47 protein-coding genes (1 of these 47 only partly in view) are annotated in these 57,671 nt (G+C 42.4%); 30 read left to right on the top strand and 17 right to left on the bottom strand.

What is annotated here, in order from left to right:
- The first annotated feature begins 56 nt into the window (after positions 1-56).
- The 7 genes from gshA (at position 57) to JMX75_RS01060 (ending at position 7,623) form a co-directional block, all read left to right on the top strand.
- Positions 57-1,640 carry a glutamate--cysteine ligase gene (gene gshA, locus JMX75_RS01030; RefSeq protein ID WP_413786610.1) on the top strand — a complete coding sequence of 528 codons (1,584 nt, stop codon included), beginning with the start codon at positions 57-59 and terminating at the stop codon, positions 1,638-1,640.
- Between the two features lie 55 nt (positions 1,641-1,695).
- Positions 1,696-2,226 (top strand): disulfide bond formation protein B, encoded by a 531-nt coding sequence (locus JMX75_RS01035; RefSeq protein WP_020442440.1) that lies wholly within the window; start codon positions 1,696-1,698, stop codon positions 2,224-2,226.
- Positions 2,227-2,419: 193 nt separating this feature from the next.
- Complete coding sequence (locus JMX75_RS01040) at positions 2,420-3,043, top strand: copper resistance protein NlpE N-terminal domain-containing protein (protein ID WP_201530603.1); 624 nt, start codon at positions 2,420-2,422, stop codon at positions 3,041-3,043.
- A gap of 284 nt (positions 3,044-3,327) precedes the next feature.
- The gene (gene mpl, locus JMX75_RS01045) at positions 3,328-4,845 is read left to right on the top strand and encodes a UDP-N-acetylmuramate:L-alanyl-gamma-D-glutamyl-meso-diaminopimelate ligase (protein ID WP_133103995.1); all 1,518 of its coding nucleotides are present in this window, start codon (positions 3,328-3,330) and stop codon (positions 4,843-4,845) included.
- A gap of 313 nt (positions 4,846-5,158) precedes the next feature.
- Positions 5,159-5,413, top strand: coding sequence for a GlsB/YeaQ/YmgE family stress response membrane protein (locus JMX75_RS01050; protein WP_011512415.1), 255 nt, complete (start codon positions 5,159-5,161; stop codon positions 5,411-5,413).
- 235 nt (positions 5,414-5,648) lie between these two features.
- On the top strand, positions 5,649-6,203 hold the full coding sequence (gene def / locus JMX75_RS01055) for a peptide deformylase (RefSeq protein ID WP_133103996.1): 555 nt from the start codon (positions 5,649-5,651) through the stop codon (positions 6,201-6,203).
- 244 nt (positions 6,204-6,447) lie between these two features.
- Positions 6,448-7,623, top strand: coding sequence for a type III PLP-dependent enzyme (locus tag JMX75_RS01060; RefSeq protein WP_201530604.1), 1,176 nt, complete (start codon positions 6,448-6,450; stop codon positions 7,621-7,623).
- A 94-nt stretch (positions 7,624-7,717) separates the two neighbouring features.
- On the opposite strand, the gene JMX75_RS01065 is transcribed toward JMX75_RS01060, so the two are convergent.
- The 3 genes from JMX75_RS01065 to dnaJ all read right to left on the bottom strand — a co-directional run bounded on the left by JMX75_RS01065 (position 7,718) and on the right by dnaJ (position 10,878).
- Positions 7,718-8,638, bottom strand: a complete 921-nt coding sequence (locus tag JMX75_RS01065; protein WP_133103997.1) for a hypothetical protein — start codon at positions 8,636-8,638, stop codon at positions 7,718-7,720.
- Positions 8,639-8,740: 102 nt separating this feature from the next.
- Entirely contained in the window at positions 8,741-9,571 is an 831-nt protein-coding gene (gene dapB / locus JMX75_RS01070; protein ID WP_201530605.1) for a 4-hydroxy-tetrahydrodipicolinate reductase, read from the bottom strand.
- Between the two features lie 170 nt (positions 9,572-9,741).
- The gene (gene dnaJ / locus JMX75_RS01075; protein WP_011512410.1) at positions 9,742-10,878 is read right to left on the bottom strand and encodes a molecular chaperone DnaJ; all 1,137 of its coding nucleotides are present in this window, start codon (positions 10,876-10,878) and stop codon (positions 9,742-9,744) included.
- A 484-nt stretch (positions 10,879-11,362) separates the two neighbouring features.
- Here dnaJ and JMX75_RS01080 point away from each other — a divergent pair, with 484 nt between their 5' ends.
- Positions 11,363-12,016 (top strand): DUF2939 domain-containing protein, encoded by a 654-nt coding sequence (locus JMX75_RS01080; RefSeq protein WP_227672968.1) that lies wholly within the window; start codon positions 11,363-11,365, stop codon positions 12,014-12,016.
- Positions 12,017-12,137: 121 nt separating this feature from the next.
- On the opposite strand, the gene JMX75_RS01085 is transcribed toward JMX75_RS01080, so the two are convergent.
- Together JMX75_RS01085 and JMX75_RS01090 are read right to left on the bottom strand one after the other, a co-directional pair.
- Positions 12,138-13,223 (bottom strand): disulfide isomerase DsbC N-terminal domain-containing protein, encoded by a 1,086-nt coding sequence (locus JMX75_RS01085; protein WP_201530607.1) that lies wholly within the window; start codon positions 13,221-13,223, stop codon positions 12,138-12,140.
- Between the two features lie 325 nt (positions 13,224-13,548).
- Entirely contained in the window at positions 13,549-14,253 is a 705-nt protein-coding gene (locus JMX75_RS01090; protein ID WP_201530608.1) for a pseudouridine synthase, read from the bottom strand.
- A 198-nt stretch (positions 14,254-14,451) separates the two neighbouring features.
- Between JMX75_RS01090 and JMX75_RS01095 the strand changes: the two genes are divergently transcribed.
- From JMX75_RS01095 to JMX75_RS01115, 5 genes are all read left to right on the top strand, one after another.
- Positions 14,452-15,048 carry a YigZ family protein gene (locus JMX75_RS01095; protein WP_201530609.1) on the top strand — a complete coding sequence of 199 codons (597 nt, stop codon included), beginning with the start codon at positions 14,452-14,454 and terminating at the stop codon, positions 15,046-15,048.
- 119 nt (positions 15,049-15,167) lie between these two features.
- On the top strand, positions 15,168-16,220 hold the full coding sequence (locus JMX75_RS01100; protein ID WP_133104001.1) for a YheT family hydrolase: 1,053 nt from the start codon (positions 15,168-15,170) through the stop codon (positions 16,218-16,220).
- A gap of 52 nt (positions 16,221-16,272) precedes the next feature.
- On the top strand, positions 16,273-16,815 hold the full coding sequence (locus JMX75_RS01105; protein ID WP_020442427.1) for an acyl-CoA thioesterase: 543 nt from the start codon (positions 16,273-16,275) through the stop codon (positions 16,813-16,815).
- A 246-nt stretch (positions 16,816-17,061) separates the two neighbouring features.
- The gene (locus JMX75_RS01110; RefSeq protein ID WP_011512403.1) at positions 17,062-17,439 is read left to right on the top strand and encodes a DsrE family protein; all 378 of its coding nucleotides are present in this window, start codon (positions 17,062-17,064) and stop codon (positions 17,437-17,439) included.
- A 269-nt stretch (positions 17,440-17,708) separates the two neighbouring features.
- Complete coding sequence (locus JMX75_RS01115; RefSeq protein WP_201530610.1) at positions 17,709-18,752, top strand: NAD(P)H-dependent flavin oxidoreductase; 1,044 nt, start codon at positions 17,709-17,711, stop codon at positions 18,750-18,752.
- Between the two features lie 240 nt (positions 18,753-18,992).
- Here JMX75_RS01115 and JMX75_RS01120 read toward each other — a convergent pair whose 3' ends face one another.
- Entirely contained in the window at positions 18,993-19,940 is a 948-nt protein-coding gene (locus tag JMX75_RS01120) for an alpha/beta fold hydrolase (protein ID WP_201530611.1), read from the bottom strand.
- Between the two features lie 259 nt (positions 19,941-20,199).
- Here JMX75_RS01120 and JMX75_RS01125 point away from each other — a divergent pair, with 259 nt between their 5' ends.
- Positions 20,200-21,771 (top strand): MATE family efflux transporter, encoded by a 1,572-nt coding sequence (locus JMX75_RS01125; protein WP_201530612.1) that lies wholly within the window; start codon positions 20,200-20,202, stop codon positions 21,769-21,771.
- A gap of 119 nt (positions 21,772-21,890) precedes the next feature.
- Here JMX75_RS01125 and JMX75_RS01130 read toward each other — a convergent pair whose 3' ends face one another.
- Positions 21,891-22,610 (bottom strand): aspartate/glutamate racemase family protein, encoded by a 720-nt coding sequence (locus JMX75_RS01130; protein WP_201530613.1) that lies wholly within the window; start codon positions 22,608-22,610, stop codon positions 21,891-21,893.
- Positions 22,611-22,862: 252 nt separating this feature from the next.
- Between JMX75_RS01130 and JMX75_RS01135 the strand changes: the two genes are divergently transcribed.
- From JMX75_RS01135 to JMX75_RS01145, 3 genes are all read left to right on the top strand, one after another.
- Positions 22,863-23,117 carry a DUF2798 domain-containing protein gene (locus JMX75_RS01135; RefSeq protein ID WP_011512396.1) on the top strand — a complete coding sequence of 85 codons (255 nt, stop codon included), beginning with the start codon at positions 22,863-22,865 and terminating at the stop codon, positions 23,115-23,117.
- 144 nt (positions 23,118-23,261) lie between these two features.
- Positions 23,262-24,239 carry a zinc-binding dehydrogenase gene (locus JMX75_RS01140; protein WP_201530614.1) on the top strand — a complete coding sequence of 326 codons (978 nt, stop codon included), beginning with the start codon at positions 23,262-23,264 and terminating at the stop codon, positions 24,237-24,239.
- A gap of 86 nt (positions 24,240-24,325) precedes the next feature.
- On the top strand, positions 24,326-25,330 hold the full coding sequence (locus JMX75_RS01145) for a YhdH/YhfP family quinone oxidoreductase (RefSeq protein ID WP_201530615.1): 1,005 nt from the start codon (positions 24,326-24,328) through the stop codon (positions 25,328-25,330).
- Between the two features lie 196 nt (positions 25,331-25,526).
- Here the strand turns inward: JMX75_RS01145 and JMX75_RS01150 are convergent, their stop codons facing one another.
- Both JMX75_RS01150 and guaA read right to left on the bottom strand, forming a co-directional pair.
- Entirely contained in the window at positions 25,527-29,342 is a 3,816-nt protein-coding gene (locus JMX75_RS01150) for a hypothetical protein (RefSeq protein ID WP_201530616.1), read from the bottom strand.
- 149 nt (positions 29,343-29,491) lie between these two features.
- Entirely contained in the window at positions 29,492-31,087 is a 1,596-nt protein-coding gene (gene guaA / locus JMX75_RS01155) for a glutamine-hydrolyzing GMP synthase (protein WP_201530617.1), read from the bottom strand.
- 255 nt (positions 31,088-31,342) lie between these two features.
- On the opposite strand from guaA, the gene JMX75_RS01160 reads away from it, so the two are divergent.
- The 3 genes from JMX75_RS01160 to JMX75_RS01170 all read left to right on the top strand — a co-directional run bounded on the left by JMX75_RS01160 (position 31,343) and on the right by JMX75_RS01170 (position 36,872).
- Positions 31,343-33,094, top strand: coding sequence for an FAD-binding oxidoreductase (locus JMX75_RS01160; protein WP_201530618.1), 1,752 nt, complete (start codon positions 31,343-31,345; stop codon positions 33,092-33,094).
- A 374-nt stretch (positions 33,095-33,468) separates the two neighbouring features.
- Positions 33,469-35,124, top strand: a complete 1,656-nt coding sequence (locus JMX75_RS01165) for a glycerol-3-phosphate dehydrogenase/oxidase (RefSeq protein WP_201530619.1) — start codon at positions 33,469-33,471, stop codon at positions 35,122-35,124.
- Positions 35,125-35,303: 179 nt separating this feature from the next.
- Positions 35,304-36,872: an FGGY-family carbohydrate kinase gene (locus JMX75_RS01170; protein WP_201530620.1), complete on the top strand. Its 1,569-nt coding sequence runs from the start codon at positions 35,304-35,306 to the stop codon at positions 36,870-36,872.
- Between the two features lie 128 nt (positions 36,873-37,000).
- Here JMX75_RS01170 and JMX75_RS01175 read toward each other — a convergent pair whose 3' ends face one another.
- Positions 37,001-38,185, bottom strand: a complete 1,185-nt coding sequence (locus JMX75_RS01175) for a MalY/PatB family protein (protein ID WP_201530621.1) — start codon at positions 38,183-38,185, stop codon at positions 37,001-37,003.
- A gap of 239 nt (positions 38,186-38,424) precedes the next feature.
- Between JMX75_RS01175 and JMX75_RS01180 the strand changes: the two genes are divergently transcribed.
- Positions 38,425-39,255 (top strand): hypothetical protein, encoded by an 831-nt coding sequence (locus tag JMX75_RS01180; protein WP_201530622.1) that lies wholly within the window; start codon positions 38,425-38,427, stop codon positions 39,253-39,255.
- 250 nt (positions 39,256-39,505) lie between these two features.
- Here JMX75_RS01180 and JMX75_RS01185 read toward each other — a convergent pair whose 3' ends face one another.
- Positions 39,506-40,483, bottom strand: a complete 978-nt coding sequence (locus tag JMX75_RS01185; protein ID WP_201530623.1) for a hypothetical protein — start codon at positions 40,481-40,483, stop codon at positions 39,506-39,508.
- 17 nt (positions 40,484-40,500) lie between these two features.
- The gene (locus tag JMX75_RS01190; protein WP_201530624.1) at positions 40,501-41,316 is read right to left on the bottom strand and encodes a crotonase/enoyl-CoA hydratase family protein; all 816 of its coding nucleotides are present in this window, start codon (positions 41,314-41,316) and stop codon (positions 40,501-40,503) included.
- Between the two features lie 216 nt (positions 41,317-41,532).
- Here JMX75_RS01190 and JMX75_RS01195 point away from each other — a divergent pair, with 216 nt between their 5' ends.
- Together JMX75_RS01195 and rlmF are read left to right on the top strand one after the other, a co-directional pair.
- A complete protein-coding gene (locus tag JMX75_RS01195) occupies positions 41,533-42,270 on the top strand; it encodes a LysE family translocator (RefSeq protein WP_201530625.1) in 738 nt (245 codons plus the stop codon).
- Positions 42,271-42,335: 65 nt separating this feature from the next.
- Positions 42,336-43,373 carry a 23S rRNA (adenine(1618)-N(6))-methyltransferase RlmF gene (gene rlmF / locus JMX75_RS01200; protein WP_201530626.1) on the top strand — a complete coding sequence of 346 codons (1,038 nt, stop codon included), beginning with the start codon at positions 42,336-42,338 and terminating at the stop codon, positions 43,371-43,373.
- A 113-nt stretch (positions 43,374-43,486) separates the two neighbouring features.
- Here the strand turns inward: rlmF and JMX75_RS01205 are convergent, their stop codons facing one another.
- The 5 genes from JMX75_RS01205 to dnaA all read right to left on the bottom strand — a co-directional run bounded on the left by JMX75_RS01205 (position 43,487) and on the right by dnaA (position 51,464).
- A complete protein-coding gene (locus JMX75_RS01205) occupies positions 43,487-44,068 on the bottom strand; it encodes a manganese efflux pump MntP family protein (RefSeq protein WP_201530627.1) in 582 nt (193 codons plus the stop codon).
- Between the two features lie 124 nt (positions 44,069-44,192).
- Positions 44,193-46,808, bottom strand: coding sequence for a DNA topoisomerase (ATP-hydrolyzing) subunit B (gyrB, locus tag JMX75_RS01210; RefSeq protein WP_201530628.1), 2,616 nt, complete (start codon positions 46,806-46,808; stop codon positions 44,193-44,195).
- A gap of 499 nt (positions 46,809-47,307) precedes the next feature.
- Positions 47,308-48,516, bottom strand: coding sequence for a DNA replication/repair protein RecF (recF, locus tag JMX75_RS01215; RefSeq protein WP_201530629.1), 1,209 nt, complete (start codon positions 48,514-48,516; stop codon positions 47,308-47,310).
- 166 nt (positions 48,517-48,682) lie between these two features.
- A complete protein-coding gene (dnaN, locus tag JMX75_RS01220; protein ID WP_011512380.1) occupies positions 48,683-49,858 on the bottom strand; it encodes a DNA polymerase III subunit beta in 1,176 nt (391 codons plus the stop codon).
- 160 nt (positions 49,859-50,018) lie between these two features.
- Positions 50,019-51,464 (bottom strand): chromosomal replication initiator protein DnaA, encoded by a 1,446-nt coding sequence (dnaA, locus tag JMX75_RS01225; RefSeq protein ID WP_201530630.1) that lies wholly within the window; start codon positions 51,462-51,464, stop codon positions 50,019-50,021.
- A 656-nt stretch (positions 51,465-52,120) separates the two neighbouring features.
- Between dnaA and rpmH the strand changes: the two genes are divergently transcribed.
- The 7 genes from rpmH to ribD all read left to right on the top strand — a co-directional run.
- Positions 52,121-52,255: a 50S ribosomal protein L34 gene (gene rpmH, locus JMX75_RS01230; RefSeq protein ID WP_007394757.1), complete on the top strand. Its 135-nt coding sequence runs from the start codon at positions 52,121-52,123 to the stop codon at positions 52,253-52,255.
- A gap of 186 nt (positions 52,256-52,441) precedes the next feature.
- Positions 52,442-52,813 (top strand): ribonuclease P protein component, encoded by a 372-nt coding sequence (gene rnpA / locus JMX75_RS01235; protein ID WP_201530631.1) that lies wholly within the window; start codon positions 52,442-52,444, stop codon positions 52,811-52,813.
- A 1-nt stretch (position 52,814) separates the two neighbouring features.
- Positions 52,815-53,189, top strand: a complete 375-nt coding sequence (yidD, locus tag JMX75_RS01240; protein ID WP_201530632.1) for a membrane protein insertion efficiency factor YidD — start codon at positions 52,815-52,817, stop codon at positions 53,187-53,189.
- Between the two features lie 218 nt (positions 53,190-53,407).
- Positions 53,408-55,102: a membrane protein insertase YidC gene (gene yidC, locus JMX75_RS01245; protein ID WP_011514771.1), complete on the top strand. Its 1,695-nt coding sequence runs from the start codon at positions 53,408-53,410 to the stop codon at positions 55,100-55,102.
- 245 nt (positions 55,103-55,347) lie between these two features.
- Positions 55,348-56,784: a tRNA uridine-5-carboxymethylaminomethyl(34) synthesis GTPase MnmE gene (mnmE, locus tag JMX75_RS01250; RefSeq protein WP_201530669.1), complete on the top strand. Its 1,437-nt coding sequence runs from the start codon at positions 55,348-55,350 to the stop codon at positions 56,782-56,784.
- Positions 56,785-56,877: 93 nt separating this feature from the next.
- A complete protein-coding gene (nrdR, locus tag JMX75_RS01255; protein WP_020444555.1) occupies positions 56,878-57,336 on the top strand; it encodes a transcriptional regulator NrdR in 459 nt (152 codons plus the stop codon).
- A 99-nt stretch (positions 57,337-57,435) separates the two neighbouring features.
- Positions 57,436-57,671, top strand: the 5' portion of a protein-coding gene (ribD, locus tag JMX75_RS01260) for a bifunctional diaminohydroxyphosphoribosylaminopyrimidine deaminase/5-amino-6-(5-phosphoribosylamino)uracil reductase RibD (protein WP_201530633.1). The gene runs 820 nt beyond the window's last position; the window shows 236 of its 1,056 coding nt (coding positions 1-236); the start codon lies at positions 57,436-57,438; its stop codon lies beyond the right edge, outside the window.

The raw sequence follows: 57,671 nt of genomic DNA on the forward strand, positions 1-57,671 counted from the left end.
CTATTTTCCGATTAACCATTGATGGTTTTTTAATCAATAATAACCAATAACAACAGATGATCCTTATGAGTAATTTTGCGAGTAGCTTTGTCGATTTTGATATTCCAAACTGGTTTGCCAGCGAGCATTTAGCAGGCATGTTACGTGGTATCGAAAAAGAAGGATTGCGCGTGAAGCCTGATGGTTACTTAGCACAAACGCCGCATCCTGCCAAACTCGGCTCCAAGCTGACTCATCCTTTTATTACGACGGATTACTCTGAAAGCTTACTTGAGCTGATTACCGACCCCAAGTCATCACCAAAAGAGACGCTAAATATGCTGCGTCAGCTGCATCTATTGGTCTATAAAGGTATGCCTGAAGATGAGCTGATGTGGCCGCTGTCTATGCCTTGTATGCTGTCATCAAATGATGAAGATATTCCGCTGGCGGACTATGGTAGCTCTAACACGGGTAAATTGAAAACTTTGTACCGTAGTGGACTTGGTGTTCGTTATGGTCGCCGGATGCAGACCATTGCAGGTTTACATTATAATTTATCATTTGGTGACGATTTATTCACTGCGTGGCAAACACAAACGCCTACTGCACAATCTCTGACATTAACAGAGTTTAAAAACGATAAATATCTGGGTCTGATTCGTAACTTTAAGCGCCTGACCAGCTTGGTGCTGTATTTATTGGGCGCAAGTCCGAGTGTTTGCCCTTGTTTTGTTTCAGGGATTGAGCACGACCTTGAGATGTTCAATAATTCAACCTATTATAAACCAACTGCTACCAGCCTGCGTATGGGCAAACTTGGCTATACCAATAGCGTGCAAGAGCACCTTGATATCCGCTACAACAATTTGCCCGAATATGTCAAAGGTCTGCGCCGTGCGATTCAAACCCCGCACGAAAGCTTTGAGAAGCTTGGCTTAGATGATGAGAATGGCAATCCTATTCAAATCAACAATCATATTTTACAAATAGAAAATGAATACTACAGCCCTATTCGTCCTAAACAAATAGCCATGAGTGGCGAAAGCCCAACTGAAGCACTTGAGCGTCGCGGTATCGCTTACGTTGAGTTTCGTGCGATTGATTTGGACCCTTATAGCGATATCGGTATCCGCTTATCTAGTGCTTGCTTTTTAGAAGTGATGGCGCTTTATTGCTTGCTTAGTGATTCCCCTGAATTAATGCCTGAGGAAGAAGATGCGCTCGCTATCAATCTTGAGCGCGTCGTTAATGAAGGTCGCCGTGACAATCTACAAATCCTTAATAATGGTGCCGAGCAATCATTAGAGAGCTGGATGCTGATGCATCTAAATCGTATGCAGCCGTTAGCGGCACTACTAGATGCACACTATGGGGGCAATGATTATCGGGCAGCAGTTGCCTTGATGCAAGGCAAAGCTGGTCACTCTGAGTCAACTATTTCAGCGCAAGTGAACTCTGATAGCAAGCGCTTGGGCAGTTTATGGCAGTTGGGCTTTACCTTAGCGCAACAGCACCGCGACTCGTTATTGCAGCAGACCCTCAGTCCAAATACCCAAGCAAGATATGAAGTGCTGGCCGAAAAATCCATCTTACAACAAGCGGAGATAGAAGCAGCTGAAACAGAAGATTTCATGGATTTCTTGCAGCAATATCGTTAATCTTTCATATCTTTCTGTCCTTTATTAACAAGCACTTTATAAGAGTATCTGCCCCATGCTACAGCTAACCACTTACCGCAATCTGCAAGTGTTTTTAGTCATAATGACCGCGATAGGCATGAGCTTTGCACTATTTTTCTTACAGCGTTATATGGGGTTTTCACCTTGCCCACTTTGTATTTTTCAGCGGATTGGTCTGATGATCATGGGCGGGTTTGCTTTAATCGCCGCTTTGTTTCATCCAAAATCGATGGTTATCAGACTACTACTTTGGCTTGGTAGCTTAGCGGGTATCGGCTGGGCGGCGATAGTCGCAGGACGTCATGTTTGGCTACAGCATTTACCAGCAGATCAAGTCCCGTCATGTGGTCCGGGTTTGGATTATTGGCTTGACACCTTGCCTATGCAGCAGGTATTAAAAGAAGTATTTGCGGGCTCTGGTGAATGCGCCTCTATTGACTGGACGTTTCTGGGCTTAAGCATCCCTGAACAATCCTTGATTTTATTTAGTATTCTGATACTGACCCATTTGCTTATCTTGTGGCGTATCGTACGTCCTGCTACTCCTAAGCCTATCGCTCGATAAATAACGCACGGCGCGCTATTCATAGTTTCTCCATTTTTATCACATAATTTAACGAAATCAAGCTCGCAACGCGGGCTTATTGTCGTTACTCTAGTCGTTTTCGTTCTATGTGGTTTTTACGCTGATTTTAGAGTCAAAATGACATCAGTTGTAATTAGCAATATTGTTTAAAAATCTGCTCTGTGGTAATACTATGATAAATTTTTCGCCTGTATTTTCTGCTTCCTCGCTTAACAACCGCTGTCTACGTCTATTATTAGCCGTACCGGTCTGTATCGCCTTGGTGAGTTGTGACAGTGCATCTTCTTCTACAAATAAAAATACCCAAGGTGCGCCGATTAACAGCGACCAAAGTAACGTTTTGAATAATGATGAACCTGCCTTAGAAGACAATAGTGCTAAAGCATTAGCTAATGAAGACAGTGATCAAGAAGGACAGGCACTTATTGCAGCAGCAAACTCGAATGATAACTCAGCACGTTCACCGATGATTTCAGCAGCAAATAGCGACAGTATGTTGCAAGCGACCTTGATGGGCGATTATGGTGGCGTTGTCCCTTGCCCATCTTGTGGCAGTATCGACCTAACTCTAAACTTATTCGCTGACGGTTCAGTATTGAAAACCAGTGTTTTTAATCAGGCCAAAACGCCGCAACCGCCTTTGATAGAATCCGGTATCTATCGTCAAGACAATGATGTAATCACTATCGTTTATGAGAAAAAAAATATCGAAACCTATCAAATTCAAGACAATCACTTGATCATGATGGATGAGTATAAAAATCCTGATGAAAACTATGCTTTAGCACGTCAATAAATGCGTGAATAGTAACGCCATACAGCATCTTTGAGATGACACTAAATCCGACTACTTTATAATTTTGATAACGCCTATTTACTAGGCGTTTTTTATTGGTCAATGAACCATGATTACTTTACAATGAGCGCTTGCCTGCTGTGCTACGGTCGTTGGCTCAACATAAAAGAGTATTGGCTTAAATAGTGCTAAGATAAATATTAGCTCAGCCAAAATACAGCAATCTCTTTTATTGGCTTACGTTAGATTTTCATTCCTCTTATTCAAGCTCGTACGGAACGTCTATGCATATTCATATTCTTGGTATTTGTGGTACTTTTATGGGCTCACTGGCATTGCTAGCGCGCGAGCTTGGACATACGGTCACGGGCTCAGATGCCAACGTTTATCCTCCGATGTCCACCCAACTTGAAAACGCGGGCGTGACCATTGAGCAAGGCTATCTGGTAGAGCATTTGCAACCAGCACCAGATTTAGTCGTCGTTGGTAATGCCATGAAGCGCGGTATGGATGTCATCGAATATATGCTGGACACAGGTCTACGCTATACCTCTGGACCCCAATTTTTATCTGAGCAAGTGTTGCAATCTCGCCATGTCATCGCAGTGGCAGGTACTCACGGTAAAACCACGACGACGACCATGCTCGCGTGGATATTGCATTATGCCGGTATCGACACTGGGTTTTTAATCGGTGGTGTGCCACTTGTTGATACTGCTGATGCACACTTGCAGCAAGTCTTTGCTCACAGCAGTTATTTGGGTGCTGACAAAATTGATAATGACGATTCAGCAAATACTGGCTATTTCGTTATCGAAGCAGATGAGTATGATTCTGCATTTTTTGATAAGCGTTCAAAGTTCGTACATTACCGTCCGCGTACGGCTATTTTGAATAACCTTGAATTTGATCATGCGGATATTTTTGCGGATCTTGATGCTATTCAGACCCAATTTCATCATATGGTGCGCATGATTCCAAGCACTGGCAAAATCATTATGCCCACAGCGACTGCCAGCTTAGAGGAAACGTTAGCGAAAGGTGTTTGGACACCCGTTTGGCGGACAGCAGTATTGGACGCAGCGGCACATAATACCTATGCAACAGATAATACCCACGCAAAAGATAAGCATGTAAAAGATAGTAGCGATTGGCAAGCTGAACTTATCAGCGAAGATGGTGGTAAATTTGCGGTTAGTTTTGCGGCTGATATTGCTGATAAAGAAGCCACGGGAGTCGTCGATTGGTCGATGAGCGGCATTCACAATGTGAATAACGCCTTGGTTGCTGTCGCAGCGGCTTATAACATCGGCGTCAGTGTCAAAACTGCTTGTGCGGCGTTATCAGCATTTGCGGGTATTAAACGTCGGATGGAGCTTATAGGTAATGTAAATGATATCTTGGTCTTTGATGATTTTGCTCATCATCCAACGGCAATTACCACTACTTTGGATGGTGCTAAGAAAAAGCTAGCTGATAGACGACTTTGGGCAATTATTGAGCCGCGTAGCAATACCATGAAAATGGGTATCCATCAAGACAGCTTGGCTGAGTCCGCTGCTCTCGCCGACCATACATTGTGGTATGAGCCTACCGGACTTGAGTGGGGTCTAAAAGAAGTCATTAATAATGCCACTATCGCAAATCCAGATATTGGCAGCCAACAGGTACTCTCTAGCGTGGAAGATATCATTACTCATATTTGTACATATGCCAAGGCTGGTGATGCGATTGTGATTATGTCTAATGGCGGCTTTGAAGGTATTCATCAGCGTTTATTAACCGCTTTAGCTAATAGTTAGTCTGGCTCTATAACCCTGTAGAATAACAGGCGTAGCTGATTAATAATGAGCTACGCTTTTTTATTTCTTTTTATACCTATAAAAACTATTTCTACTTTGATAGAGACATACAGTCATTTCATTATCGACTTTACTACCTTTGTAACACCCCGTTTACCTATTTCCCCTGCTAAATAGCAAATATCGCTTTTTCCTCACAGAGCCCATACATAGGTAACATTTTTTGCTTATTTCTCAATGTCGATAATGTTTACAATGGATTCAACAAAATAAGTAAACCATTATAAATGATAGACACTTTAGGAGAATTGATATGAGCTTTATTTGGATGATTATTGTTGGTCTGGTTGCAGGTTTATTGGCACGTGCGATTAAGCCAGGTAGCGATCCTATGGGTTGGATTATGACCATTGTATTGGGTATCGTTGGTGCGATGCTTGGTGGTTTCGTTGCTGGCCTAATTGGTATCAATGCTGATGGCGGTTTCACTGGTCTAATCTTCTCAGTAATTGGTGCGATTATCTTACTGTTCATCTATGAGATGATTATGAGTAAACGTCGCGTATAATTGGACACAGCTAAATAGCTAATATACTTCAATAACGTATACACAAAATAAAGGTCTTGTGCAATCAAGGCCTTTTTTATTGCTTCAAATTCCTCTATCCATACATTATTACTATATTTTTCTTATATTTATCAGTCAGGATATCTCTCTTTAGCTATTGATAAGCATTACTTTTGTCCCCATTTATCTTATAATATCAAACCTATTTTTTATCTTTATCATTGAGGTGAGCCTTATGGCGTTACTCCCTATTTTAAGCTATCCCGACCCGCGTCTGCGTACGATTGCAACGCCTGTCAAGGAAGTCACTGCTGAAATCAAAACCTTAATCACCGATATGATTGAGACCATGTACGAGGCGCAAGGTATCGGTCTGGCTGCAAGCCAAGTGGATCAACATATCCAGCTTATCGTGATGGATTTATCAGAAGACAAAGACAGCCCAAGAGTGTTTATCAATCCCAAAGTAACGCCATTGGTTGAAGAAAAGCAGCCGTATGAAGAAGGTTGTCTGTCCGTGCCAGACGTCTATGACAAAGTTGAGCGCCCAAATAAAGTGCGTATCGAAGCCCTAGATGAGAATGGCGATAAGATTGATGAAGAAGTAGAAGGCTTACTTGCCGTTTGCATCCAACATGAAATGGATCATCTGAATGGGGTGATTTTCGTCGATTATTTGTCGCGTTTGAAACAGACACGTGCGCGTGATAAGGTGCGTAAAGTCCTTAAAATACGTGAGAAACAAGGCGAGCAAATGGCGGAAAAAGAGCCACAGCCAGCAAACTCTTAATCTATTTCTTTGATAAGTTGATTGTCACATACGTTTATCATCAAGTGGTTTTTTTATGGCTTATGCTACGTTTTAAACGCTGTCTGTTTTAGATACTGCACATAGCGAAGCGATAAGGCGACGATTGAACGCTTAGATTTTAGCGTAAAGAGTTTGGCTTTTCTTATTAGTTCTGGTTAGCATCACTCCTTGTTAGCTTCATTCCTTGTTCTCATTAAATACTGTTTTTATTAAAGGTCTTACTATGATTAAAATCGACCAATATTTTGACCCTGCCGGCTGGCAGAAATTTACTAAAGCGGCTGAAGGTCGTGAAACGCCATTTTTAGTGGTTGATCTTAATCGCATTAAAATAAAATATCATGAAATGGTTGGTTTTTTTCCTCATGCTAAAATCCATTATGCGATGAAAGCAAGCCCTGCTGTTGAAGTCATCAATCTGCTTGCTGAGCTTGGTTCAAACTTTGACTGTGCATCGATTTATGAGCTTGATCGCGTGCTTGACTGCGGCGTTGAGCCCTCACGTATCTCTTATGGTAATACCATCAAAAAGCCTGAACATGTCAAATACGCCTTTGAAAAAGGGGTTGATTTGTATGCGACCGACTCAGAAGCAGATTTAAAAAACATCGCAAAATATGCGCCTGGCTCAAAAATATTTGTACGTATCTTGGTACAAGGGTCAGATACCGCTGAATGGCCATTGTCACGCAAATTTGGTTGTCACCCCAATATGGCGATTGAACTGTTGATTCAAGCGCAAGAATTGGGCTTGGTACCTTATGGCATCTCATTCCATGTGGGCAGTCAGCAAAAAGATGTTGCCGCTTGGGATGATGCTTTAGCCAAAGTTAAATATATGTTTGATTGGATGAAGAACGAAGAAGGCATTAAGCTTCAAATGATTAATTTGGGTGGCGGCTTTCCGGCAAACTATCTGAGCGAAGTCAATCCTATCAAAGTCTATGCTGAAGAGATTCAAAGCTACTTAAGCGATGACTATAGTGCTGAAGATATGCCAGAGATTATTTTAGAGCCCGGTCGCTCATTGGTTGGCGGTTCAGGCGTACTGGTTAGTGACGTGGTATTGATTTCTCGTAAATCGCATACTGATCTGACACGTTGGGTCTATACCGATGTGGGTTTATTTCAAGGGTTAATTGAAACCTTAGGTGAAGCCATCAAGTACCCTGTTTATACACCTAAAATGGAAACCTCAACCAGCGCGGGTACGGTGGTATTAGCAGGTCCTACTTGTGACTCAACTGATATTATGTATGAAGAGGCAGGTTATCAGCTACCAGAAGAGCTGGAGATTGGTGATAAGATATTTTGGTTAACTACGGGTGCTTATACCAACTCGTACTCATCTATTGAGTTCAATGGTTTTCCACCGTTAGAAGTGGTCTATGTTGACTAATTTTTGACAAATAATCGTTACTATAAAAAGCGCGGCATTGTGAATAACAGTGTCGCGCTTTTTATGTTTATTTCGCTATAGTATTTATCATTAGCTACTGTACTAGTAGCGATATTGGCACATCATTGCTACGGCTGTTATTTTGGTTGCCACCATAACCTGCGGTCTGATTTTGGCTGTTTTGAGAGATTTTCCCGATAGTTACCCACTGTCCACGTGGCACAATAATGGTGCTATGCAATCTTTGCCCTTGCACGCTACTATTGTAACCATAGCCATTATAAGAAGGATTGGCGCGCACGAGCTTTTCTTCAACTTGGGTCAATTGTACTTCGACTTGTCCATTCGGTAACAGTCTTGGCGTGACCGCAATACCTTGGCTCGTTGGCAATAAGAGCTGCTGCTGGATAATAATCCTTCCTACTGGACGGTTGTAAGATGGATAGGTTGGATAACTATTGGCAGTATAGGTTTGATTTAGTGCGTAGAGTGTATCAGTGCTGATGCTTGCCGCGCTACCCGATAAGGTTTGGATTTGGTATAAGTTGTTATTTTGCTGATGGCTATTACTCTGGTTGATAATCCCTACGCCTTGAATACCGCTATTACTAATAGTGACCTGCCCTTGCTGAATATTACCCTGAGCACTGCTATTATTGCCGACACGCACAGCGACCGTCAATGCTTGTGGCTGACGGTCAATCTGTGCCAATAGCTTTTGTACTGCCTGATAGTTGCTGGCAGTGGTACGAAGCACTAGCTTATCTTGATAAGTCGACACCGTGCCGCCGTCGCGACTAGCATTTAACTGCTGACGAACGGAAGGTAGCAATGCATCACCGCCATACGTATGAATGACATAGGTTTGATAAGCAGCTGCTTGTACGACTATTGGCACTACAGTTAAACTTAGGATAAATGCTATCTGGCGTCCATAATTTATGGTTTTGACAGTTTTTATCATAGCCAGCTTTCGACCAAAAATCGCTATTAGATTTTCACTAAACTTATTCATAATTGACCTCTAGCAATAGTTAAACGCTATCAAAAGCCATACTCAGTAGCTATCAAACCATGAGAAAAAAACCTTAATAATTCAAACCTTACTCGTTAAAGCCTAGTCATTTAAACCTAAGACATCCTGCATATTATATTGTCCAGCCGACTGCTGAACAATCCACGTAGCGGCACGCACAGCGCCAGCAGCAAAAGTCATTCTTGCGCGCGCGCGATGGGTAATTTCAACAACTTCGCCATCCGCAATAAACATCACAGTATGATCGCCGATGATTTCACCGCCACGTATCGCATGAATACCAATCGTACCTGCTTCGCGCTCACCAGTTTGTCCTTCACGACCATAGACAGCGACGTCTTTTAGATTCTGTCCACGTGCTTCTGCCACAGCTTCTGCCATCATGTAAGCAGTACCTGATGGCGCATCGATTTTATGCTTATGATGCGCCTCAATGACCTCTACATCAGCATCAGTGCCAAAAGCTTTGGCAGCCATACCTAGTAACTTTAATGACAGATTAACGCCTGTTGAATAGTTACCCGCATAAACGATAGCCACTTGCTCACTCGCTTTTGCCAATACTTGCTCTTGCTGCTCATTAAATCCTGTCGTGCCGATAACCATGCCGACGTTGTGCTCAGCACAGACTTGCATGTTTTGTTCAGTAGCAGCAGGCAAGCTAAAGTCAATCAATACATCAATCTTATTAATCACTTGCTGTAAATCATCGACAATTTTTACATCCAATCGACCGACCGCAGCAACTTCACCCGCATCGGCTCCAACCAAACTTGAGCCTTGACGCTCAATCGCTGCAATTAATGTCGTTTGTGGATTGTCTTGTATCGCTTCGATAAGCATACGTCCCATCCGACCACCTGCACCGATGACACCGACATTAATCATTTTTTTATTCTCTGGCTGACTCATATAATTATCCTAAGTACTTTATTTTTAATACGCTGGTTTTTAAATTTATTAGGCTAAGTTTAGCAAATATCAGCTTATGAATGGTTTTTTATAGCACCAATAAAAAGCTCGATAGTTTCACGTGAAACTATCGAGCTTTTATCAGTTATCCATTCAAATACAGAATGCTGTTAGTCGAACAAATCGCCAATCTTTTTAAAGAAAGATTTTTTATGTGGTGACTGCTGATGCTTACTATCACCATCCAGTGTATCTTGGAATTGACGTAGCAAATCTTTTTGCTCACGAGTCAGATTCACTGGTGTTTCGATGACCACACGGCAGATCAAATCACCTTTCATGGTCGTACGTACTGGTGTCACACCTCTACCACGGACACGTAATAATTTACCACTTTGTGTGCCTTCTGCAACCTTGATTTTCACTTTGCCATCTAAGGTTGGGATTTCAACTTCTTTACCAAGTGCTGCATCAGTGATACTAACTGGTACATCCATATACAAATCTGCACCTTGACGGGTAAAGACGTTGTGCTGTTTGACACGTACTTCGACGTATAAGTCGCCGTTTTGTACGCCAGCGCCGCCCGCTTCGCCTTCGCCTGCTAAACGGACGCGATCACCATCATCAACGCCTGCTGGAATAGAAACTTCTAGCGTGCGTGACTTGTCTTTGACGCCATTACCATGACAGTCAGAACAAGGGTTTTTAATTTGTTTACCAGTACCGCCACAATGTGGGCAGGCCTGTTGAACGGCAAAGAAGCCTTGTTGCATACGAACTTGACCTTGACCATGACAAGTTTGGCAAGTCACGATATCAGAGGCATTTTTTGCGCCTTTACCATCACAAGTATCGCAAGGCGCAGGAGCTGTAAAGCTGATTTCTTTTTTGCAGCCGCGTACCGCTTCTTCTAAAGTCAGCTCAATCACATAACGTAAGTCTGAGCCGCGACGCGAACGCCCACCGCCGCCGCCACGTGACTGACCAAAGATATCACCAAAGTTGCCAAAGATATCACCAAAGATATCTTGGAAGTTCCCACCACCGCCACCGCCGAAACCACCACCGCCCATACCATTTTCAAAAGCAGCATGACCCATACGGTCATAGGCTGAGCGTTTTTCTTCGCTACTTAATACTTCATAAGCCATCGATGCTTCTTTAAATTTTTCTTCAGCATCAGGGTCTTCAGAGTTACGGTCTGGATGGTATTTCATGGCAAGCTTGCGGTAGGCTCGCTTGATCTCTTTGTTATCAGCGGTCTTACTGACACCTAGTATTTCATAAAAATCGCGCTTACTCATGGGCTCTCCTATCGTCTTCACAGTCCACCGCTTGGTTGCTTTATCGTTCAATACTGCTCATCATCGCAAAAAATGTTTCACATGAAACCTAGCGGAAGACAGAGAACAGTGATGACAATCGTATAAATCTTACCAGCGAATACAGTGGGGTGCTGCTTAGTCAAATCAATTATTAAAAGTTTGCGCTATTTATGGAGATGGCAGCACCATTTATCAAGTTGGCAGAAGTACAAAGTGTTAATTAGACTCTTTAGTTAATATTAAAAAGAATTCATTAAGCAATGAACAAAGGTTTTTATACCTACATAATGCTCAGCCATGCTAGTATTTATCGCCATATAGATAGCGGTAGTCGAGTCCGTTTAAAGCATGAATGCCACTAAAGGTAATGCTCTTTTATTTTAAGCCAACTGTACTCGAACATTACTCTTTAAAGTCCTATTTATACTCATCGCCATTACGCTTGTATCAAGGTATCGATTTTATGAAAAAGCTGATTATTTTATTGATTGTCATTGCCGTTACTATTTATGCAGGCTCGCCTTATTACAGCGCTTATCAGCTTAAAAAGGCTTATGATGCCAAAGATGGTGCGACTATCGCGGCAGCTATCGACTATGAGCAAGTACGCCCAAGTATGCAAAACCAGCTCACTGAGCAATTTGCCGTGACCATGACAAAATACCCATTGGTCGCTGAGCTTGGCGGCGAGCCACTAAAAGAGGCAGCTAATGGTTTTATTATGCAAGCAGTCGCTGGTGCCATCACACCGCAAAATATCGAAAAAGTCATCAATACCCAAGGTCAAGCCAACACTGCCACTAAAGAGCTGGCGGCAGCGTGGGCAATCGCTAGCAATAAAGTAGATTTAAAAAATCTCATTCAAAATCTGATTATTCATCGCGGTGATGTTAATGCTGTGGTCAAAAATCAGATGCAGAAAATCATGGAAAAGCAGGCTGATGAGCTTGAACAGCAGGCAGCCCAAGGGACTGACAGTGACAAACCCCAATTAAGTTACTGCGGCATCAATTGCTTTACCATCAGTGGTCAGGTAAAAGGCTATCCTTTGACTATAGAGATGCAGCGTGAGGGTTTAATTAGCTGGAAAATCGTCGATATCGTCTTGCCGCAATAGACTTACTACCATCAACTGTTATATGAATAAAAACCCGCCCTATGAGCTATATTCATAGGGCGGGTTTTTATTTCTTATTCAATATGATATCCATCATAACTATTATAGAAATATCAACAACTTATTTTACTCCCAAGAATTCTAAAAACTCAGGACTCTCAAAGCTCGCTTGAAACAGTACACCATCTTCACGATAAATAGCAGGAGTTGCCATGACGGCTAAACCTGCCGCTTTTTCACGATTGCCTGCCACATCATCAGTTTTGCAAGGTGCAGGCGCTGGTGTCATCTTGCCATGTAGCATCGCCTGATCAAGCGCTTTACGACGACTTTCCTCATTACCTTGGCACCAGATACCGCGCATTTGCTCAGGCGATGCTTCATAAATCGGATAACCAATGGTTTTTATCGTCACGCCTTTGGCATTAAGCATCGGCATCTGCTTATGTAATCTGCGGCAATAAGGGCAATTGACATCCGTTGCTACGTAAATTACCGCTTTTTCAGCACTGGTGGCAGGATAGGTAATTAGCTGCTTAGTATCCAATGTAGTTAGGACAGATTGATTTTTAAGCTTTTCAAAGCGGTTATCAAGCCCAGTAAACTGACCATTTTCGATGACTGATATCTCACCATCGGTGATGTACTGGGCGTCATCTGATAACAAGAACGGTACGCCCTCTAAAGTCGCACCCCAAATCACACCCGGTACTGCAGTGTAAAAGAACGGTGTTTTGTTACTCATGTTCTTAAGCGCGCCCATATTTGCCAATATGTCAGATTTGATACTGGCACTGACAGGCTTACCTATTTGCGCGCTGGTGCTACGCGCTAGCGTTTTGGTCACTACCCGCTTGCTTGGATTCTTTTGCAGCTCGCCTTGAATGACATATTTACCATCTTCAGTAATATGTAGTGGCAATTGCTCAGCCAAATTGACTTGATACATATTGGGTAATTTAGAGGGTACAATCGAGGTTATCTGCGTTTTGATACCTGCTTGAGTCAGCAATTGGCGCAAACGGCTATCAACAGATTTACTGACTGTACCAATAGCTTTCGTATTCTGACCAACTTGGGCACTGTGGTTAACCTTTTGGCTGACTGTTTTATTGGTCATATCGGCAGTGTTCGGCTGCGCGCAAGCAGTGGTTGCTAACAACATAACGCCAATCAAACTTGCGGATTTTAATACAGGGAGTTTCACAGAGACCGTCCTATCTGGTTTTTAATAATGATCGTTATTCACTAATGCTTATTTAATAAAAGAGCAGTAAATAACATTATGTAAAAATATAGATTAAAAAAGATAGGCTGACTGTAGCACAAGGAGGGTTTTTTCAAAGTATTAAAGACTTAATTTTGCAAAACTGCTACTGAGCTTTAAGAGATAGGCAACACAGGCAGCCACTAATGCTAATTGACAGAAATAGCTGAGTAGCAGAATGCAAAAAGCAGCACACTATTGAGTGGCTGCTGATTTTGAAGTAATTTTTCTAAAACATAATTTTATAACCTAATAGGCTATAACTCTAAAATTTTGCTACTTCTTCTGGTGTTAAGAAGCGACTGTCGCCTTTTTCTAACCCGTCTAAAGTAATATGACCGACACTAGCACGATGTAGCTCAACCACTCTATTGCCGAAATAGCCCATCATACGTTTTACTTGATGGTATTTACCTTGCTCTAAGGTTAAACGCGCATGAGTTTCATCGATGAACTCGAGGGTCGCAGGCTTGGTTTCTTCGTGATCACCTTCTAAAAGGATGCCTTCAGCCACTTCTTTAATAGCATTGGCTTGAGCGTTACTATCCATAGCATCTGCTAACGTCAACTCGTAGACTTTGGCGTGCTCGTGCTTTGGGCTAGTTACGCGATGTAGCCAGCCGCCATCATCACTGATGAGTAATGCGCCAGTCGTATCAACATCAAGACGCCCAGCAATACGTAAACTGCCAAGCTCTGGCACCGCAATAAGGTCAGTGACGATTGGGTATTCTTTAGCCTTTAAGGTACATTCAAAGCCTTCTGGTTTATGAAGTAAGATATAGCGATTGCCAGTGGCGACCGACAATGGCTCGCCTGCCCACTGTACATCGTCATTAACAATATCGACATGTACACCGGGATCTTTAATGACTTGCTCGTTTACTGTGACTTCACCAGCGTGCAGAATTTTTTTGGATTCTTTACGCGACAGCTCAGTGGCTTTACTCAGAAATTTATCTAGACGCATACGATTTGCCTACCATCCGTTTTGGGATACTCACTCTCAATCAAAGACCAACGATGCATGCACGTGCACGTCTGTTGTTGGCTATCTTCAATGGTCAGAAGTGGTACTATAATGAAAAATGAAATTTACACTGCGCCAAATACGGACAACAGTGAAAGTTAGACAAGTTTACCATATCCAACCTAAGCCTGATGAAATATGAGCTATCAAACGCTAAAACGTGCCGTCACTGCACGCTTAGAAATCAAAAAATCTGCCTTTATTACCTATGCTTATCCAGTGACCTCGCGTGAGCAGGCAATGTTTCATGTGGAACAACTACGTGAGCAATATGCTGATGCCCGTCATCACTGTTGGGCTTATATTATTGGCGATCCCAATAACACCACCAGCGCAGGCTTTGACGATGATGGCGAGCCCAATGGCACCGCAGGACGACCGATATTAAACGTCTTGCAACATAAATCTATCGGCAACGTCATTATTATCGTTGTCCGTTATTTTGGTGGTATCAAGCTCGGTGCTGGCGGTTTGACCCGTGCTTATGCAGGCTCAGCGCAAGCAGCAGTCGATGAGATGATACTAAGCTCTTATGTTCCTATGATCATGGTACAAATACTGGCAGAATTCGCCACCGAAGCCCAGTGCCGCTATGTCGTCGAGAGTCTTGACGGCAGCATCGAAAATGTCGCCTATAATAAGCAGGTTACCTTGACTGTGACGCTCGCTGAGGCAAATATCGAGCACTTAAAAGAACGTCTTGCGATGGATGGACGCGTATTAGATAAGTCATAAGAATTAAATGAGTAATCATGCGTTCACTGAAAACCATTGGTTTTGACGACGACCTTGGATATGATAAGGCACTGATTTTCAAAGACGATTTTTTAACAAACATAAAATAAGACTGAAATATGCCAACCTCTAAGTCGACAAAACCATTCGCACCTGCCCCTTTTAAACCGCCGTTTTGGCTCACCAATCCGCACTTGCAAAGTATTTTACCGAAGTTTTTTGCGCCAAAAACACCGAATTACCGACGCGTGATTAAACAAGATTCACTTGGCGAAACTGATATCGCTTATGACTTTTATGATGCTCATCCTGTCCAAGATTCAGAAAATGGCAAACTTGAACAAACACCATTAATCGTACTATTTCATGGGATGGAAGGCAGCAGTGATAGCCATTATGCGCGTGCGTTAGCGTATCAAATGCACGCGCAAGGCTGGCATTTTGTCGTCGCTCACTTTCGCAGTTGTGGTGGTATTCCCGCTAATGGCAAAGTGTTCTATAACGCTGGTGACACGGGCGAGGTGCATCATATGTTAGAGAACTTACACGAGAATTACGCCCATATTTATGGGGTTGGCGTGTCACTTGGCGGTAATGCCTTGGCAAAGTATATGGGTGAATATGGTGATGAGGCGCTATGCGACGGCGCTGCGGTAATATCTGCGCCAGTTGATATGTCGTCGGCTGCTATTACGATGCATAGCTTTTTGAGTCATCGTATCTATACCCCTTATTTGCTCAACCCGATTATCAAAAAAGCCTTGGCAAATGAAATTACTGCAGACAAGATTGCTTCTATCAAAGCGGTAAAACGCATTAGCGATTTTGATAATATCTTCACTGCGCCTAGGCATGGTTACCGCTCTAATAATGATTACTACCACTCATCCTCTGCCCTACCTTACTTAAGGAATGTCACACACCCGCTGTTACTTATTAGCGCCAAAGACGATCCCTTTATTGGTTTTACTGCTACGCCCAATGATGTCTCAGACAGTGTTACCATATTAGATACGGTACACGGTGGTCATATCGGCTATTTGCGTTATCGTACAAGCAATAGCAATGTAAAAACTCCAAGTAAAAAATCAAAGTTTGATATCAACTGGATACCTGAAACCGTGAGTGCCTACTTTAATCATATTGGCCTGCCATCTAATAAAACTAGATAAATTATAAAATAAAAAACATCATTTTTATCTTTAAGTATTTTGAGACTGCTTTATGTATCCATTTATCCGTTACGCCAGCACCATCGCCCATGCCGCGCTGCAAGTGAAAAAAGGCAATACTTTGACGTTCAAAGAAACCAGTGAGATTACTTTTCGCTGCCGTCTGACAGATATTGATAATTTCTTAGAGATGAATAATGGTCGCGTGCTGACCCTTTATGATATGGGGCGTACCGACTTTGCAGTACGGAGCGGGCTTGGCACGCAACTGCTTAAGCAGCGTTGGGGCTTGGTCGTCGCTGGTAGTACCATCCAATATCGCAAACGCATCCGTGCTTTTGAAAAAGTCACCATGAAGACCAAAATCGTCGGCTTCGATGAGCGCTGGATATATATTGAGCAATCGATGTGGGTAAAGGGCAAGCCTTGCTCGTCGGCACTACTACGTACAGGCGTCACCAAAGGCGGTAAGGTCATCGAGACGGCACGAGTACTGGCAGCTTTAGATCAATCGGATTGGCAGCTACCGCCGAGCGGCTATGTGGCAGAATGGATTGTCAGTGATGCCGATCGTCCATGGCCGCCACAATCTTAGGTTTTTGCTAGGCTTACCTCAAAATAAGGACTGCTTATTTAACCATTTGCATCGCAGCGCTTCGTCAAAATCCGCTTGTTATGATCAACTTCTTCATAGACAGCTATTCACAATCAGTTAACCTTATAACTACTATTTGCTAACAATACATTATATAAATAAATATAATCAATGTTAGGATAGTAGTGAGTTTTATACTCAACTGAATACTATCTAATTAGAAACAGTCTAATAAAGGAAAATAATATGGTTAATAATACGGATTATGTCGGTACGCTGTTTGATAATAGTGAGTCAAACCCAAGCAAGATCACCTTAGCTTTTACTATGGCGGGTGTGGCGCTTAAAAAAGGTCACTCTGCATCAGTCATATTGATGGTGGACGCGGTGCATTTGGCATTGCCGAACGCTTTAGATAATGTCGATATTGGTGATCCCTTTGAACCTGCTGGCGAATTACTAGAAGCCTTTATCGAAAAAGGCGGTCAAGTATTGGTTTGCGGCGCGTGTATGAAACATGGTGGCGTAGAAGAATCAGCCATTGATAAGCGCTTCACGGTCATCAGTGGCGATGATGTGGTTGAGCTGCTGATGAATGCAAAAGGTTCTTTGCAGTTGAATTAAGCGTTTAAGCTAGGTAATTAGTATATAAAAATGGGTCAGTTTTCTTAATTATCTTTTTGATAACTTAAGAGCTGACTTATTTTTTGGCGTTAAATTCTAGATTTCTGACCTTATTCCCAGTTTGAATGATAAGTATTGGCAACAGTCTTATAGTCAAACCTCACCTTCTATATTCAGCAACCAAATACACATTATCTAACACGCACGCCATCTAGCTTTGCTAAAGTAAGTCATGCAAACCTCCTCATAAAATAAAATGGAAGCCTGTCATGACCTTACTGAATACCCTTGATTTGACCTATCCTATTGTTCAAGCACCGATGGCAGGAGCGACCACCCCTGAGCTGGCGGCGACGGTGAGTAAGTTTGGTGGATTAGGGTCATTGGGGGCTGGCATGACGGCGCCAGACGTTTTAAATAGTGAAATCAACACCATTAAATCGCTCACCGATCGTCCTTTTATGATCAATCTGATGGTGTTATCAGAGCATGAATCTAGTGCTTTAGATAGCGAAGTCCCTGCTTGGCTAAATAATTACTATCAAGAGAAAAATATCGAATTTACTCTACCGAAGCACCCAGCGCTAAGCTTTGCAGAGCAGCTACAAGTGCTCTATGACAATCCCGTTCCTGTCGCCAGTTTTACCTTTGGCATTATCAGCGCTGAGCAGGTGCAGCGTTTGCAGAGTCTAGGCACACGGGTCGTCGGTACTGCCAATCATCCATTGGAAGCAAAAGCATGGGCAGATATTGGCGCAGATGCGGTATGCGTGCAAGGGGTCGAAGCGGGTGGGCATCGCGGTGGTTGGTTGCCGCAAAGTGAAAACGATCCATTGGGATTATTGACGCTAATAAGTCAAACGCGTGCCTGCACCGATATTCCTTTAATCGCGGCTGGTGGCATTATGAACGGACAGGACATCAAAGCGGTTCAAACGGCTGGTGCTGAGCTTGCGCAAATCGGAACAGCATTTTTGACCACAGATAAATGCGGCATTAATGACATTTATAAGCAAGCGCTACTCGATGCCAGCCAAGATGGACGCAGCTCTGAGACGCGCTTAACCAGATTATTTTCAGGGAAACAGGCTCGTGGTTTATTAAATGATTATTTGCATGATTTTGCTCAATTCGAGAGCGCGCATGAGCTACCACCTTACCCACAATTAAATGCGATGACCAAATTTTTGCGTGCCCATGCAACCAAAAACCGCGATGCCGAACATCAATCTTTATGGGCAGGACAAGGTGTCGCTTTGGTTAGACAAGAGCGCACGGTTGAACTGCTAGAGCGATTGGTAAGAGAGAGTTAGTTTGATCGACGTAGGCTGATTTTTAACTCAGCCTACAATAGAGTAGATACAGTTTTAAAAGAATACAGTGCTACTGGGATTAATTATTCGCAGCCTCTGTCTGCGTAAGCACGGTAAGCAACAAAATTTGATACCAGTAGCACCTTATAATGTTTGTATTTCTTTTATTTAGGACTGACTACAGCTTATAGCTAATCAAACGTTGGATCATTTACGCCTTCAAATATCATATGTAAATGACTAGTTCTTTAACCCTTCACGAAACGCTTTATAATCATTCGCCGTATCTTTCACCGCTTCTATCATCGGTACATGACCGATTTTTGGCATCGTAATCACTTGTGATTGTGGGATGATTTCTTTTATTAGCGTCACTGTTTCAGGCTTGATGACCTTATCCTCCTCACCCCAAACGACTAGTGTTGGAATATTATATTCAGCGATAACCTTGGCACGCTGCTCAACATTGTCTTCAACTATTTGCGCGAGTATTTTGGATTCTACTGCTTTATTAGCGATACGCTCTTGCGCGAATACGGCTTTTACAGACTTAGGAATATAAGGCGGCTTAGACATAACAAAGTCATACATAGCATAAAAGTCTTCCTTCTTATCGACCAATAGCGGATTGTTCTCAAGAGTTGCACTTTCTAAGGATTTCGGCACACCCACTGACCAAAAGCCCGCACTATCTATCAGCCACAGACTTTTGACTTCTTTAGGATACTTCGCAGCATAAGCAACACTGATAGCGCCGCCCATTGAGTTGCCACCGACATGAATGTTAGATGCCAAGCCTTTAGCTTGCAGTAGCTCGTGTAAACGCGTCGCTTGCGCCTCCGAGCGATAGTCAGCCGCCATCGGTTTACTAGAGTCACCAAAGCCTAGCAAATCAGGAATGATCAGATTATAGTTCTCTAACTGCCGAGCGATACGAGTAAAGTTGTCTTTATTACCGCCAAAGCCATGAATCAATAATAAAGGCTCGCCCGCGACATTACCGTTTTCTGCATAGACTATTTTATCGCCAGAGCTTAACGTAAATGACTGAGTCGTAAGGTCTGATTTTGAGCGTTCATACTGAATAATCTTTTGGGTGGTATTTATCGCCAAGGTATTGGGCGCTGTGGTACAACCGAATATTGAAAGACTTAGTAGAGCAGCAAAACCTAGGCGTTTTAATAGCATCGAAATATCCTTTTTGAAAACTAGAAAAATGAAGTAAGAAGTAAAAAGCATCATCCTAGCACAAGAGTATTTTAAGTTTCAGCACTTATAATAACCACCCTCCCCCTATAAATTGCTCGACAATCGCCTAAAAAAATGACAGGCAAATAATAATAGCGTTTGCCGAGGGGTTACAGCTCTAATAAAGACCGTAGACGCTTTCTGGTTTATGATAAGCGCTTTTGTTTAGTCAGCCCTGCATAGCGCAAAAGGATAAACATTGAGTAAAACAGATACCTCCATTGGTAAACGGCGTGACCTCACCCAAGGCTCGATCCCTAAAACCATGCTCTTATTTGCATTACCAACCCTTGGGTCATCTGCATTACAGTCATTAAACGGCTCGATCAATGCTGTCTGGGTAGGTCGATTTTTGGGTGAGGAAGCGTTAGCAGCCACAGCGAACGGCAATATCTTGATGTTTATACTGATCTCCTTCGTGTTTGGTTTCGGTATGGCGTCTACTATTTTGATTGGTCAGGCAATGGGCAGCCGTGATAACGCTATGGTTAAGAAAACCATGGGCACGGCGCTGGGCAGCATTATTCCGATAAGCGTAATAGTGTCGGCAGTAGGGTGGATATTTGCCCCGATGCTGCTTGAGCTGCTTGGCACGCCGGCAAGTGCTGTAGAGCTTGCCCTAACCTATCTGCGCATGATTTTTATTGCGATGCCTGTCACACTCACGTTTACGCTGATAATGATGGCACTGCGCGGGACGGGCGATTCGACGACGCCGCTTTGGTTTATCATTATATCGGTCGTGATTGATCTGATTTTGACGCCGACGCTGATTTTGGGTCTAGGACCATTTCCCGAGTGGGGCATATTTGGCTCGGCTTTTGCAACAGCCGTCGCAAATACGCTAGCGCTCATTGGCATGTTAGCCACTATGTATCTGCGTGGCTCTGTGCTGACGCTTAAGTTGCCGGAGCTTCGCTTTTTGCGCGCAGACCGAGACATCCTGAAGTCGATGTTTTCTAAGGGGTTACCGATGGGTCTACAGATGATCGTCATCTCTTCGGCAGCATTGACAATGTTATCGCTGATTAATCGCGAAGGTGTACAGACCACAGCCGCTTACAGCGCAACCCAGCAGCTTTGGACCTACGTGCAGATGCCAGCAATGGCGCTAAGTGCTGCGGCCAGTGCGATGGTTGCACAGAACATCGGTGCCAATCAATGGCACAGAATCGCAGGGATCACACGCTGGGGACTGATTTTTAATCTGGCATTGACCGGTTTTATTATTGTGCTACTGACCATTTTTGATGAGACCATTCTGGGCTTGTTTCTTGGCAGTGACAGTGAAGCGGTGCCGATTGGGCGTCATATTCAGCTAATGGCGACATGGGGTTTTATCTTTTTTGGGATAGCACAGGTTTTGTTTGGCACTATGCGTGCAAACGGTTATGTGATTTGGCCGCTGATTGTCATGGTCATTTCGATGTATCCAGTGCGTCTTGGATTTGCTTTCGGGCTTTATCCTCTACTTGGAACCGATGCCCTTTGGCTATCCTTTCCAGCAGGCATGGTGGCAACTGCCGTGATGGGAGCAGGACTATATTTGTACGGCGGATGGCGCAAAGGCAAACACTTGCCTGCAGAGGAAGCTGCGCAAAGGTCCGAGGAGTTTCGCGCGCATACAGGCACCAGTGCGTCGTTTCGAGATCTTGTACCGACGACTGTATGGAAGCTGTCACCTTTGCGCCGTATCACAAGGTTGCATCGACGACTTCATAGAAGACTTCATCTTCATAGACTCCGTGTGATAAAAAAGAATAAACGATAATGGCGTTATGCATATATCTATGCATAACGCCTAGTCGAGCGGCTTTTACTCATTAGCATGGGCGAGTACATTATTCATCATACTTGCCTATTACTGCAAATACCGAAACTGGTTTACCTTTAACTAAAATTTTCATTACCTAATAAAAACTGTACTGCTGCGGCTGCATGAATAGCGGTGGTATCAAACACGGGGATTGGACTATCTGCTTGGCTAATTAACAGTCCAATCTCGGTACAGCCTAATATCGCGCCCTCAGCGCCTTGTGCCGCTAACTCATTAATCACTTGCGTATAATATTGCCGTGAGCTGGCAAGCAATTGTCCTTGGCACAGCTCATCATAGATGATGCGATGGACTTCGACACGCGCATCGGTATTTGGTATCAGCACTTGCAAGCTGGCATCAATCAGACGCTGTTTATAAAAGTCCTCAGTCATGGTGAATTGTGTACCGAGTAAAGCAATCTTGGTTAAACCTTGCTGCTTAATCGCGTCTGCGGTCGCATCAGCAATATGTATCAGTGGCAAATTCGTCGCCGCTTGTACCTGCTCTGCTACTTTATGCATGGTATTGGTCGCAATTAATAAACCTTGGGCACCAGCCGCTTGTAAGCGCTTACCACTGTTTACCATGATATTACCCAACTCTTCCCACTTGCCTTGGGCTTGTAACTCGCCAATTGGCGCAAAGTCGACACTATGAATCAATAAGTCTGCTGAATGTAAGTTGCCAAGCTTAGCCTTGATACCTTCATTAATCAGCCGATAATAGCTTTGGGTACTTTCCCAACTCATTCCGCCGATGATACCTAAGGTTCGCTGCTTTTGAACGGTCATACTATTACTCTTTATATGTATTTCAATCTTACTTATCGTAGCAAAAGTTCAGCTTTAATTTGCCAATATTTAGAACATTCTCATTATTAGAAAAGAAATAACGATCATTAAAATGTAACGAACGTCACTATTAATAACAACGATTTTATCCACTCACTAGCATACGCTATGATAGTCAATAACGACGCCTCATAATGCTATTCATCATCGTTCATTGAGCCTCACTATTATCCTGTAGGAAAATTCAACATTATGGCAAACTTCCCTATTATCAGAATACGCGCACGGCGTAAGTACTACCGTCTTATCTTTACTGGTCTGATGGCGCTGATGATGTCACTTATTATCTCATCCGCTTTATTACTGGTTAAAGTAGGGTTCGTCGATGGCTTCTTTATGGAATTAATGCACTCGTGGGTGCTGGCCTTTGTCTTTGCGTGGCCGAGCGCCTATATCTGTGCGTATCTGGTACAAGAGCACGTGCTTAGTCGGATTGAGTTTTACTAAGTCATACGATAATAAGTACATAACAACGTTCCTTAACCAAACAAGTACTGATAACTGGTAAGCAGAGTTGTTACTGTTGATGGTTGCAAATCAAATCAATTCACTTCTTAGACAAATATCTAAAAACTAAAAAAAGGATTTATCATGCGTAGCGCAACTTATGATCATTTTGGCAAACCCACTGAAGTACTCAGCATCGGCGACCGCCCTACTCCAGAGCCTAAAACCAATGAAGTCCGAGTCAAAACGATACTCGCCTCTATCCACAACCATGACCTACTAACCATTCGCGGTCAATATGGTTTTAAACCTGAAATGCCTGCCATCGGTGGTAGTGAAGCGGTCGGTATCATCGATGCAGTAGGCAGCGATGTTAAGAATCTAAAAGTCGGTCAGCGTGTCGCAGCCGCCAGTGTACAAGCGACGTGGGCAGAGTATTTCGTCGCTGTGGAAGATATGGTATTCCCGATGCCCGACAGCTTAGATGACGAAATGGCAGCCCAATTGATTGCAATGCCACTGAGCGCGCTGATGCTGATTGAGTTCTTAGAACTAAAAAGCGGTCAGTGGGTTATCCATAATGCTGCCAATGGCGCGGTCGGCAAATCGCTCGCCATGCTAGCCGCTGCGCGTGGTATTAACACCATTAATGTCGTGAGAAGTGGCGATGCTATCAAGGAATTAGAAGCACTGGGTATCAAGCATAATATCAACACCTCAGATGACGACTGGAAAGATCAAGTAAAAGCCATCCTTGGTGATGAAAAAATCAGTGCTGCGGTTGATTCTATCGGTGGTGAGTCTAGTAATGATCTGCTGGCATTACTGGGTCATGGTGGCACATTGGCCTCGTTTGGCATCATGTCAGGCAAACCAATGGTGCTAAATCCAACCCACATTATTTTTAAACAAGCGACGATTAAAGGCTTTTGGGGCAGTAAAATCAGTCAAGAAATGAGCGTTGAGAATAAGCAACGCTTGGTTGATGAGCTGATCGAGCGTGCTAACAATGGCAATTTAAAACTGCCCGTTGAAGCGACCTTTGATTTGGCTGATATCTTAAAAGCAGTTGACGGGAAAATGCAGTCAGAAAAAAACGGTAAGGTACTGTTAAAACCTTAAGATTCATTTTATATCTTAAGGTTTCGAGCATTTTTCTCTACTCACAAATGGATATCTACATAAAAAATCCAATTAGGAATAGCCTTATGTCTAAACAAACAACGTTTAAAGCTTTGGTCGTCGAAGAACATGCTGATGGCACTTTTAGCAAGAGCATTCAAGAACGCAGCGTCAGTGACTTACCTGAAAACGATTTATTAATCGAAGTACATTACTCATCACTAAACTTCAAAGATGCCATGTCGGCATCAGGTAATAAAAGAATCACCAAAAACTATCCGCATACCCCTGGTATTGATGCGGCAGGCGTGGTGGTCAGTGATAAGTCTGGCACGTTTACCGCAGGGCAAGAAGTCGTCGTCTTTGGTTATGATTTGGGCATGGATACCGATGGTGGTCTCAGTCAAATGATCTCTATACCTGCCGATTGGGCGGTCGAATGCCCGTCTTCATTGACGATAAAAGAAGCGATGATATATGGTACTGGCGGCTTAACGGCTGCATTGAGTATCCAAAAGCTAGAGAAAATGGGGGCAAAACCTGAAGATGGTCCAGTCGCGGTCACGGGTGCAACGGGCGGCGTCGGTAGTATCAGTATCGCGATTTTAAGTCAGCTAGGCTATGACATCATCGCCTTCTCTGGCAAACCTGAGCAGAGCGAATATCTAAAAGGGCTTGGTGCAAGTGAAGTCCGTCATCGCGATACCATTAACGAGGTCGGAGATAAACCTGCCGGTCGCGAGCTGTGGGCAAACGCTATTGATACGATTGGCGGTGATTATTTGGCGAACCTACTTAAGCAAACCAAAGCTGGCGGTGCAGTGACCAGTTGTGGTTTAGCAAGCGGCGCTGAGTTTTCAATGTCAGTGATACCTTTTATCACCCGCGCGGTGTCATTATTGGGTATCGATTCGGTTTATATTCCACTAGCAGATAAAAAGGCTATCTGGAAGCGTGTCGCAACCGATATGAAGTTGCCTAATTTAGAGAATTATTGCGAAGAGATTACGCTTGAGCAAACGCCTGAATATTTAGATCGCTTTATGGCGAGTAAGACGGTCGGGCGTTATGTGGTGAATGTTCGGGGTTAGTTTTTTTAGAATTTGGGTTTTTATATAATAGCAGCGCTTTTTATGAAGAGCTGCTATTTTTATTAGTCAGTTGTTAGGTTACTGTCTATATTACTAAGACTCAAATGAAGCCTTTTAACACAGTTTAGTTTTGCTACATACATTTTTTCTACTTCTAAAAAATGTTTTTCGATCATAGTAATTCGTCAATGTTAAGTCACTCAAAGCGTTGTTCACGTTGATTATGATCTTGTGCCTCTCTTTCTCTCTCTTTCTGTATCCATTGATTAACTAATGCTAATTTCTCTTCAATCAATTTCTGAACCTCTACAGAAGCATGGTTGCTTAATTCGGAAAAAGCTTTGGCTCTTGATTCTAAAATGTCTGCAAGAGAACCTGACCAACCACTTGGCATTATCTCGTCATATATAATTTCAACTATTTTGTCTTTATCCTTAGCTATATGAAAAAAAGCTTTTATATGACTGCTTAATTCAACAGGCCTTTTATCCACTGTTGGGAAAAGCGGTTCTTCTATTGGAGTATATATACTAAGTAATTTTGCCACTCGTTGGACTTTAGCCTGATCATTATTACACCAGTCTAAAAGACGTTGAGCAGGTACTATATTGAGTGAAACTCCATCATAGTGGTTGAAAAATTGCTGATAAATCGAATCATGTTCTGACAGCTGATTATCATTAGATAGTATGGTTTCGAGCACTAGCTCTGGAAAGTTATTTAATAGTACAATCATAAGTGGTTCGATATCTTTACTAGATATACGATACTCTTCGATATTTTCTTTGATTAAACCTAATAATTCGCTTATTTCATTCTGAGGTGCTAATGAATATAAGCAATAATTGGCTACACTTTTCAAAGAATGACTGCGTAAATTTCTTAAACTACCTAGGGAAACTGCTTTCCTGATAACCTTACGTCCTGCTGAAAAAATAGTAGCAGTTGATTGATAGGTATCTTTCTTATCTCTAAAAAAACGCATACTGAGAATTTCTATAGCTGCATATATACCTTGCTCCATACTTATTATTCTATCTAATAGCTCGGATAACTCATTGTCGTTTATTGCTTCATGAGTACGACCATAGGCTAGAATCGTGAACTGAGATGCACTAATCTCCTGCTTAGTCGCTAAATCGATAAGCTTTTGGATACTCCATTCTTCCAATGGCGTACTACAGAGCAAGTATAAAAAATGTTCTTCTAGGTTACTTATCTCAAGAGCAGACTTTTGCATAATACGTGCGAGATTAGGATCGTGTTCGTATACCTGTTTAATAAATCCATGTAGCACAGAAGAGTTCAAACTTTCAACTGGCATAGTTTGGATAAGATTAATTAGATACTTAAATGTTTCTACTAAGTTAGAACTTCCTAAAGCAAGTCCCTCACCAAAATGAATAAATGAATCAAATCTTTCTTGCCACAAATCAATTCCTAGCCCTTTAATAAGACTAGTATCTTGAGCAGCTTCTTCTCCTAAGGATTTTACTTTCGCGATAATCTCTTTTCTATGGTCAGAAGGACTTTCGTTACCGCCATATATTATATGATCCCAAGTATTAGAAAATATATAGGCATGAATCTCTGTATTGATGTCTTTTGGAACAGCAATTTTTTCTAGCATTTCCAAACGAATAAGTGATTTACTATTGGACTCACCTGTTAGATTATCTATAGTACTTTTAATTTCTTTCCATAGCTTAGGCCAAACCCCATCTCGTGCATAGTTTCTAACAATATCCTCAAGCTTGCTACAACATCCAGAACTAATCCAAAGTCCGTTAAAATTGGAGACAATGAGCTGTTTTGCTATATCAATATGTACAGTATCATCTGACTGCAATAACTCTTGTAAAATATCTATCAAGCCAGAATACCAGTCCCTCCATTCTTCCTGATTAGAAGGTTGCCACCCCATTCCTCTTTTGCGCGCCCCAAATTCAAATGAACCAAATGAATGCCAAGAAGATGTCTGCAAGGCTTTATTGAGTAGCACCTTTGCAATCTCATAGTATCTGGGATTAGATGATTGAAAAAGATCTCTAATAAATGCTTGTCGTTTACTCGGTGTCGCTTCTGTCCCTGATAAATACAAAGAAAATAAGTTTTCCATCCAGTTAACAATGCTATTGTTTCTCTCACCATGTTTCTCAGTCTCAGCAAACTTAAGTAAAAGGTTGGCAGCACGATTGAAATACTCATCATCGTAAGCAAGTTGACGTAAGAGCCCAACAAACTGATTAAAGTTAGGGTTATTTCGAGAGGCAAACTCAGCGTTTTGGCAAGCTTGTTCGAGTATAGAGAGTGCTGCCTGAGGAATAACGGTAGCAATATAGCTAAAACATTTTAGGTGAATAGGACTATATGTAGAGGGATTATATAATGGCGCATCTTCTTGTATCCAACTTTCAGCTAGTCCTTGAGCTTCTAAGCTGTCATGCAAATAACTGATTCTATGAGCACAAGACATAAATAAGCGCTCATTTTCTTCTTTAAATAGCTCAGCATTAATCTGAGATATGGGAAGGTTTTCGAATGCACGTCTAGCAAGTTTGTTAGAAATGGCATGAGGAAGGACAGCCCGCCAATTACCACGCTTTTGAGCAATATGCCGTCTAAGTAACTCTGCTTGGTGACGGTACAGGGTCTTACTTTCGATACCTGAAATACGACCTAACGCTAGCAGTTCATTATTTTCATTTGAAATGTCAAAAGAGTAAATTAGAGAGAGTGTTTCTGCACTTTCTAAAAGACTAACATCTACTTGTTTTCTCTGGTGAAAAAGTCTCTTAAATAACTCTTCATCTGATAATTGACTTAAATTTTCGTTAATATCTACTTGATCAGCTAAAGCTAAAGCAACTCTTGCATTACCTCCAGAAAACTCTGCAATTTTATCGGAGTTCGTTTTGTTTAATTTAGGAAAGCGCCTTTGCAAAAGTAGTGATACCGTACCTTCACTAGCTGGTTCAATATGTATAACATGAGTTTCTTCTGGTTTGTCAGTAGAAATATCATATTCAATTGATAGCAGTTTGATCTGCGTGTTACTTGCCATTACTTTTTTCTGTAAGGTTCGATGAACTTCAGGAGGGCAGTTGTCAAGAATGATGTAAGTATCGCTATCGTTAGCAATAAGATAGTCAATCATTTCCGATGCTGAAGGGGCTAGATCATTACCTAAATCTGCATAAATCGTATTAGTATATGGAAGAGGCTCATTTCCAACTTCTGATTCAAATAAAGCTTGAGCAAACCGAGTTTTACCGACGCCTGAAAGGCCTGTAATACGAATAGCACTACCACTAGAGTGAAGCTTTTCTCTAACTACATTAATACCTTCAAGTACTGTTAACGAGTTTTGATTACCTGAACTACTATCGCTTATACAACGATGATCATCAGTAATAAAATCATCTTCTACAGCGATCGGTGTTGCAGCCCATCTACCAAATGATGTCCAACCAGATAAGGGTTTACCAATTATTTGGCGAACCCATAGAGTCACACTTGGGTAAATATGCAACCATGACAAGATGCGACTTCGACCATAGAAGTCGAGCTTTAAATCATCTTTGTTAGTTAGAGAGCCGACAGCTTCTTGCATACTGGCTAAGCGATCTTTCAGCATCTTATCGGAACAATCATCTTTACCACTGACAATGATATAAGCGCCTTTTTTATCAGCAATCTCTGACAAAATCGGTTTAGGATTAGTCCCATCTAACATTTCTTTATGACAAGCTGCCTTCCCCATCGAATGCTTTTTGACTTGAAAGCCGGTACAGTTTCTTGGTATAAAGTTAGGTTGACTTAATCGGCTATTACTATCAACGCTCACATCAAGTCCGCCATCGGCTGCTTCCTGTGCGCCTCCCCAAGTTACATCAGCTAAGGGCAATTGCTGCTGCAAAAACTCAGCTTCGCACAAGCGTCCAATTAGTTCTCTTAAGTCGCCATCATTCAATGATGTAATGTCTTCAACAGTGAGTTCCAAGCTTTTCATCTTATGCTTCTCATTTTCCAATTATTTAATGGCATTCTTTTTTATTTATTATATATAGAATTTAACCTTCCTGAATTAAATTCTATATATAAAAAAACACCCAACCAAGTTGAGTGTTTCTTTACATCAGCTAAAAAATAAATAGGATATTATTCCCACTCAATCGTCGCTGGTGGCTTGCTCGATACATCATAAGTCACGCGTGATACTTCCGCGATTTCATTCATAATACGATTCGATACCGTTTCAATCAGATCATACGGCAGATGAGCAAAGCGTGCGGTCATAAAGTCAACAGTTTCAACGGCACGTAGCGCAATCACCCACGCATAACGGCGACCATCACCGACCACGCCGACCGATTTGATCGGTTGGAATACCGCAAATGCTTGCGCGGTCTTCTCATACCAGCCTGAGCGTTCTAACTCTTCCATAAATATCGCGTCAGCAGAGCGTAGGATATCAGCAAATTCTTTGGTGACTTCGCCCAAAATACGCACGCCCAAACCCGGTCCTGGGAACGGATGGCGGTTAATCATTTTAGCTGGTAAACCTAAGGTAATACCCAATTTACGCACTTCATCTTTAAACAAATCACGTAACGGCTCAACCAATTCAAACGCCAAATCATCGGGCAAACCGCCAACATTATGATGGCTCTTAATGACGTGGGCTTTACCTTGATGCGACTTCGCTGATTCAATCACGTCTGGATAAATCGTGCCTTGCGCTAAGAATTCGATGACTTTACCATCGCTCTGCTCGCTGACTTCACGGGCACTATTAGCAAATACATCGATAAAGGTTTTACCGATGATTTTACGCTTGGCTTCAGGATCAGACTCGCCAGCCAATGCCGTTAAGAATAACTCTTCAGCATCGACACGAATGACTTTTACGCCCATGTTTTCAGCGAAGATTTGCATCACTTGGTCGCCTTCGTGTAGACGCAAGAGACCCGTATCGACAAATACACACGTTAATTGGTCGCCAATGGCTTTATGCAACAATGCTGCGACGACTGAGCTATCTACGCCACCTGAAAGACCTAGTAACACTTGCTTATCACCGATTTGCTTTTTGAGTTGCTCAATACGCATATCGATGATGTTATCAGGCGTCCAGCTACCCGCGCAGTCACAGATTTGATGGACAAAACGTCCTAGCAATGCCTGACCTTGTGCGGTATGCGTCACTTCAGGATGGAACTGCAAACCATAATAATGGCGCGAATCATCTGCCATGATCGCAATCGGGCAGCTTGGCGTGCTGGCAACGATATCGAAGCCTTGTGGGGCATCGACCACTTTATCGCCATGACTCATCCAGACATTTAGCTTCGCTGCTGCGTCTTCGATACCATCAGTCAGCGTTGATTTGCCATCGATATTGATGGTTGCTGCGCCAAATTCATGGATATCACTGGCGTGAACTTTACCACCGAAACGCTCTGCCATCGCTTGCATACCATAGCAGATACCTAATACTGGTACGCCTAGATCAAATACAGCATCGTTGATGCGTGGGCTGTCATCTGCGTGGACGCTCTCAGGACCACCAGATAAGATAACGCCTTTTGCGCCAAAATCGATGATGCGCTGAGTGTCGATATCATAAGGGAACATCTCACAGAATACACCTGAATCACGGACACGGCGGGCGATAAGCTGGCTGTACTGTGAGCCAAAATCGAGAATTAAGATGCGATCTTCTTTAATAGTAGGAACGTTGGCAGCAGTTGTCATAACGTAGTGTCCATCAATAAATAAATTGGTGCGCTATTTTAACAAGTTTCACGAATGTAGTGGCGGTTAGATATACGTTTATTATTGTCTATTTTTTAATGATTCTACTAATGTTTAGCATATATCAAATAATCAGATCATTTGTGATATGCTAATTCGATAAAAAAAATATCCTCATTGCCTGATTATGGACAATGAGATAGCCACAGTAGCGACACTCAAACCGTGATTATAAATAGATAGGTTAAATTTACTATGAGCAAAATTAAATCCTTTATGCGTAAAACGTCTAAAACTGCCTCTATCTCAACGACCTCTCCTATTGATAATACCAGTTTAGATACGCTCTCAAAAATAGATACGTCCGTCACTACACCTGTCAACACACCTATAGAACAGACGCGCTGGAATGGTTGGGGCAATATCAGTATCAATAAAAAAGTCTCGCCACATGGGGCAAAACTGATCAAGTCACACATTGGTAAAACTAAAAAACTGTCTTCTGTCAGCTTACAAAAGGTGCTCAAAACCGTTCCAAAATCACGCTTACCTGCTGCTATGATTGAGCTTGATACTGTATCTGTCGATAACGAAGTAAGACTCAGACACGCCCGTGGTCAGAGCTTTCCGGATTGGATAGCCATGCACGGCGGCGACTTTGAGGTCTTTCCTGATGGCGTGGCGCATCCGCAATCAACCGCTGATGTCGAAACCTTATTAAAACTAGCAAGCGAGTACGACCTGATCGTCATTCCTTTTGGCGGTGGTACCTCAGTCGCTGGTCATATCAATCCGCAAAAGGGTTCACGCCCTGTATTGACTATCGCTATGAGTAGGATGGATCAGCTGATTGACTTGGATATAGAGAGCCAAATTGCTACTTTTGGCGCAGGGACACAAGGTCCAGCAGTCGAGGCACAATTAAATGCCCACGGTTACCGTTTAGGACATTATCCGCAGTCATGGGAATTATCGACGCTTGGCGGCTGGATTGCAGCACGCTCTAGCGGTCAGCAGTCATTGGGTTACGGACGTATCGAGCAGATGTTTGCTGGTGGTACTTTGGTCACGCCGCAGGGTGTACTCAATATCGCTGATATTCCAGCGTCAGCAGCAGGGCCTGATCTGCGTGAAATGATGATGGGCACTGAAGGTCGCGCCGGTATTTTTACCGAAGTCAAAATGCGCGTGCAGTCGCAACCGGAAGAAGAGCTATTCAAAGTGGTATTTTTGCCAAATTGGGAAGCGGGTAAAGAAGTACTCAGACAAGCGGTACAAAAAAACATCCCCTTATCTATGCTGCGTCTGAGCAATGCGGTCGAGACTGATGCTCATCTACATTTGGGCACGACGCCCAGTCAATTTTTGGCAATCAACACCTATCTAAAAGCCCGCGGATTAGGTTCACAAAAAGTCATGCTTACTTATGGCCTATCAGGTGATAAAGCACAGAATGCGCTGGCACTGGCGCAGTTTAAAAATCTGTTAAAGCAGCATGGTGGTATCAGTGGCAAGCTTGCCAATCTGATGGGTAAGATATGGTCACATGGGCGTTTTAAATTTCCATATTTGCGCGGTACTTTATGGGAAAAAGGCATCATGGTGGATACCTTTGAGACCGCGACCAATTGGCATAATATCGACGAGCAAATGCAGCAGATGCAAGCAGCGGTGCAAACTGCACTGGCAGACGAAGGCGAAGCCGTGATGGCATTTACGCATATCTCACACGTTTATAAGCAAGGTGCTAGCCTTTATACCACCTACTTCTTTAGAGCGGCACAAGATCACGCCAGTACCTTAAGTCGCTGGCAAAGAATCAAGCATGCTGCCAGCTCAAGTCTGGCAAATGGCAAAGCGACAATATCGCACCAGCATGGTGTCGGCCGTGACCATGCCCCTTACCTCACTGCTGAAAAGGGTAAGCTAGGTATTCAGGTTACCCGTGATATGCTTAAAAGTCTGGACCCTGAGCAGCGTATGAATCCGGGTGTTTTGATTGAATAATAACTTTACTCAAAAACCTTGTTTATAGTTATAGTGAGTTCAGTATTAAAGCGATACAGTAGGACTGGGATGAATTTTACGCAGCCTCTGTCAGCGTAGTCACAGCACGCCAGAAAAATTTATACCAGTACTGCGTTGGAACATAACGTGTCTGTTTTATTTGGAATTGACTATAGTTTGGTTTAAGAGCGTTACAGCGCGGCTGGCATTGATTTTTCGCAGCCTCTGTCGGCGTAGGCACAGCACGCAAGGAAAATTAATACCAGTCGCGCATTATAATATAGTGTATTTATTTTATTTAGTAACGACTATGAATTAGATTATTTGGATAACATACATAGTTGAAATTAAGTAACAATTAAAATGAGTCGTCTATGAACCGAGCTAATCAATATCAACAACGCCAGCAAGCATTAGCACCACTGTCTCGTTCTGAACCATGGGATATGCTCATTATCGGTGGCGGGATCACTGGTGCTGGTATTGCTCGCGAAGCAGCAAGACGCGGCTTAGCAGTACTATTAATTGAGCAAAAAGACTTCGCTTGGGGCACCTCCAGCCGCTCAAGCAAAATGGTACATGGCGGGCTACGTTACATTGCCTCGGGCGATTTCAAGACGACACTGCACAGCGTACGCGAGCGTGAACGCATGCTGAATGAAGCAAGTGGCCTCGTTAATGAGATGCACTATGTCATGCCCCATTACAAAGGCAAGTTTCCACCGCCATGGATATTTAATAATCTACTTAGGGTATATGATAAGCTCGCGGGTAAGCACTACTTTAAGTACTTTAAAAAAGACGCCTTTCTTAGCCTTAACCCTCATATTAAACAAGATAAGTTTTTGGGTGCCAGTCAATTTAGTGATGCCGTGACCGATGACTCACGGCTCGTGATGCGGGTATTGGACGAAGCTATTCATGATGGCGCGCACGCGATTAACTATCTTAAAGCAGAATCACTCATAACCACTGAACAAGGCTTAGTGGTGGGGGCTACTCTAAAAGACACCTCTCCCCAACATAGCACCCATACTTACGACGTTCAGGCCAAAGTCGTGGTCAGTGCCACGGGCGCTTGGGCAGATACGTTACGGATGCAAGCCAGTCAGCAAACGGAACAAACCTTTCATAAGCAAATTCGTCCATCGCGTGGCAGTCATTTGGTAGTCAGTCAAGAGCGCCTACCGCTCAATCAAGCCTATACCTTTTTGCATCCTGTCGATAAAAGAGCAATCTTTGTCTTTCCGTGGGAGAACCGAACCGTTCTTGGTACTACTGATTTGGACCATCCACCCTTAGATGATACAGAAGTCGGCATTACCAATGCCGAGGTGGACTATCTGTTGACCGCGACCAATGATCTTTTTGATGATGTAGATATTAGCCGCAAGGATGTCATCAGCTCATGGGCAGGCGTGCGTCCACTGATTTCTGATGGCAATGATGGTAAGCGCGTCAGTCCTAGTAAGGAAAAACGCGATCATAGCGTCTGGTTGGATAATAATCTGGTCACTGTAAGCGGTGGCAAATTAACCACCTTTCGCCTAATCGCCCTTGATGTACTAAAAGTCTGTCAAAAGGTACTCGAACTCGATGAATCAGCTACTCAAGATAATGTATTATATAGCAGCCAAGTTTTTAGCAAGCAAACCTCAACCAACCCTAAATTTACTGCCCTGCCGCTACCATTACAACAGCGCTTAAAAGGTTTTTATGGCCTACAGCTCGATACTTTGCTAGAGCTGGCTCATGACGATGACTTGGCTTATGTGACTGATAGCAATACCATTTGGGCGGAGATTCGCTTTGCTGCTCGCTATGAGCAGGTTATTCATTTGGATGATTTATTACTACGACGCACGCGCTTGGGTCTTATATTGCCCAATGGTGCGATGACCCCGCTAATCAGTCAGCGAGTCAAGCAAATATGTCAGCAGGAGCTAGGCTGGGATGAGCAAAAATGGCAGCAAGAGTCTGACCGTTATCAAGCCTTATGGCAACGCTACTATTATCTGCCTGCGGCTTAGCGCTTTTTTATATCCTAATTTATCTATACTAAACTCATTGTTGAAAAGATATGGCGGAACTGGGTTAATTTTTTCAGCCTCTGTCGGCGTAGGCACAGCACGCAAGGAAAATTAATACCCGTTCCGCTTTATACTCTAAGTTAGCTTCAATCTATATTCCCACATAGTTAAGGATGACTATGACCGACAACTTTGATGCGCCTATTTATTTCTTAGCTATCGACAATGGCACCCAAAGCGTTAGAGCGCTTATCTTTGATCAATTCGGCACCGAGATAGCCAAAGCACGCGTCCCTATCGAGCCGTATTTTTCTGAGCAGCCTAGTTTTGCCGAGCAACATGCTGACTACTATTGGCAAAAATTAAGCGAGGCCTGTCAGCAGTTGTGGCAAAATTGCGATATCACGCCAGCGCAAATTGCCGGTGTTAGCCTAGCCACCCAGCGCTATACCATGATATGTTTGGACAAGGATAAACAACCGCTACGCCCAGCCATTGTGTGGATGGATTTGCGTCGCGGCGAGAACAATGACATAGGCTTTCTAGGTCCACTCACCAAAGTCATCGGTATGGGCGAGCTGGTACAAGAGGCGCAGCAAAAAGCACGCTGTAATTGGCTTGCGCATCATGAACCAGAAATTTGGGAGAAAACAGCCTATTATGTCAATTTATCCGCGTACCTCACCTATCAGCTCACAGGCGAGATTGCCGACTCTACTGGTCATGCCTTAGGCTATCTGCCTTACGATTACAAAACGCAAGCATGGTTTAAGCCAAACAACATCAAATGGCGACTGTTCAGTTGCCGGATAGAGCAAATGCCCAAACTTATACCACCTGGGCAGCAGCTCGGTAGTATTACTGCTAAAGCTGCCGCCGCTACTGGTATTCTTGAAGGCACACCAATGATTGCTGCCGCCAGTGATAAAGCTTGCGAAGCGTTGGGTTCCGCCGGACTTGCCGCCGATACCGCCTGCTTAAGCTTTGGCACTACTGCGACTATTAATACCACGTCGAGCCATTATATTGAGATACTCAAGCACATGCCCGCTTATACCGCCGCCGCGCCAAATTACTACAATCATGAGTATATGATTTATCGCGGCTTTTGGATGGTCAGCTGGTTTAAGGAGCAATTTGCCCAGTATGAAGAGCAACTGGCAAAAACGCAGGGTGTTGATACTGAAAAACTACTCGACAAGGCAGTCAAAGACATTCCAGCAGGCTGTATGGGTTTGATGATGCAGCCGTACTGGTCGCCCGGTGTTCGTCATCCGGGTCTTGAAGGCAAAGGTGCGCTTATTGGTTTTGGTGATGTACATACGCGAGCGCATGTCTACCGCGCTATTTTAGAAGGGCTGGCTTATGAGCTAAAGCTTGGTTTTGATACCATTGAGAAGCGTACAGGCAAAGCCATTAAACACCTGCGTGTGTCTGGCGGTGGCTCCCAAAGCGACTCCGCCATGCAGCTAACGGCAGATATCTTCGGTATGCCCGCCTATCGACCGCATACTTATGAAGCCTCAGGCTTAGGCGCTGCCATCAACTGTGCGGTGGGACTTGGCGTTTATCCTGACCATTTAACCGCAACTCAGGCCATGACCCATTTGGGTGATGGGTTCTTACCTATCGAAGCCAATGTCCAGCTCTACAAACGTCTTTATAATGAGGTTTATCTCAAAATGTATGAGCGCTTAAAGCCTTTATATCAAAGCATTCAAGATATTACGGGTTATCCAGCTAAGTAATATAGTCAGTTCGATATAAAAGAGGCATGTTAAAAATAGCGTTATGTTGGGATAAACTTTCCTCGCTTGCTGTGCCCTTTGCACTCCAGAGGCTTCGCAAAATTTATCCCAGCAGCACTGTATTCTTTTTAAATTGAATCGACTATATTAAAAACATCGCTATTTAATGCTGTTTGCATACGGTTTAGCCCTTCTATCAGCAGCGCTCTAGGACAAGCCACATTAAGGCGCATTTTAAGATGGCCTTCATCACCATATTTAATCCCTGCACTCAGCTCAACCTTAGCAGCTCTCAATTTGTCATAAAGCATTTGATCGTCTTGCGCATATGCCGAACAATCTAGCCAAATCAAATACGAAGCTTCTGGACGCATCACCTTAATCTTAGGTAAATGCTCTTCTAAAAATTGTAGCGTTAAGTCAATATTGGCTTCAATATAAGTCAGCGCCTGCGCCAACCACTCACCACCTTGCTCATAAGCACTACGCATCGCCGTATAAGCGAATAAATTTAGCTCATGCTCGTCACTCAAACGCTGCTGCTGGTTAATTTTACTCAGTAATCCGCTGTCTTTAGCAAATATCATCGAGCCTTTGATACCGGCAATATTAAAGGTTTTGGTCATCGAAGTTAGGCTGACTACTTTGTGTTCATAGTCTTTTGCTAGGGTTAAAAAAGGCGTAAATGTATACCCACTCAAAGTTAAATCTTGATGAATCTCATCACTCACAATGGCCACATCGTGCTTCTTGCAAATACAAAGCAGCGCTTCAAGTTCATCCGCCGTCCATACCCGCCCGCCCGGATTATGCGGATTACAGAACAAATATAGCTTAACTTTATGCTCGATAATTTTGGCTTCGATATCAGCTAAATCCAGATGATATTTACCATCTATTTCCTTTAATGCAGAGGTCACCAGCTTACGACCATTGTCCAAAACCTTGGTCATAAAAGGCGTATAGATAGGGTCATTAATGAGTACCGCATCCCCTGCCTCGGTAAATACTTTCATCATCAGCACCAAACTTGGCACGACACCCGGAGAGAAAAGAATATCCTGCTTATCCAGCCACAAGTCATAACGACTGCCATGCCAGTCGATAATCGCTTGATACAACGGCTCGGTCGGCACGGTGTAACCCAATATGCCATGCTCCGCTACTTGCTCAATCGCCGCTAAAATAGGCTGGGCGGTCTTAAAGTCCATATCCGCGACCCACAGCGGAATTGTCTCATCGGTATAATGCCATTTAAACGACCCCGTATCACGTCTGTCTATTATTTTATCAAAGTTGTACAACACCAGCATTCCCCTTTACGATTGCTTTATATTATAACTGTTCATTCGTCGGCTTAAATGATATTTAAAAATATAACATCATCATTATTTGAATAATGGCTAAAAATTAGTGTTACATTAATGTTGCGGACTCTACATATGATCAAATTATTTATGCCAGAGTACGCTGATATTGCAAGGATTGTAATCTATCAGCTTTTACCCAAACCCCCTACTAAGCCAAGATGGCTTGTCTAAAAGGATTTAGCATGATGAAAATGGACTTTTTACCAAACTTAGCACTCAAAACGTGCGCCCTTACTTTAGCCATCGCTGCCACCGCTTCATGCACGACTATGGCAACAGGCGCTGACTATCAAGTTTCAAATACCCAAACCACTACGAACAGTACTGCCATTACTTTAGGCAATAGTGCTATGTCTAGCGGCACTAACGACACGGTTGCTATCGGTAATATGGCCAATGCAGGTCTGAACTCAGCAACCGCTGTCGGTGGTCAAGCCAATGCCGCAGGTCTAGGCTCAACCTCTATCGGTTGGCAATCAAAAGCCACCGCCGAACGCGCGCAAGCCTTTGGCCATCTAGCCAATGCTAGCGGTGTTCGCTCTACCGCAGTCGGCGAAGCGTCAATCGCTGGTGGTACTAACGATACGGTCGCTGTCGGTAATAAAGCCAATGCAGGTCTAAACTCCGCAACGGCTGTTGGCGGGGAAGCCAATGCCGCAGGTTTAGGCTCAACCTCTATCGGTTGGCAATCAAAAGCCACTGCTGAACGCGCGCAAGCCTTTGGTCATCTAGCCGATGCTAGTGGTGTACGCTCTACCGCAGTTGGTGAAGCGGCAGCCGCACAAGGTGCAAACTCGGTAGCGTTAGGCAATAAATCTATGGCTGGCGGCATGAATAGCATCGCTATCGGTAACGGAGCAATGGCAGCCAAAACCAACCAAGTGGTGTTAGGCAGCGCGGGACAAGTGCAATCTAGTACGGCAGCACAGTCAGGCACAGTCAGAATCGTCACTATCGATGACAATGGCACGTTAGGCACTATGATGGTTGACTACTACAAATCGGCTAAATAATTATAATTGAGCGGTTAACACTGACGCTGGTGTAGTTATAGTCAGTCATACTAGATAAAACAAAAACCTCGCAATTGCGAGGTTTTTTTGGTTGGTATGTTTGGTTTGCTTGATTGTGTTTTGAAGTACCGCTTTAGATTTCGTGGTTATCAAAGCTGTTATGAAGCTGGAGCCAATCCTGCCATTCACTATTATCGTTTAATTTATAGATTGTCTAGCGTATGGTGTAAATTAAATAGGCGTTATTAATCTAACAGTCATAACCTCTATCATTGATAACAACATTAATTCCAAAAAAAGCAGAAAAATCGTCTACGTGTTTATCTAATTGATTAACATCTAGTACTTGATAAATACGAATGCTATTTTTAAAACCAGCTATCCTAATCTCCATCCAACAACCACCCCAACCTTTCGCAGGACGTAGATTGTCAATCTGTATACTTTCGATTTTATTAGGTAGTACCAAGCAAGACTTATCACCTTTGAAACCTATTACCTTATTTATATTATCAATCCATAAGATATTATCTTCATCATACTCAAGTAATGCAGTGATGAAGCTTGGTACAGGTTTTATACAGTAATCATAATAGTGATGATATTGCTCAATTTTAAGCCCATAGCTCATATAGTGAATTTTGCTAACAGTGCCTTGATGCTGATAATTACTATCTAGTAAAATAGGATAAGCATAATCTCTCTCATTATAAATATCTAAGCGAGTACATCTATCAGGTATAGAATAATTAAGGACGTAGAAGATATCTTTTATGCACAAATTAAAAGAGTCTTCATCCATAACCATATTATCGGTAATTTTTTGCGCGTATGTCTCATATTTAGAGAGCATTCCTGCTAGCTTTGAGTAAGTGTCTATATACCTTACTCCTTCTCTAATGTCGACTATATAATGCTGGATTGGTGACTCTAATGAAGTAGAGTTCCATAAAATCTTTGCATGATTAAATTTGATATGACCCACTATAATAGGTATATCAAAATAATAAAATTGTACATCATTTATATCTGTTTCTAGATGTCCTAAATCAAGAGCTAATAACTCAGAATACGTTGTATTCCATGATATACAGTATGAAGAGTCTTTATCTACAGTGAAGAAGTATAGAATATCTGGAGAGATATAAGGTGAAAGCTCTTCAAAGTCTGGTTGCCAATTTTTCAAAAAATACTTAGACCATATCGCTATTATTTTTTGCTTCCACATAAATGAGACCTTATGTTTCACTTACCCTTAAACTCAGCCTCACGTCTCTCAACCATCGCCATCGCACCCTCTTTGGCATCTTCTGAATGAAACAAATGCGGCAGATAGCCATGAATATTAGCTAATGCTGCTTTTGCGCCATTACGACTGGCATCTTGCACTGATGACAATAACCCTTGCACCCCAAGCGGTGCAGCGTTGCAAATCTCTTTAGCGATAGTTAGCGCGCGCTCATATTCTTCTCCATTTGGCATCACTTCGCTAACTAGATTCAACCTATCCGCAGTCTGCGCATCAAAGTTTTTACCAGTGAGTAGATAAGGCATGGCTTTTTGCCAGCCCGCAGCCGCGACAAAGCGTACGGTTGCACCACCAAACGGCATGATACCGCGCTGGACTTCCATTTGCGCAAAGTTGCAGTTATCACTTGCGATAACCACATCACTATTGAGCATCAGCTCAATCCCAGCGGTAAAGCAAGTGCCTTGTACTGCGACGACCACGGGTTTACTGCGTAATTTTCCACCGATACCCCAAGGATCGATTTCGTCAGCAGTAAACTCAAACGCGCCTTTATCCCATTTGTCTTGTAGCTCCATCAAATCAAGCCCTGCAGTGAAGTGCTCACCGTGAGCGAATATCAGCGCACAGCGAAGATTGGCATCATTTTCGTATTGAGTGAGTGCCTCAGATAATTGCTTAATCATATGACTGTCAAAGGCATTACGTTTATCAGCGCGATTGAGCCCGATCAAGCAGATGTAATCTTGAGTTTCATAAGTAATGCGAGTGTCATTGCTAGTAGAATTACTATTATTACTTTCCGTAGTCATATTTTTATCCTTATTAGAGCGATCGTTTTATGGTTTGTCACATGGCGAATTAACACTGCTAAAAATCATGTAACTTACTTTCAATATAGACATACACTACGTGCAACGCAAGCAACGTTTTAGCATGAGCATCAATAGCTGGTATCAATATCAGTTGACCTCATTTACGCTAATGTGCAACTATTATCCAACTCAAGACATGACTCAGAGCATTTTATGGAATTTTGGCACGGTTTTTTGCTTATCACCAGCGTCCATCTACTCGCTGCCGCCTCTCCGGGTCCTGACTTTGTTTTGGTCTCGCAGCAAACCTTGGCTAAAGGGCGACGCACGGGTTTGATTTGTAGCCTTGGTATCACCTTGGGTCTTGCCGTACACATTATTTATTCGGTGCTAGGACTGGCAACGCTGATTGCCCACTCGCAGCCTTTACTGACCGCTATCAAATGGTTAGGAGGTAGTTATCTTATTTATCTAGGATGGCAAGGTATTCAAGCCAAAGCTAAAAAGCCAGCAGATTTAGCCCTTTCCGCAGAACCAACAGATTCAGGCGCTCACGTTTCACAAGATATGCTTATTAAGCAAACGACTTCTACCAATCATACCGAGCTTTCTGATAAAGCCATTTCTAATAAAAAACCGCCTACCGATACAAACTCAACCGCTGCTATTCTGCGTCGTGGCTTTTTTTGCAATGTATTTAATCCAAAAGCGCCCGTCTATTTCGTGGCGATATTTACCCTCGTTTTATCACCCGATATACCGCTGTGGCAATTGGCTATTTATGGCGTATGGATGATGGTCTTGCAGATGGCATGGTTTAGTACCGTGGTGATGTTACTGTCTATCCCTGCCATTCATCGTCGCTTTCAGCGTTTTGAACATTGGATCGACCGCGTATTGGGTACAGCGATGATAATATTGGGATTAAATCTGATTTTACGTAGTCGATAAGACGCTAGTGACTCGTGAAATCTGCTAAAATGGTGCATTATATTCAAACATCAAAGCCCGATACTATGACCAGTAAGCCTATGAACCGTCGCCCGACCGCCAACAATCAACGAAACAGATCGCCTGAAACTGCCAAAAAATTAGGGCAGCTACATCCGCGCAATCCGCACCAAGGTCGTTATGACTTTGAAGTATTGACTCGCGCTTTGCCTGAGCTTGCTAAGCACACCATTACCAATCCCAAAGGCGAGTCGACGATTAACTTCTCAGACAGTGCCGCCGTGCGCGTCCTTAATCAGGCACTACTAGCAAATTATTATGGTGTGAAGTTTTGGGATATTCCGGAAGGTTATCTCTGTCCACCGATTCCGGGACGTGCCGATTATATTCATTATATTGCCGATTTACTCGCGCAAACGACGCATGTTAATAAAGAAAATACGCCACCGACTGGCAAAGAAATCCACGCCCTTGATATTGGCACCGGTGCCAGCGCGATTTATCCGATTATTGGTAGTCAAAGCTACGGTTGGCGATTTACCGCCTCAGACATTGATCCTATTTCGGTCAATACCGCTGCGCTGATTTGTGAAACCAACCCAAAGCTAAAAAGTGCCGTTAAAGTCAAACTACAGACTGAACCTAAATTTATTTTTAAAAATATCATCGGTCGCCAAGATTACTTTGATGTGGTTGTTTGCAACCCGCCATTTCATGCTTCATTAGAGGAAGCGATGGAAGCCAATAGTCGTAAGCAGCATAATCTGCAACGACATCGTGGTAAGAATGAGAACGAACAAATCAGCCGTAGCTCAACCAAGTCTGGCAATGCCGCACAGAATCTAAACTTCGGTGGTCAGCATAAAGAGTTGTGGAGTGAAGGTGGCGAGATTGCCTTTTTGACTAAGATGGTAAAAGAGAGTCAATACTTTGCAGAGCACGTCGGTTGGTTTACGACACTGGTATCTAAGTCAGAAAACGTAAAACCTCTGCAATTACTGTTGAAACAACTTGGTGTCGCCCAAATGCGTATCATCGAGATGAGTCAAGGTCAAAAAAGTACGCGTATACTTGCATGGCGTTTTAACACTGATGAAGAGTAAATAATAGTTAAGATTATAAATAGTTATAGTTTCACGTGAAACAAAAAAGCACCCCTTTGATCATCAAAGGGGTGCTTTTTATTGTAGAGAATTAATCCAAATAATGGTGCTTATTAACGGATAAACATAACCTTTATACCAATGGCTATCAATACCAATCCACCAAGTATTTCAGCTTTGTCCTCAAGCCACGTTCCAGAAGACTTACCTAAATAGATACCAAAAAAGCCAAATCCAGCAGTGACAATAGCGATGATGAAGCACGCCAGCCATGCATTAAGTGCCAGTAAATTTAGAGTAAAGCCTGCTGCCATGGCATCAATACTGGTGGCAATAGCCAGTGTAAACATCATGCGATGATTGATTTTTTCTTGCATATTTCTATCAAAACCGTCTTCTAATACCGCTTCAATCTCACCATTAAAAGCTTCATATAACATCTTAGTGCCAAGCAGAATAAGGATACCACCGCCAATCCACGGTGCAGCAGTCGCTAACCAGCCTAGCAATACTGCACCCAATAGATAACCAATTAGCGGCATAACGCCTTGTGCGATACCAAAATACAGTGCTGCATAAACCGCTAAACGTAAAACATAAGCGGACGATTGTTTTTGGGACTTAGCGCCTAAACCAATTGATACCGCAAACGCATCCATTGCCAATGCTATAGCAAGTAAAATAACTTCGATCATTTCTATATCCATTATTTAAAGCATTTATTCAATTAAGTTTCACGTGAAACAAGCTTAATATTAAAAAACCACCGCATTGGTTGCCAAAGCGGTGGTTTTTCATTGATTCACAATATTATGCCATTTAGATATCTAAATTAGAAACCGTTAACGCGTTCTCTTCGATAAAGATACGACGCGGTTCAACATGATCACCCATCAAGCAGGTGAACATATGATCCGCTGCGATAGCATCTTCAATATTGACGCGCAGCATACGGCGGTTTTCAGGATCCATGGTAGTATCCCACAGCTGATCGGCATTCATCTCGCCCAACCCTTTATAGCGCTGAATCGCTAGACCACGACGCGCGTCAAGCATCATTTGCTGCCACAAATAATCGAAGTCACGTATTGGGATGTCTTTGGTTGTACCCGCTGTTGCGTCACGGCGAATAAAAGCATCTTCATCAAGCAAGGTATTCCATTCAGCTGATAAACGCAGCAGCTTAGTATACTCACCCGAATTGATAAAGCTGGCATCGAGCAAATAATGATGGGCCAACTGATGCACATAGACCGTAATACGTGGCAGCCATTGTGCTTTTGCGACTACCGCTTCAGTGTCAGAGCTATCACTTTCTTCAACGGCAACGACAGGTTTCATACCCAGTAAATCAGCGGCAGCGGCATCCATATTTTTAGGTTGCGGTGCATGGATATTCACCAGCTCAATCTCAGGACTTAAGTCACTACCAAAGTGCTCAAGCTGGGTCTGTAGCGTGTCTTTCCATGCTTGCATTGCATCTTTATCATACGTCATATCAGTACTAAGTTTTGGCGTATGCGTTAGGGCATCCAACAAAACGGCTGGATAACGAATCTGCAAACGGGCTTTAATAAGCTGCGTTTGGTTATAATCATTTAGTAGTGTCTCTAACGCTTGACCAGTAATTGCAGGGGCATCAGCACTAATATGCAGCCTAGTATTATCAATCGTTGAAGATAATAAATATGCTTTAAGTGCCTCATCGTCTTTTAGATACAGCTCTTGACGACCTTTTTTAACTTTATATAGCGGTGGCTGAGCAATATAAATATAACCACGCTCAATCAATTCAGGCGTTTGACGGAAGAAAAAGGTCAATAGCAAGGTTCTAATGTGCGAACCATCAACGTCCGCATCGGTCATGATAATGATTTTATGATAGCGAACTTTATCAGGATTATATTCGTCAGGACCAATACCGCAACCAAGCGCAGTAATTAGATTACCGACTTCTTGTGACGATAACATTTTATCAAAACGCGCACGTTCAACGTTTAGGATTTTACCTTTTAAAGGCAAAATTGCTTGCGTTTTACGGCTACGACCTTGCTTGGCTGAACCGCCAGCAGAGTCCCCTTCCACGATATATAGCTCTGATAATGCAGGATCTTTTTCTTGGCAATCCGCCAATTTACCCGGCAGACCTGCGATATCTAATGTGGTCTTACGACGCGTCATCTCACGCGCTTTACGAGCGGCATCACGAGCACGAGCGGCATCAATGATTTTACCAGCAATCAATTTACCAGCGCTTGGATTTTCTTGCAGATAATCATTAAATTTATCGTGCATTGCTGATTCGACCGCAGATTTCACTTCACTTGATACCAGTTTATCTTTGGTTTGACTCGAAAACTTAGGATCTGGAACTTTAACAGATACGATAGCCGTCAAGCCTTCACGGGCATCATCACCAGTCGCAGCCACTTTCTCTTTTTTGAAGAGATTTTCACGATCCATATAGGTATTCAAACAACGCGTGAGTGCTGAGCGGAAGCCAGATAAATGCGTGCCGCCATCGCGCTGTGGAATGTTATTGGTAAAACAAAACACTTTTTCGTTATAAGTATCTGTCCACTGCAACGCCACTTCGACACTGATACCATCATCTTGATTACTGATAAAATGGAACACATCATTGATGCCATCTTTACCAGCATTAATATAGCTGACAAACTCTGACAATCCACCTTTGTGTTCAAACTCATGACGCTTATCAATACGCTCATCAGTCAAAACAATACGTACGCCAGAGTTTAAAAATGACAATTCACGTAAACGCTTGGCTAAAATATCATATTCAAAAATAGTACCGGTAAATACGTCATTGCTAGGGTAAAAACGGATTTGTGTGCCAGTTTGATCTGTCGCTTCCATTTGCTGAATATCGCCATCAGGCACACCATCAGTATAAGTCTGATGATAATGATAACCTTCACGCCAGATATTCATCTCAAGCTTTTTGGATAATGCATTAACGACTGAAACGCCAACGCCATGCAGACCGCCCGATACCTTGTAGCTGTTATCATCAAACTTACCACCAGCATGCAGTACCGTCATAATAACCTGTGCGGCAGACACACCTTCTTCTGGATGAATGTCGACAGGGACACCGCGACCATTATCCATCACGCTGACAGATTCATCTTCGTGGATAATGATATCAATTTGATCACAATGACCAGCAAGCGCTTCATCGATAGAGTTATCCACCACCTCAAAGACCATATGATGCAAGCCAGTACCATCATCGGTATCACCAATATACATACCAGGGCGCACGCGCACCGCTTCTAGTCCGCGCAGTACTCGGATGTCTTTCGAGCTGTAATCAGAGGGTAATACCTCAGGAGCGACAGCGGCGGCAATAGTCTCAACTGCGCTGTCTGACGTTAATTGCTGGTGGTCGGTAGGTAATGAGTCACTCATGTGCATTCCTTGATCTAGCCATTATCAGCTGTTTATCATCAGCTCACCACAGTGGTGATACTTAATGATGCTATCTATAATATCGTCTTGTAGTCATATTCTGTCTTTATTAAGGTTGGCCCAAGCTTTTTAGAAAATAATATAGAGGCAAAAAACCAGATTGAAAAATATGTCAGGTCTGCATACTCTATTTGATCCATACTGCGATTATTCTTAAAACTATAAAGTTTAAAAATATTGAATCAAATTCATTGTTATCAATAACTTAAGTCCTTACAACCAATAATAAAGATCCATATAAAACGGTAAGATAACTTGCTAAGAATAGGACAAAAATAAAGCTCTATTTTAGCATTTTTTTGTCTGTAAGTCACTGTTTAGGGAACGATTTCTAAGTATCAGAATGCGGTATAGAACGAGGGTAAAATATGCAAGAGGACGGGCGCTTAAGGACGTAAAATAAGGATTAATAACGCAGATATCAATACCCTAGTAAAAGCTACTGAGCTGGTAAAATACCTCCTTGTTTCATGTGAAACACTTGAGATTTTTCCCAATATTTATGTACTAAAGGTAAAATACTGTCTGTCAAACTGGTCACAAATACCTGGCATGGTAGCTGTGCTAATGTTGATAATAAAATCTCTATCGCCTTATCATCCAGCTCTGCGGTAATATCATCTAGTAATACCACTGGTGTAACACTTAATTTAGCGTCACTGTTATGTAGCTCGCTATTACTTTTAGCATTAAGCAACAATGGTAATTGTGATAAACGCAATGCCGTAATCAACAGTTTTTTCTCTCCACGAGATAAGATATTAGCCGCCTGCTCTTTCAAAATAGGCAGTTTAACAGTCGGATCCGCTGATAAAGGTGGGTTTAGATTCTCATCAGCTATCTGTCTTGAGCCTATCGAGCGCCAATGCACGTGAATATCAGCACGATGATTACCAATACGGGTATAACCCAACTGCAAATCCTGCTCTAGGCGTTCATCAAGCTGTATGTCGAGCGCTATACCAGTATCATAGCCTGCATTGTAGCTTAAGCTCAATTGTTCAGCATAAGCAGGCAATAACTGTGCAATGCTCTTAGAAAAATAAGGCTGCCAAGCTTCAAATATAGCTTGACGGTAATGATGAATCAGCGCTGCATGACTGGCCAGCCCCTTATCCCAAGCCTTAAGCTCAGCGAGCTGAACCTGAGTTAAATGACGCCGTTGCTTTAGTAAACTATTGCGCTGTTTTAGAAGACGTTGATAAGCAACCCACTGGGGGTGAAAGCCTTGTTTCATGTGAAACACTAACCAATCCAATAGCTGGCGACGACTGGCACTACCCTGCTCTAGCATGTCCATCGTTGATGGGTCTATAAGCAATGTTGGTAGCTGCTCGGTCAAGATGCTTTGGTTGTAAACAGTGGTTTGATTTAAACGCAGAATAGTCGTCGCATCTGCTTTCTTTTGGATAGCTAAGGTACGGCTGTTATTGAGCTTAGCATGTATAGTGGCAGACTCTTGATAATGTTGGATGTAGCGTTTAGGCTGATGATGACGGAAACTTTTGCCTCTTGATAACAAAAATATAGCTTCAAGTAACGAGGTTTTACCACTGCCATTAGCGCCGATAATAACATTACAAGCTGCAGGCGATAAATTGATGTGCGTTAAATTGCGCAAGTGAGAGATTTGTAGACGTTCAATCATAATACCGACAGCCGCCTATAAATCCTGCTTGTATTTTAGCAGGCAAAAGTTTAATTAAAATATAGAATTTTAAGCTTAGGAAGCTTAAATTCATCGATATGATTAGGGTTAAAATCCATAACAATTATAACTTTAAACCCTAATTATCTATCATTTAAAGAATAAATTATATGCGCATTGGCATAATAACGTACTGATGGAACTCATCATTTAACTGATTAACCAATACCGATGCATTTGACTGGCTCATATGCATTTGCAAGTCGCCTTGGATGACACCTAGCACGTCTTGTAGATAAGCAGCATTAAAGGACAACTCCATCGGCTCACCTTGATACTTGGCTTGAATCATCTCCACCGCTTCATCTTGCTCTGCATTATTGGCGCGTACTTCTACCATACCATCACTGGCAAAGTTAAATACTACGCCACGAGACTTCTCATTACTCAAAATCGCGACACGGCGCAGCACATCCATCATTTTCTCTTGATTAAATAGAGCAAGTTTGTCTGTATTGCTAGGCATCACACGGCGATAATCAGGAAATTTACCATCAATCAGACGCGCGGTAAAAGTCACCATCAAATCCTGACTAACCTGCCCTGCACTATCAACGTCACCAAATGGTAAGCTCACTTGCAAAAATTCACGACCGAAACTCAACGTGACGGCATTGTCTTTATCACCAAGCATTTTGCCCAGCTCGGTAGCCAAACGCTCAAGCTCAATTACAGCCTTACGTGGCAAGATAGCCTGCATACTTAAATCAGCACTGACTTCAATAACACTACGTGCTAATGCCAGTCTATGACCATCGGTTGCAACCGTCGTTAACTGCTGCTGTGATACATCAAATAGCATACCCGTTAGATAATAACGGACATCTTGAATAGCCATCGCAAATTGGGTCTTATGAATCAAATCAATAAGACGACTACGGCTAATCGTCAATGGCGTGATATTTTCAGGGTTACCCAAACTTGGATAGTCTTCGCTAGGCAATGTACCTAAGGTAAAACGACTTTTGCCACTGGTCAATAAGCAGCGTTGGTTTTCTTGAGTTATCAGACTGACTTGTGCTTGAGCAGGCAAAGATTTACAGATATCTCTTAATTTAGTGGCAGGCAATGTCGTCGTACCTGCTTCAACACAAGCTCCAGCAGGCAATTTCAACGTCGATGTCAGCTCTACTTCTAAATCAGAAGCGGTCAAAACAAGCTCTGATTCAAATAGCTGTAGCTTGATATTACCCAAAATAACCATATTATGGCGTTTATCAGCAGCCTTGGCGATCAAGTTAATGGCTTTTAGTAACGACTCTCGATTAATCGATAATTGCATGCTTAGTTACTCTTATTTGATTGATTCTTTTTGTAAAAATAAAGAATATTGACTTAATATACCCTGTCTACTGACGATAATCTATTAGGGGTCTGTATACGCCCGTTTTCAACATTATAAACCATATCTATCTACTAAAATATAGTGATAGTAGAGCCTTCTAACCAGCTTGCAGCATCAAAGCTAGGGTCTTGTAATCCTTGTCAAACGCTGGATCGGCGGTACGTAATTCATTCACTTTATCACAAGCATGCATCACTGTTGTGTGGTCGCGTCCTCCAAAAGACTGCCCAATCTCAGGAAAACTCTCGCTGGTCAACTCTCGTGATAGTGCCATCGCTATTTGGCGAGGTCTAGCAATACTACGCGTACGCTTGCGACCAAGCATATCTTTAATCGTCACATCATAATATTCAGCGACCACTTTACGAATATTATCCATATTGACGGCTTGTACGCGCATGGCAACAATATCTTTTAAGGCATATTGCACCATTTCAAGGGTAATAGGGGCGCCGGTTAAGTTAGCATTGGCAAATACTTGGTTTAAAGCACCTTCTAAACGTCTCACATTAGAAACAACATTTTGAGCGATGAATAACGCACATTCTTTAGGAAGGCTCATTCCATAAGAGGCAGCTTTCCTTTGTAAGATTTGTACGCGCGTATCAATTTCAGGCGGATCAACTGCGACCGTTAAGCCCCAAGAAAAACGAGATCTAAAGCGCTCGTCAAATTCAGTCATTTGTGATGGATGACGATCGGATGCCAAAATCAGCTGTTTATCACCACTAGTAAAATCTGCAAACAATGTTAAAAACTCATTACTACTTTTAGTCTTTCCAGCTAATACATGAATATCATCTACTATTAATAAATCTACTTTTTTTATTTTCTTTTTAAAGTCTTCTATTTTATTATTTCTTAATGAATAAACCAATTGATTAATAAATTTTTCAGAAGTGAAATAATAAAAAGTTTGATTATTTTTCAAATAGCGATGTGCTACAGAATGCATTAAATGGGTTTTCCCCAAACCAGAAGGTCCATATATAAACAAAGGATTGTGACGGTTTTTTGATTGACGTTTACCAAGCTCGTAGCACGCCTTATAAGCAAGATTGTTAGACTTACCTGTGACAAAGGTTTCAAAGGTAAAATCAGGATTTAAATAATTTAAGGATTTCGCATCAGCAGAGTCAACGGCTTCCGCATGACGCATATTGGCATCGATATCTGCTTTGGCATTATTATGATGAATCGTTTCAAAATCATGATTTGAAGGGGTAGGGGAGAGGTTATCTTCTGAGAATAATGATCCCGATTGCAGCGAGCTACTATCATCGATATCGCGACCAGCGTTATCAACACGTACAATAACTTCTTCAATACTTCCCTGACTATGCTTAGCAACCAGCTGCTGAATATCCTCTAAGTGGTTCTTTTTGATGTAAGTTACAAAATAATCATTAGGTGCAAGAATGATTAAGGTGTTGTTTTCTTGATGAGCTGATAATGGCCTTAACCACATGGTAAACACGTTATCTTTGACATGATAACGTAAGTCGTTTAGGCATTTATCCCAAATGTTTGCTGTATCTATCATGAATATCAGTAGCCCTATAGTTCAAAGTATTAGCATTTTTTATTGTAAGAATGGATCGAATTAGGTCTAAAAAGGCGTTGAGGCTTACGTTAAACAACCTATTACAAAGTACACTAACATCTTATATCTTATAGGGGAGTAATCTACCACAAATAACCTGTGGATAAAACCTTGTTTTCTGGGGATAAGCCTGTGGATATTTTTGTGTATAAGTAATCATATTAAGTTATCCATATTTCACCCACAGGTTATACACAGGGTTACCCATAGCTTAAATTTTTGATTATAAAGGAAAATCAACACTTAACCACAGAAAAACAGCACCCCAATAACAACAATATCTATATATATTAATCAATTAATTATTATAAGAATCAACCAAAATTGTGGATAACTTTAAAAATCATCGCCAATAATACAAATTGTTTTAAAACTAGATAATAAGATTTACAGTAGTGATTTTATCAAGTACGCAGAGGATGACTAACTTCTTAGATGAGTTTTAAAAACTCATCAGCTTTCTACAAAAAGTAAAAAATCGAAGAGCGATATCACGTTGCTTTAAAACGTAGTGAATAGTTTATTGACCCACATCCTATGCAATGATATAATCCTCCGTTATTACGAATTTAGTCCATTATTTTGATAGGTGAGTTATGAAACGTACATTCCAACCAAGCGTGATCAAGCGTAAACGTACTCACGGTTTCCGTGCTCGTATGGCAACTAAAAAAGGCCGTCAGGTCTTAGCTCGTCGCCGCGCTAAAGGACGTCATCGCCTTACTGTATAATCAGTAGATTGCGATAAGCATGGCTCATAGTGCTTGTTGTGTTTCTATTATTTATAGATTGCGATAGTCAATCATCACAACTGACACTTAGCCATATATTAAAAGCGCCCACATCGGCGCTTTTTTTGTCTCTATATTTTGTTATTATTTCTACTATCGTTATCATCTCTTATACTAGGTTGTACTATGTCTAATACTCCTCCAACGACACTAAATGCTCGCTTTACTAAAGAGCAGCGTTTACTCACGCCTGCAGCCTTTCGTGAGGTCTTTGACGCGCCTGAGCGTAAGCTACATCAGAGCCATCTGATGGCGTTTGTGCGTACTAATACTCATGAGCAGCCACGAGTCGGTATGGCGATCACCAAGCGCAAAGTCCCTACGGCAGTTGCGCGAAATCTAATCAAACGTCAAATACGTGAACAGTTTCGAATAAAAGCTTCTAGTTTAGAAAATAAAGATATTGTTTTTATTGTTAAAAGTTCCGTTAAAGGCTTAAGTAATAAAGAAATAAAAATGGAAGTAATTAATATTTTTAAAAAAATAGAAAAAAAATAACATGAATTTTTTTATAAAAATAATAAATAAATACTTATATAGATTAATATATAATTTTATAGCTTTTTATCAAAAAATAATAAGTCCTATATTACCTGCTCGTTGTCGATATTATCCAACCTGTTCAAACTATGGTAAGCAAGCTCTAGTTTGGTATGGTGTTTGGAATGGGAGTTTACTGTTATTAAAACGCATTAGTCGCTGTCATCCATTAGGGGGACATGGAATTGATTTTGTGCCTCTACCTTTGGCTTCTTATCGTTATCAATACTTGTCCCGTAATCTAGTAGCTCATGGACAGTTTCATGGTTTTTATGTTTATCGAGATAATCATGGCTATGTTACTCGCCTAAATCATATGATGAAATTGACCTAAGACGTAAGCTTTACTAGGCGTTTCAGCATATCTACCTAGTTACCCACAAGTTATCCACACTGTTGGTATCATTTAGAATCGTTTTTTAGTAAAATGATGAACATTTTATGTGATTGACTGCTGACATTACCGTTCACTATCTGGGCCAATGCTGTGTGGTGGTCATAACACATGCCCTAGTTTTTTTATTCCCTAATTTTTTAATCTAGGAAAGGTTTATGCAAAAGATATTTCGGGTGATGATCATCATTGCGATGTTAATCACCGCTTATCTGCTGATTTTGGCATGGCGTGATGATTATGCAGATGCCCCAGCTGTAGACACGGTGCCAGAAACTGCAGCTTCAGTAGGAGCCGATATTCCTTCTACTAGCGGTGCAGCAGGTGATATTCCAGTACAGACGCTACCTGTCGACAACGGTACAGTTGATAGCGCTGTGACTGCTACACCTGCTACTGATGCAGGACTAATCACAGTCACTACTGATCGTTATGACATCAAAATCAATCCAGAAGGCGGTGACATCGTTTATGCTGCGCTAAAGCAGTATGATGCGACCCTTGATAGCGATAAGCCTTTTGTATTGCTAGAAAACAACAGTAACCGCGTTTACGTGGCTCAGTCTGGTCTGATTGGTCAAAATGGTATCGATACTGCAGAAGGTCGTGCCAAATACAGCCATACCGCTAACAATTACGTGATGGAAAAAGGCCAGCAAACGTTATCAGTGCCGCTTACGTATAAAAAAGATGGCGTGACAGTCACTAAGACTTTTACCTTTACACACGATAAATATCCTATTGATATCAGCTATAAGATTCAAAATGCTTCTACAGCGGCGTGGCAAGGTCAGATGTTTGCGCAGCTAAAGCGTGATGATAGTAAAGATCCCGGTATGTCTGATAAAGGTGCGCTTAGTATGGCAACCTATTTGGGCGGCGCTTGGGGTACACCCGATGATCCCTATAATAAGCTGAAGTTTGGTAAGTTTAATGATGGTGAATTGACCACAACCAGTGATAAAGGTTGGGTTGGCATCGTACAGCATTACTTTGTGTCAGCATGGACGCCTGAAAACTTTACTGGTAAATTCTTTAGCCGCGAAACCGGTGATGATTACTTTATCGGTTTTAACAGTCAGCCTGTCAATGTTGCACCAAACAAGCAAGTAACCTTAAATGCGACGCTATACGCAGGACCAAAGGTACAATCTGAGCTTAAGGATGTAGCAGTAGGGTTAAATCAGACGGTCGATTATGGTCTGTTATGGCCAATATCAAAGATATTGTTTGGTATTTTGGATGGCATTCATAAAGTCATCGGTAACTGGGGCTGGTCAATTATTCTATTGACTATCTTAGTGAAGCTGGCATTGATGTGGTTCTCAAACAAGAGCTATTACTCAATGGCGAAGATGCGTGCGATTGCACCGCGCCTTGCTGCATTAAAAGAAGAGCATGGCGACGATCGCATGAAAATGTCGCAAGAAATGATGGCAATGTACAAAGAAGAAAAAGTCAATCCAATGGCGGGTTGTTTGCCGATTCTAATGCAAATGCCGATTTTCTTAGCCTTGTATTGGGTACTGGTTGAGAGTGTTGAGCTACGTCATGCACCGTGGATTTTGTGGATTCAAGATCTATCAGCGATGGATCCGTGGTTTATTTTGCCACTATTAATGGGTGCATCGATGTTTATTCAGCAGCAGCTTAATCCACAGCCAGCTGATCCGATGCAAGCGAAAGTCATGAAATTCTTGCCGATTATTTTCACCGCGTTCATGCTGTTCTTCCCAGCAGGTCTAGTACTATACTGGACTGTGAATAACTTATTTAGTATGACGCATCAATATATCGTCAATAAAAAAGTAGAAGAAGAGCAAAAGCTTCGTACGGTTAAGGTACTGGATTAATCATTTAATAGTTTAGAAGTTCAAAAAACCATCGCTACGGCGGTGGTTTTTTTATGGCCTTAATGTCATATCTGGTATGAATACCTACTTAAGACTACGCCATAGTCGCTGCAGTCAAGCTAGATGATATTGGAAAAGACTTACAATGAGGAGATTACGCTCTTTAAAGATTGTTTTGTCAGTGTGCGTTAAGCCGTCTATAATGGAGTTTTTAGTTATTGAGAGTGCTTGTGTATTCCCAAGAGTTGGCGTTAGCCGCCCCTGAGTCATCAAAAAATCTCGGTTTTTCGAGTCTACCTACCATTGCCGCTATTGCTACACCGCTTGGACGAGGTGGGGTTGGGGTTATTCGTCTGTCTGGCACACGTGCGTATAGCATTGCTTGTACGCTGACAGGTAAGTCAGCATTTAAACCGCGCATGGCGAGCTTCTGCCGATTTTATCAAGCAGATGGTACGGTTATCGATGAAGGGTTGGTGCTGTATTTTAAGGGTCCGCACTCGTTTACTGGCGAAGATGTGATTGAACTGCAAGGTCATGGCGGCATGATTTTGCAAAATCAGTTGTTGGCACGTGTGTTTGAGTTAGGGGCAAAACAAGCAAGTGCTGGAGAGTTCTCTTATCGTGCCTTTGATAATGATAAGTTGGATTTGGTACAGGCAGAAGCCATTGCAGATGCGATTGATGCTACCAGCGCCGCCGCTGCTAGCAGTGCTATTCGGTCACTCAGCGGCGAGTTTTCACAAAAGATTAATCAGCTACTTGAGCAGTTAATTCATCTGCGTCTGCATGTTGAAGCAGCCATCGATTTTCCTGATGAAGAAGACGTTGATTTTTTATCAGATGGGGTCATACAAGGTAAGCTTGAACAGACACAAGAAAAAATCCAGCAGGTCTTGGCGACTGCTAAGCAGGGACAATTATTACGTGATGGTATTCATGTGGTATTGGCAGGTAGACCTAATGCTGGTAAATCAAGCCTGCTCAATCGCTTGGCAGGGCAAGAGCGTGCTATCGTCACTGATGTGGCGGGTACAACGCGTGATACACTACAAGAAACCGTTGTCCTCAATGGTTTGACGCTACACTTGACTGATACGGCAGGCCTGCGCGAGACAGAAGACACGGTCGAGCGTATCGGCATTGAGCGCGCGCGGACAGCGATTGCTCAGGCAGATATGCTGTTAATGGTTTATGATGTAACCCGTGATCTTGAAGAAGAAAGTACCCCATTACAGCTCGCTGAGCAGCTATTTGGCGAGCTACCAGAAGCCAAGCGCTTGTTAATTATCGCTAATAAAAGTGATTTATTAAACAATAATAGCAGCAAAGAAATAACCTCTATTTCGCAACAACAGATTCATAATCGCGGTTACGAGCAAGTTAACGTTTCATGTGAAACAGGCGCAGGTATTGATGATTTAGTCGAAACTCTGTGTGCCAAAGTAGGGTTTCATCCACCCGAAAATAGCCTGATTGCTCGTACGCGTCATTTAGATGCATTAAGAAGAACGGCCGAATATTTAGCAGAAGCTCATGAGCAGCTAACCGTTTTTAAAGCGGGTGAGTTAGTCGCTGAAAGTTTGCGTCAAGCTCAGCATAGTCTGGGCGAAATTACCGGGGAATTTAGTGCAGATGATTTGTTGGGCAAGATTTTTGGCAGTTTTTGCATTGGTAAGTAATCTTATTTACGGTTATAAATTTGAATGATGTAGCTGTAAAGATGGGATTATGACTCGTTTAATAGTGCTTCATATAAAGACAAGGAAAGCCGTATGCATTGCCCTTATTGTAATGCGTCAGAGACAAAGGTAATCGACTCGCGTCTTGCTGCTGAAGGTGCGCAAGTGCGCCGCCGACGATCTTGTAATAGCTGTCAAGAACGCTTTACTACCTTTGAAGTGGTCGAAGTGGTGATGCCGCGTATCATTAAATCAAGTGGTAAGATTGAGCCTTATGATAATGATAAACTACGACGCTCAATTTTATTACCATTACAAAAACGTCCTATTACTATCGATGAGCAAGAAGGGATGATTAGCCGAATTGAAAAGCGTGTACGGCAAATGGGTGAGCGTGAGGTCAGCAGTAAAGTCTTAGGTGAAATCATTATGAGTGAGCTTAAAACGCTTGATGATGTTGCGTATGTGCGCTTTGCTAGTGTTTATCGTGACTTTCAGGATATTGATGCTTTTCATCAAGAGATTGCCAATATACGCCCTAATGATAAATAACATTGAGTTAAGGTTTTGATGCTTTCTTAAGCCTATAATTTTATGTGACTTCATGAAACCATTGATGATAATATCTCATCATTTATTAAGCCCTTTTTTATGTCAAATTTAGACCATTCTCAAGATGCGAAAGACCGCTATTTTATGATGCTTGCTATCGAGCAAGCAAAGCTTGGCTTGTATACCGCTCGACCCAATCCTGCTGTAGGGTGCGTCATTGTTCAAGCAGAGGAAGTTGTCGGTCAAGGCTTCCATCCTAAAGCCGGTCAGCCGCATGCTGAGGTATTTGCTCTAAAAGATGCTGGTATAAGAACAATTGGTGCTACCGCTTATGT

It is taken from the genome of Psychrobacter sp. LFX-11D, from assembly GCF_904846475.1.
GTDB lineage: Bacteria > Pseudomonadota > Gammaproteobacteria > Pseudomonadales > Moraxellaceae > Psychrobacter > Psychrobacter cryohalolentis.

What these genes read in the sequence shown, in the direction of transcription:
- gshA (WP_413786610.1), top strand. Translation starts at nt 57, where the DNA reads ATGATCCTTATGAGTAATTTTGCGAGTAGCTTTGTCGATTTTGATATT.
- JMX75_RS01035 (WP_020442440.1), top strand. Translation starts at nt 1,696, where the DNA reads ATGCTACAGCTAACCACTTACCGCAATCTGCAAGTGTTTTTAGTCATA.
- JMX75_RS01040 (WP_201530603.1), top strand. Translation starts at nt 2,420, where the DNA reads ATGATAAATTTTTCGCCTGTATTTTCTGCTTCCTCGCTTAACAACCGC.
- mpl (WP_133103995.1), top strand. Translation starts at nt 3,328, where the DNA reads ATGCATATTCATATTCTTGGTATTTGTGGTACTTTTATGGGCTCACTG.
- JMX75_RS01050 (WP_011512415.1), top strand. Translation starts at nt 5,159, where the DNA reads ATGAGCTTTATTTGGATGATTATTGTTGGTCTGGTTGCAGGTTTATTG.
- def (WP_133103996.1), top strand. Translation starts at nt 5,649, where the DNA reads ATGGCGTTACTCCCTATTTTAAGCTATCCCGACCCGCGTCTGCGTACG.
- JMX75_RS01060 (WP_201530604.1), top strand. Translation starts at nt 6,448, where the DNA reads ATGATTAAAATCGACCAATATTTTGACCCTGCCGGCTGGCAGAAATTT.
- JMX75_RS01065 (WP_133103997.1), bottom strand. Translation starts at nt 8,638, where the DNA reads ATGAATAAGTTTAGTGAAAATCTAATAGCGATTTTTGGTCGAAAGCTG.
- dapB (WP_201530605.1), bottom strand. Translation starts at nt 9,571, where the DNA reads ATGAGTCAGCCAGAGAATAAAAAAATGATTAATGTCGGTGTCATCGGT.
- dnaJ (WP_011512410.1), bottom strand. Translation starts at nt 10,878, where the DNA reads ATGAGTAAGCGCGATTTTTATGAAATACTAGGTGTCAGTAAGACCGCT.
- JMX75_RS01080 (WP_227672968.1), top strand. Translation starts at nt 11,363, where the DNA reads ATGAAAAAGCTGATTATTTTATTGATTGTCATTGCCGTTACTATTTAT.
- JMX75_RS01090 (WP_201530608.1), bottom strand. Translation starts at nt 14,253, where the DNA reads ATGCGTCTAGATAAATTTCTGAGTAAAGCCACTGAGCTGTCGCGTAAA.
- JMX75_RS01095 (WP_201530609.1), top strand. Translation starts at nt 14,452, where the DNA reads ATGAGCTATCAAACGCTAAAACGTGCCGTCACTGCACGCTTAGAAATC.
- JMX75_RS01100 (WP_133104001.1), top strand. Translation starts at nt 15,168, where the DNA reads ATGCCAACCTCTAAGTCGACAAAACCATTCGCACCTGCCCCTTTTAAA.
- JMX75_RS01105 (WP_020442427.1), top strand. Translation starts at nt 16,273, where the DNA reads ATGTATCCATTTATCCGTTACGCCAGCACCATCGCCCATGCCGCGCTG.
- JMX75_RS01110 (WP_011512403.1), top strand. Translation starts at nt 17,062, where the DNA reads ATGGTTAATAATACGGATTATGTCGGTACGCTGTTTGATAATAGTGAG.
- JMX75_RS01115 (WP_201530610.1), top strand. Translation starts at nt 17,709, where the DNA reads ATGACCTTACTGAATACCCTTGATTTGACCTATCCTATTGTTCAAGCA.
- JMX75_RS01120 (WP_201530611.1), bottom strand. Translation starts at nt 19,940, where the DNA reads ATGCTATTAAAACGCCTAGGTTTTGCTGCTCTACTAAGTCTTTCAATA.
- JMX75_RS01130 (WP_201530613.1), bottom strand. Translation starts at nt 22,610, where the DNA reads ATGACCGTTCAAAAGCAGCGAACCTTAGGTATCATCGGCGGAATGAGT.
- JMX75_RS01135 (WP_011512396.1), top strand. Translation starts at nt 22,863, where the DNA reads ATGGCAAACTTCCCTATTATCAGAATACGCGCACGGCGTAAGTACTAC.
- JMX75_RS01140 (WP_201530614.1), top strand. Translation starts at nt 23,262, where the DNA reads ATGCGTAGCGCAACTTATGATCATTTTGGCAAACCCACTGAAGTACTC.
- JMX75_RS01145 (WP_201530615.1), top strand. Translation starts at nt 24,326, where the DNA reads ATGTCTAAACAAACAACGTTTAAAGCTTTGGTCGTCGAAGAACATGCT.
- JMX75_RS01150 (WP_201530616.1), bottom strand. Translation starts at nt 29,342, where the DNA reads ATGAAAAGCTTGGAACTCACTGTTGAAGACATTACATCATTGAATGAT.
- guaA (WP_201530617.1), bottom strand. Translation starts at nt 31,087, where the DNA reads ATGACAACTGCTGCCAACGTTCCTACTATTAAAGAAGATCGCATCTTA.
- JMX75_RS01160 (WP_201530618.1), top strand. Translation starts at nt 31,343, where the DNA reads ATGAGCAAAATTAAATCCTTTATGCGTAAAACGTCTAAAACTGCCTCT.
- JMX75_RS01165 (WP_201530619.1), top strand. Translation starts at nt 33,469, where the DNA reads ATGAACCGAGCTAATCAATATCAACAACGCCAGCAAGCATTAGCACCA.
- JMX75_RS01170 (WP_201530620.1), top strand. Translation starts at nt 35,304, where the DNA reads ATGACCGACAACTTTGATGCGCCTATTTATTTCTTAGCTATCGACAAT.
- JMX75_RS01175 (WP_201530621.1), bottom strand. Translation starts at nt 38,185, where the DNA reads ATGCTGGTGTTGTACAACTTTGATAAAATAATAGACAGACGTGATACG.
- JMX75_RS01180 (WP_201530622.1), top strand. Translation starts at nt 38,425, where the DNA reads ATGATGAAAATGGACTTTTTACCAAACTTAGCACTCAAAACGTGCGCC.
- JMX75_RS01185 (WP_201530623.1), bottom strand. Translation starts at nt 40,483, where the DNA reads ATGTGGAAGCAAAAAATAATAGCGATATGGTCTAAGTATTTTTTGAAA.
- JMX75_RS01190 (WP_201530624.1), bottom strand. Translation starts at nt 41,316, where the DNA reads ATGACTACGGAAAGTAATAATAGTAATTCTACTAGCAATGACACTCGC.
- JMX75_RS01195 (WP_201530625.1), top strand. Translation starts at nt 41,533, where the DNA reads ATGGAATTTTGGCACGGTTTTTTGCTTATCACCAGCGTCCATCTACTC.
- rlmF (WP_201530626.1), top strand. Translation starts at nt 42,336, where the DNA reads ATGACCAGTAAGCCTATGAACCGTCGCCCGACCGCCAACAATCAACGA.
- JMX75_RS01205 (WP_201530627.1), bottom strand. Translation starts at nt 44,068, where the DNA reads ATGATCGAAGTTATTTTACTTGCTATAGCATTGGCAATGGATGCGTTT.
- gyrB (WP_201530628.1), bottom strand. Translation starts at nt 46,808, where the DNA reads ATGAGTGACTCATTACCTACCGACCACCAGCAATTAACGTCAGACAGC.
- recF (WP_201530629.1), bottom strand. Translation starts at nt 48,516, where the DNA reads ATGATTGAACGTCTACAAATCTCTCACTTGCGCAATTTAACGCACATC.
- dnaN (WP_011512380.1), bottom strand. Translation starts at nt 49,858, where the DNA reads ATGCAATTATCGATTAATCGAGAGTCGTTACTAAAAGCCATTAACTTG.
- dnaA (WP_201530630.1), bottom strand. Translation starts at nt 51,464, where the DNA reads ATGATAGATACAGCAAACATTTGGGATAAATGCCTAAACGACTTACGT.
- rpmH (WP_007394757.1), top strand. Translation starts at nt 52,121, where the DNA reads ATGAAACGTACATTCCAACCAAGCGTGATCAAGCGTAAACGTACTCAC.
- rnpA (WP_201530631.1), top strand. Translation starts at nt 52,442, where the DNA reads ATGTCTAATACTCCTCCAACGACACTAAATGCTCGCTTTACTAAAGAG.
- yidD (WP_201530632.1), top strand. Translation starts at nt 52,815, where the DNA reads ATGAATTTTTTTATAAAAATAATAAATAAATACTTATATAGATTAATA.
- yidC (WP_011514771.1), top strand. Translation starts at nt 53,408, where the DNA reads ATGCAAAAGATATTTCGGGTGATGATCATCATTGCGATGTTAATCACC.
- nrdR (WP_020444555.1), top strand. Translation starts at nt 56,878, where the DNA reads ATGCATTGCCCTTATTGTAATGCGTCAGAGACAAAGGTAATCGACTCG.